This window comes from Blautia caccae (assembly GCF_040095955.1).
In the GTDB taxonomy this organism is placed as follows: domain Bacteria; phylum Bacillota; class Clostridia; order Lachnospirales; family Lachnospiraceae; genus Blautia; species Blautia celeris.
Genome location: NZ_JBBMFP010000002.1, coordinates 115,060 through 172,730 on the forward strand (window position 1 = coordinate 115,060; position 57,671 = coordinate 172,730).

Genomic DNA, 57,671 nt, shown 5'->3' on the forward strand with positions numbered 1-57,671 from the left:
TGGTATATGACGGGGCCTGTGTGGAAATCTCAGAGGAGGCTTTGAAACGGGCGGAAAAGGCAAAGCATGTCCTATACCGGATGGTGGACTCGGAAACGCCTGTTTACGGGACAAACAGAGGGGTAGGATGGAACAAGGACAGGAAAGTCTACAATGAGTATTTTGACCAGTATAATAAAAACCTTCTGCGTTCCCATTCTCTTTGCGTACCTCCGTATTGTACGGAGGAGGAAATACGGGCTGTCATGCTGATCCGCCTGAACACAGCTCTGTATGGCTGTGCAGGGCTTTCCACGGAGGTGCTGAAGCGCTACAGGGATTTCCTGAATAAGAGGATACATCCCCTGGTTCCCAGAAGGAGTTCTGTGGGGGAAGCTGACCTGGCGGTCAATGCCATGATCGGCATGTCCATGATCGGAGAAAATGATGTGCTCTATAAAGGCCGGCCCACAGACAGCCTGAAAGCCATGGAAACGGAGGGACTGAAGCCGCTGGTCCTCGGCCCGAAGGACGGTCTCGGAATCGTGTCCTCCAACTCTCAGGCGGCGGCCATGACAGCCCTTCTTCTGAAGGAGGTAAAAGAGCTGACAGCCAACTCCAATCTTATTTACTGTATTGGCCTGGAGGGATTGAACGGACAGATTCAGCAGCTTGACAAAAGTGTGACAGAGGCAAAGGGATTTCCGGAACAGACGGAATGCGCCCGGGAATGTCTGGCTATGCTGGAGGGCAGCTATCTCTTTGACGGCACAGAGGGCAAGGCTCTCCAGGACCCCTTAAGCTTCAGGGATTCGGCTTTTATAAACGGGTCCATACTGGAATGCATCAGACTGCTGGAGATGAGCCTTGAGCAGCATCTGAACCACTCGGATGACAATCCCTGTGTCCTTCCTGATGAGGGGCGGGTATCCGTGAGCTGTAATTTTGAGCCTCTGAATCTGGTGCTGAAGGCAGAGATGCTGAATATAGCCCTGAACCATATGTCAAAGGGTGCGTGCCACAGGATATTGAAGCTGGCTGACCCTGATTTTACAGGGCTTCCCCGGTTTTTATCTCCTGACGGGGGCAAGACGGTCATCGGATATTCCACGATCCAGAAGACGTTTACCTCTCTGGACACAGAGAACCGGTCTTTGGCAAATCCTTCTTCCATGGATTTCCTGGCATTGTCCGGGTATATTGAGGACCATGCTTCCAACGCGGTTCTGGCATTGGAAAAGTCCTTTCAGATCGTGGATAATCTGAGATATATTCTGGGAATGGAGCTGATGCACGCTGCCCAGGCTGTAGATCTCAGGAGAAATTATAAGCTGGGGAAATGTTCCGGAAAGGCATTCAGGGAGTACCGGAAGATCGTTCCGTTTCTGGATCGGGACAGGAAGCTGTCCGTGGATATTCAGAATTCTTACGAGGCGGTAAAAAATAATACACTGCTGAAGGCAGGAGGATGGCTATAGTCCTGTGAAGCGGCAGGGAAAACAGAAGGCAGGTGATGGATTCACCTGCCTTCTGCCTGTCTTAGATAACGTTGTATTCTTTCAGCAGATCTTCGATCACAGTGCCGGAGATCTTCCGCAGGGCTTTCTTTTCCACCAGCTTCATGATCCAGGGCACTTTCATCTCGATAGCTTTCTTACCGTCCAGCATTTTAGAAGTGGCATCCAGAAGCGCGCGTATATCATAGCAGGAGGCGTAGACTTCCGGAACACCCCGGTCCACATCCAGAAGAGTGTAGACCGCCTCCATGGCTGTCCGCACAGAGTATTCTGTGGTGAATACCGTATCTCTTACTGTATCCGCGAACTGGCCGATAAATGCGAAGTTCACACATCCTTCCGGTACTACCTTGGGTCTGTCACCTGCTGTTCTGGGCATGAAGAAGGCTGTGATATAGGGCATCATGCAGGGGATGCAGCGGGCGGAGTTAGCTGCCATATCCGGTATCTCCTCCACGGGAACGCCCAGATGGTACAGCCATTCCTCCGTGATCTCTCTTCCGGTACATTCCCGCATGGGCTTTTTCACATAATCCCCGGGAACATCCGTGAACAGGCCGTAGACCCAGACTACAAGCTGGTCTTTTGGCTGTTCTTTAAAATGGGGCTGGCGGTTCAGGGTATAGCTCATGAGCCAGGAGGAGTCCTTACAGGTCACAATGCCTCCGGTCACCACTTTGCCGCTGAAGGGGTCACGTTTGCAGACTTTTTGGATATAGGGCGGGATCCTGTCATCCAGTGTGGTGACTGTGGCGGATTCCCAGGTGGTTTTGTCTGTCTCGCTGCAGAACTTGTCGGGATTGCCGAAGGAGAGGTCCTGGGCCGCTATGTTCTTCCACAGTTCCCAGCATCCGCCGGGAGTGTCGTTTAACACAGGGGCATGGTCATCATCTCCCAGGCTGGAGTTCTCCGTGCAGCTTCCGTTGGTGACGAAGACCAGGTCGTCGTCCAGCAGGTCAATGCACTCCTCCTGCCCATTATGGATCATCAGAATTTTCCGGGCAGCCTTTTTCTCAGGAGTGATGTCAAAGATCACATTGGTCACTCTGGTGTCATACTGGAAGTGGACCCCGTGGGCTTCCAGATATTTTACCATGGGGAGGATCAGGGATTCATACTGGTTATACTTGGTAAACTTCAGGGCGGACAGGTCGGGAAGGCCGCCGATGTGATGGATGAAACGCTGGATATACAGCTTCATCTCCAGGGCGCTGTGCCAGTCCTCAAAGGCAAACATGGTTCTCCAGTAGAGCCAGAAGTTGGACTTGAAGAACTCCTCTGTAAAGACATCATTTATCTTTTTGTCGTACAGGTCTTCATCCTTTGTGAAGAAGAGCTGCATGATCTCCATGGCGGCTTTGTCACTGAGGGCGAATTTATTGTCTGTGTGGGCATCCTCACCTCTGTTCTCGGTGACACGCATGAGAGAGTAGTTTGGATCCTTTTTATTCAGCCAGTAGAATTCATCCAGCACAGACGCATCCTCTGTTTCCAGGGAAGGGATGGAGCGGAACAGGTCCCAGAGGCACTCAAAATGGTTTTCCATCTCACGGCCGCCCCGGATGATAAAACCTTTCTGGGCATCATGAATGCCGTCACAGGCGCCGCCGGGCAGGGACAACTCCTCCAGAATGTGGATGTGTTCCCCTTTCATCTGCCCGTCCCTCACCAGAAAGCAGGCGGCTGCCAGGGAAGCCAGTCCGGAACCGACCAGATATGCGGATTTACGGTCAACGCTCTCAGGCTTTACCGGGTGTGCGAATGCTTCATAATTTCCATTGCTGTAATACATATGAATACCTCCTTGTTTGATAGGAATCATTATTTGTTTTTTTATCTGTCTTTACTATAAACGGAGAGAGAAAAGAATGCTATAAACAGAAAATGCGCAGTGTCAAAAGTTTTGACACTGCGCATAAAGTGTATAAAAGATTAATGTTTTTTATCTGTCCGGAACCGTTCCAACGCCCCGGTGATGGTACCGTGGACTAAGAGGCTTAAGCGGTCGGTCATGGCCTCCGGCTTTTCCTTCATGCCGTTCTCGATCCATTCACAGACCAGACCCACAAAGGCGTATTTGTAAAAGTCCGCAATGAACTGTTTGTCCGCGTCCCGGACAGCCATATCCTCTGCTTTTTCCTCGATAACGCCCAGCAGGAGGCGGTACATCTGCTGAAAGAGAAAATGTTCCAGGTATTCCCGGCTGACAGAATGATATGTGTTCCTGACAAAATTCCGGTTGTTCAGTATATAGGAGAGGATTTGAAGAAAGCCTTCCTGCCAGGTGTCATATGTGGTCTTTTCCCCCAGCCGTTTTTCTGCCTCATTGATGTAGATCCATTCGATCAGGTCATAGATATCCTGAAAGTGGTAGTAAAAGGTCTGGCGGTTCACACCGCAGTCTTCCGAAATGTCCACCACGGTTATCTTTTCCAGGGGTTTTTGTTCCATCAGATGTTTCAGGGACTGGGCAAGGGCCCGCTTGGTAGTCTGCGACATATTCCGCTCCTTTCCTGCGTGTGTTTATCTTTCCAGAAGATATCTGTAAAATCCCGGGTAGGAGATATCCACACAGTCTGCCTGCAGGATCTCTGTCTCGCCCTTTGCCGCTATGCCGGCCACGGCAAAGGACATGGCGATCCGGTGGTCCAGATGGCTTTCAAGCACAGCTCCGTGAAGCGGCCGACCTCCCCGGATGATCATTCCGTCCTCTGTTCCTGTGACGTCAGCGCCCATTGCGCTTAGATGGTGTACCAGAATATCCAGACGGTTGGATTCCTTGACTTTCAGTTCCTGCGCGTCCCGGATGACGGTGCGGCCTTCCGCGAAGGCGGCCAGCACGGCAAGGACGGGAAGTTCATCGATAAGTGTGGGAATCTCAGCCCCCTCAATGACAGTACCTTTTAACGCGCTGTATCTGACCAGCAGATCTGCCACCGGCTCCCTGCCGTGTTCCCTCTTGTTCAGGATGGCAATGTCAGCGCCCATACGGCGGCATACGCCGAGGATGCCGTCTCTTGTGGGATTGATGCCCACATTTTTGATCAGCAGCTCGGAACCCGGCACCAAAAGGGCGGCAGCGATGAAATAAGCGGCGGAGGAGATGTCTCCCGGCACGGCAACGTCCTGTCCTGTAAGCTTCGGCTCCGGCTGTATGGTCACGGTGCAGTTCTCTGTTTTTATGTCCGCGCCGAAGCTTGCCAGCATACGCTCGGAATGGTCTCTGGAGACATAGGGTTCCGTGACGCTTGTCTCCTTATCCGCATACAGCCCTGCCAGAAGAACACAGGATTTTACCTGAGCCGAGGCCACAGGGGATTCGTAATGGATGCCCTGCAGCCGGCTGCCACGGATCGCAAGGGGAGCACAGCCGTTTTCCCGAAGACTTTTAACATCCGCGCCCATCATGGAGAGGGGAGTGATGATCCGTTTCATGGGGCGCCTGCAGATGGAGGCGTCTCCGGTCAGTGTGCTCTCAAAGGACTGTCCGGCCAGTATGCCGGAGATGAGTCTTGCCGTGGTTCCGCTGTTGCCCACGTCCAGAATATCTGTCGGCGCATGGAGGCCGTGGAGACCGTTTCCGTGCACCAGGATCTCTTCCGGGAATTCTTCAATGGAGATGCCCATTTTCCGGAAGCAGGCAATGGTGGAGAGGCAGTCCGCCCCTCTTAAAAAATTGGTGATCCTTGTGGTTCCCCGGGAGATGGCTCCCAGCATAACTGCGCGGTGGGAGATGGATTTATCTCCGGGTATGGTAACTTCGCCTTTTAAGGCTTCTGTCTTTCTGAATTTCATGGATGGCTCCTAACGTTCATATATGATGTAGTTCCGTTTTCCAAGCTGTTCTGCAGCTTCTTTCTGGGCGTCCTGATCATAGAAGTCGATCTTTAATACACCCTCGTCGAATTCACGGTTATGGATAATGCCGATATTTTTTATACTGATATTATTCATGGACAGGATGGTAGCGATGGTGGCAATGGCACCTGTCTCATCAATGATATCGCAGTAGAGGGCATACTCTTTCTTGATCGGGCCGCTGGAGGTGTCGCTTATGGAATCCCTGTACTCCCTGGAATCCTGAAACATCTGATACAGGCCTTCCCCGTCCCGCTGGTCCACCAGATATTTTGCCTGTACGATCAGGCGGATGAACTCATCCAGGACCTGGGAAATGTTATCCGGGTTTTCCATGCAGATCTGCTGCCACATATGGGGGGAGGAGGAAGCAATCCTGGTAATGTCCTTAAATCCCCCCGCGGCAATGGACTTCATATGTTCGGATGGGGAATCCAGTTTATTCACCAGATTCACAAGGGCAGCTGCCACCACATGAGGGAGATGGCTGACCGCGGCGGTAATGTAGTCATGCTCCTCCCAGGTCAGTATCATAGGCAGGGCGCCGATGGAAGTCACAAGCTCTGTGTAGACCCCTATCTTATCAAGCCCTACCTCCTCGGAAGGAGTAAGGATATAGTAAGCATTTTCAATCAGATGGTCTGTGGAGTGCTCATAGCCGGTCTTCTCGCTTCCCGCCATGGGGTGTCCGCCGATAAAATTGGGGGCCATGGAGAGCGCGGTGATCTCCTTATGTATCTCACCTTTCACACTTCCCACATCAGTCAGAATGCAGCCCGGCCTTATGATCTGCTTCAGCCAGGGGAGACATTCTATATTATAGTCCACGGTGGCGCATAGGAAAATGATATCACAGAGGGCGAATTTGGAATCATGCTCATCACAGGCAATATCCACAATACCGTCAAAGACGGCGTCCTCCAAAGTGTCCCTGGTCCGGTTGTAGGCCAGAATCTGGTATTCCGGATGAAATTTCCGGATGGCTTTGGCTATGGAACCGCCGATCAAACCGAGACCAATAAAGCCAATCGTAGTTGTTTCCATTGAAATATGCTCCTTCTTCTTATTGTGACAACAGAAAACCTGCAGCGAAGCTTCTGTCGTTAATAAACAGCGGGTTTTTGTGTCCGCCAAACAGTATTATTTTATGACAAGGAGCGCCAATTGTCAACGATTTTGCGCTTTAAAGCGTTGCACTGTAATTTTGACCAATAAAAGAGAAAAATTTCTTGTCTAATTTGAATAAAATACTTGAATTGTTGCTATCTTTTTAGTAAAATATATACATATCAAAAATTGGGAGGTATTACATATGGACGTTTTCAGAAGCGACAGAATAAGAAATGTGGTCCTGCTCGGTCATGGCGGTGCCGGAAAGACAAGTCTGGTGGAGGCAATGGCTTACTTGTCAGGTATTACGAACCGCTTGGGAAAGGTAACAGATGGTAACACGGTAAGTGATTATGATAAAGAGGAGATCAAAAGAAAATTCTCAATTTCGACATCTGTGGTTCCGATTCAATGGGGGAAAGTAAAGATCAATGTACTGGACACCCCGGGCTATTTCGACTTTGTAGGGGAAGTGGAGGAAGCAGTTGCAGCAGCCGATGCAGCGATCATTGTGGTTTCAGGTAAAGCAGGCGTACAGGTAGGGACACAGAAAGCCTGGGAGATGTGTGAAAAATACAATCTTCCCCGCATGTTCTTTGTAACAGAGATGGATGTGGACAATGTAAGCTACAGAAAAGTAGTGGAAAGCCTGACAGAACTGTACGGAAAGAAAATCGCGCCGATCCATATGCCGATCCGTGAGAATGAAGAATTCGTAGGCTATGTAAACATCGTGAAACAGGCCGGAAGAAGATACATCGACAGAGGCCAGAAAAAAGAATGTCCGGTTCCTGAGTATCTGCAGGATTATCTGGAGCAGTATCATGACACATTGATGGAATCCGTAGCGGAGATCAGTGAGGAATTCATGGACCGCTACTTTGCAGGGGAAGAATTCTCCGTGGCAGAGGTTTCCGCAGCCCTGAAGATGAATATTTCAGACGGCAGCATCATCCCGGTATGTATGGGCTCCACGGTGAACGTGCAGGGCGTTGCCAACCTGCTGGATGATATCTGCGGCTATTTCCCAAGTCCGGATCAGAAGACATGCGCAGGCATGAATGCCAAGACAAATGAGATTTACCAGGCGAACTATGACTTTGCAAAAGCAAAATCCGCATACGTGTTCAAGACCATTGTGGATCCGTTCCTGGGTAAATATTCCCTGGTCAAGGTCTGCTCCGGTGTTATCAAAGGCGATGACACCTTATACAATGCGACCAAGGATTCCGAAGAGAAATTAAATAAACTGTACGTGCTGGAAGGCTCCAAACCCATTGAGGTGCCGGAACTCCACGCAGGCGATATCGGTGCCATTGCCAAACTGAACACCGTAGCTACAGGAGATACCCTTTCCACAAAGAGCACACCCATCGTATTCGGCAAGACCGAGATTTCCGTTCCGTATACATACAAACGCTATAATACGGTGAACAAGGGCGATGATGACAAGGTTTCCCAGGCCCTCTCCAAGATGATGCAGGAAGATCTGACTCTGCGTGTGGAGAATGATTCCGCCAACCGCCAGACACTGATCTACGGGATCGGTGAGCAGCACCTTGACATTGTGGTGAGCAAACTGAAAGAGCGTTATAAAGTGGACATTGAACTTTCCAAACCGAGAGTTCCGTTCCGCGAGACAATCCGCAAAAAAGCCGATGTGGAAGCAAAATATAAGAAACAGTCCGGCGGACATGGTCAGTACGGTCACGTTAAGATGACATTCGAGCCTTCCGGTGATCTGGAGAAGCCTTATGTATTTGAGCAGATCGTAGTGGGCGGCGCAGTTCCCAAGAACTACTTCCCGGCAGTGGAGAAGGGTGTTCAGGACTCTGTGATAAAAGGACCTCTGGCTGCCTATCCGGTAGTGGGTGTGAAGGCTGTGCTCTATGATGGTTCCTATCATCCGGTAGACTCCTCTGAGATGGCGTTCAAGACAGCCGCTGTCCAGGCATTTAAGAAGGGCTTCATGGAAGCCTCACCGGTTCTGCTGGAGCCGATCGTATCCATGAAGGTAACCGTTCCGGATAAATACACCGGTGATGTTATGGGAGATCTGAACAAACGCCGCGGCCGTGTGCTGGGCATGAATCCTGATCCGGACCATAAGGGATGCACCGTGGTGGAGGCAGATGTGCCTATGCTTTCCATCTATGGATACTCCACAGACCTGCGCTCCATGACAGGCGGAAGCGGTAACTTCGCTTTTGAATTCTCACGCTATGAGCAGGCTCCTTCTGATATCCAGGAGAAAGAGATTGCAGCCCGCGCAAGTGCGGAAGAGAACGAATAATCTGATATTTTTGCCCCGGAAACTGAAAGATTCGGTTTTCCGGGGCTTTTTCATGAAAAAAACTTGTAACCCGCCTTTTCTCATGGTAAACTGTTCCCTAAGCTAAAGAAAGGATTTGATAAAAGTATGAAGAAAAAAATTGCGGCGGGTCTTGCTGTGGTAGTTCTGGCATTCCTCTATTACTATTTTACTCTGCCGGCCATCAACATTCACGAGAGTGGATTCTGGTTCTTCCTGGTCGCCATTGTAGTGGTGATACTGGCAGTATACGGAATCAGGAAACGCTTCCACAGTGTGGGGGACGTAAAAAAGAACAAGGTGATGAAGGGCGGACTGCTGGTGATCGGAGCGATCATTGTTGTGTACGCCATCGGAAGCCTGCTGTCATCCCCCATTATCAATGCCAACAAGTATCAGAAGATTGTTATCCCCGAAGAAAGAGATTTTACAGAAGATATTGAGGAAATCAGCTACAACCAGATTCCTCTTCTCGATAAAGATTCCGCAGGACTTCTGGGAAACAGAAAGATGGGAAGCATGGTGGATATGGTCTCCCAGTTTGAGGTCAGTGATATCTACTCACAGATCAATTACCAGGGACAGCCTTACCGGGTGACCCCTCTTGTCTACGCCAGCCCCATCAAATGGCTGACGAACCAGAAAGAGGGCATTCCGGCCTATATCCGAATCGATATGGCAACCCAGAATACAGAGCTTGTGAAACTGGATGAGGGTATCAAATATTCCGAGTCCGAATATTTCAACAGAAATATTTACAGGCATCTGCGGTTCAATTATCCCACATATATGTTTGACCAGCTCAGCTTTGAGATCAACGATGAGGGAGTTCCTTATTGGATCTGTCCGGTAAAGAAATTCAACATTGGCCTTTTCGGCGGACAGACCATCGGCAAGGTGGTCCTCTGTAATGCCATCACCGGAGAGACAACAGAATATAACATAAAAGACTGTCCCCAGTGGGTGGACCGTGCCTATCCGGCAGATCTTCTGATCCAGCTCTATAACTATCACGGAATGCTGAAAAACGGATTTTTCAACAGCGTTCTGGGACAGAAAGGCTGTCTCAAAACAACAGACGGCTATAATTATCTGGCGCTGGAGGACGACGTGTGGGTATACACAGGCATTACCTCTGTCAGCGGCGACCGCTCCAATGTGGGATTTGTGCTGATGAACCAGCGTACCATGGAGACCAGGTATTATTCCTGTGCCGGCGCGGAGGAGTATTCCGCTATGGAGTCCGCGGAAGGTCAGGTACAGAACTTAAAATATACGGCAGCCTTCCCGCTGCTTCTGAATATTTCCGGGGAGCCCACATATTTTATGGCTCTGAAAGACGGCGGAGGTCTGGTTAAGAAGTACGCAATGGTCAATATCCAGAAATACCAGAATGTAGCCATCGGAGATACCGTGGCAGAATGTGAGAAAGCCTATGTGAAGCTGCTGGCTGCCAACGGGATTTCCTCCGGCACCGAGACGCTCACTTCCCAGACCGTATCCGGTAAGATCAAGCGGGTGGCCCAGGCCGTCATGGATGGAAATTCCCACTTCTATGTGGTGCTGGAGAACAAGGATTTGGTGTTTGATTTTCCGGTTACAGAATATCCTGAAATCATAAAATATGACGTGGGAGATACCCTTACCATTGAATACACGGAAGGGGAGCCGGCCTGTACGGTGCTCTCACTGGAAGAATAGGATTTTTTTGGGAAGAAACAGCATAGAGTCTTGACAAAATCTGGCGATATCGGTAGAATAACAGATAGTCTATGACAAATAGCCAATATGAGAGAGACTTTGATGAGGAGTAGTAGAGAGTGTCCTTTATTCCAGAGAGCTGCCGGCTGGTGTGAGGCAGTATAGAGAAGCTTTTGAACTGGCCTCGGAGTTCCCGTGCTGAAAGTCGTCATGCAGGTAAGTGCGGGCGGGAGTTCCCGTTACAGAATCAAAATGAGTGCATCCGGTATTGCGGATGAATTAGAGTGGTACCACGGAAAAATAAGCCCTTTCGTCTCTAAAGTATAGTGACTAAAGGGCTTTTTCTATGCTTTGGCATAAAGCTTTAAGATGCCCGGGCGGGCATGAAAATGAAAACCAGGAGGAATGAAATTATGGCAGTACCTTATAATCATAAGGCGATTGAACAGAAATGGAGAAAAAACTGGGAAGAAAAACCAGTGAACGTAGATGACGGCCAGAAGCCAAAATACTACTGTCTGGACATGTTCCCGTATCCGTCTGGAAACGGTCTTCACGTAGGACATTGGAGAGGATATGTGATCTCTGATGTGTGGAGCCGCTATAAGATGATGCAGGGCTATTATCTGATTCATCCCATGGGATGGGACGCTTTCGGCCTTCCGGCTGAGAACTATGCCATCAAGATGGGAGTTCACCCGGCAAAATCTACAGCACAGAATGTGGCAAACATTAAAAAACAGATCAACGATATTGCAGCCATCTATGACTGGGACAGAGAAGTCAACACCACAGATCCGGGCTTCTACAAATGGACGCAGTGGATCTTTGTGAAAATGTTCAAAGAGGGTCTGGCATACGAGAAGGAGTTCCCCATCAACTGGTGTCCGTCCTGTAAGACAGGCCTTGCCAATGAGGAGGTTGTGAACGGCTGCTGCGAGCGCTGTGGTTCCACTGTGACCAAGAAGAACCTGCGCCAGTGGATGCTCCGCATCACAAAATATGCGGACCGTCTGTTAAGCGACCTGGATAAACTGGACTGGCCGGAAAAGGTGAAAAAGATGCAGTCTGACTGGATCGGAAAATCCTACGGAGCCGAGGTGGATTTCCCGGTGGACGGAAGAGACGAAAAGATCACTGTCTACACCACAAGACCGGATACCCTTCACGGCGCAACCTTCATGGTTCTGGCACCGGAGCACAAGCTGGCTGCTTCCCTGGCAACACCGGAGACAAAAGAGGCTGTGGAGAAATATATCTACGATGCTTCCATGAAATCCAATGTGGACCGTCTCCAGGACAAGGAGAAGACAGGTGTGTTCACAGGAACTTATGCAGTCAATCCGTTAAACGGCGCAAAGGTTCCCATCTGGCTGTCTGACTACGTACTGGCTGATTACGGAACAGGTGCCATCATGTGTGTACCCGCCCATGATGACCGTGACTTTGAGTTTGCCACAAAATTCAATATTCCGATCATCCAGGTTATCGCCAAGGACGGAAAAGAGATTGAAAATATGACAGAGGCCTACACAGAGGCCAGCGGCACCATGATCAATTCCGGCGAGTGGAACGGCATGGAGTCTTCTGTCCTTAAAAAAGAAGCGCCTGTCATGATAGAAAAAATGGGCATTGGCAAGAAAACCGTAAACTATAAGCTGCGTGACTGGGTATTCTCCCGCCAGCGCTATTGGGGTGAGCCGATTCCGATCATTCACTGCCCGCACTGCGGAAATGTTCCGGTACCGGAAGACCAGCTTCCGCTGACCCTGCCTGAGGTGGAATCCTATGAGCCTACAGGCACCGGCGAGTCACCGCTTGCAGCCATTGATGAGTGGGTGAACACCACCTGTCCTGTCTGCGGAGCTGCCGCAAAACGCGAGACCAACACCATGCCACAATGGGCAGGTTCCTCCTGGTATTTCCTGCGCTATGTGGACAACAAAAATGACGAGGCACTGGTTTCAAAAGAAAAAGCAGACAAATACCTGCCGGTAGATATGTATATCGGCGGAGTGGAGCATGCGGTTCTTCACCTTCTGTATTCCCGTTTCTATACCAAGTTCCTGTATGATATCGGAGCTATTGACTTTGACGAACCGTTCCAGAAACTGTTCAATCAGGGTATGATCACGGGTAAGAACGGCATTAAGATGAGTAAATCCAAAGGCAATGTGGTTTCCCCGGATGACCTGGTAAGAGACTACGGCTGTGATTCCCTGCGCCTCTACGAGCTGTTCGTAGGTCCGCCGGAACTGGATGCGGAGTGGGATGACAGAGGAATCGACGGCGTGTACCGTTTCCTGAACCGTTTCTGGAAGCTGGCTATGGACAGTCTGGAAGCAGGCGTATCCGAGACAAAAGATATGGTGAAGCTGCGCCACAAACTTGTCTTTGAGATCACACAGCGTCTGGAGAGCTTCAGCCTGAACACAGTAATCTCCGGTTTTATGGAATACAACAATAAACTCATTGAGCTTGCCAAGAAGACAGGCGGCATTGACAGGGAGACCATTGAGACCTTTGTAAAGCTTCTGGCTCCTTTCGCACCCCATCTGACAGAGGAAATCTGGGAGGCATACGGACATGAAGATTCTGTATTCCACGCAGAGTGGCCTAAGGCAGATGAGGAGGCTATGAAGGACGACGAGATCGAAGTGCCGGTACAGATCAACGGCAAGACAAGAGCTGTTATCAGCATCAGCGCGGAGGCATCTAAGGAGGAGGCCATCGCTGCCGGAAAAGAGGCTGTTGCCGATAAGCTGACGGGAACTATTGTAAAAGAGATCTATGTTCCGAAAAAAATAATCAACATTGTGCAGAAATAAGACGTTTTGTAATTTGGGACGGCCGGAAGTGATTTCGGTCCGTCCCCCTTTTATGTTTCAGTGTCCATGAAAAGGGGCTTACACCGAAACGTGACTGTGACAGATTTGACAGATAATAGCGCGGGCGGTAAGAAAAAAATCTGAGCCTGCGCTGTTTTTATATTTATATTGTGTTTTTTGCGACAATAAAGTATTATAGAAGTAGTAGAAATTCATTTGGAAAGGCGGAATCGTAATGGGAGACCAGCAGCTGGAATATCTGGAATTTCAGGCAGATGAAGTGCATTATCTCATACCCCTGTCCTGGGTGGACAGAATCAGTGAGAGAACGAAAAAAAAGGGAAGAACCGTCCTGATCGATTTTGGCGGGCTCACCAGTCCCGGCCGTAGGGGAACGCAGCAGGAATACCTGATCCTTGCAGATGAGGAGAAGGCAGGATTTCTGGCGGACAGAGTGCTGGGAATGCGGACCCTGGACAGAAGAGCATTCATCTCTCTGAGAGAACCTGCATTAAATGAGACCAACCGGTATCTGGAGGCAGCCGTTCTGCTTCCGGAAGAGCAGGAGGGTGAGGTGCTGGCCTATGTGCTGAAGCCGGAGATTCTGAAGGAGAGACAATGGAAATTATAGAGGTGAAAACCAGGGACAGGGTTCTGTATATAGAGAAAGAAAAGACAGAAACCCTGTTTATGAATCCGAAAATATGGAAGATCCCAGGCGCTGCCGAGGAAATACTGGGTGTTTCTGTCTATAAAGGCCGCCTTGCCGTATACTACCGTCTGGGAAGTGAAAGAGATGCAAAATGCGGAGTCCTTATGAAGACACAGAGTGATATGGCTGTGGGGATCGCCGCGGAGCAGGTGGCAGGAGAAGGGGAGATTGACCGGGAAGAATTGACAGAAGTGATACCCGGAATATGGGAGAGAAAAAGTGATTAGGCTGAAAGAAGAAGAATTTGCGGAAATAGTGGAATATATGCGTCAGAATTACGGTATTAATCTGGAAAAGAAAAAGACATTGATCGAATGCCGTATGTCAAAAGAACTGGAAAAGCAGGGTGTGGAAACCTTCGGCAGATATATGGAGCTTTTGAAAAAAGATACATCCGGGACGATTGCCTCCAATATGGTAAGCCGTCTGACTACCAACTATACATATTTTATGAGAGAGCAGGCCCATTTTAACATTCTGCGTGACCATATCCTGCCGGAGCTTTTCAAAAACCACAGCAGAGGGTTTTTAAACGTCTGGTGCGCAGGATGCTCCACAGGAGAAGAGTGCTATACCATTGCCATGATCCTGCAGGATTACAGGGAACGGACAGGGAACCTGATGAATTACAGAATCCTGGCAACGGATATTTCCAACCAGGTGCTGGATAAGGCACGGAAGGGAATTTATACGGCAAAGGAAGCAGAGGCACTGCCGGCTGAGTGGAAGAATAAATATTTCCGGGCAGAAGGCACAAAATCTTACTGTGTGGATGAACGGCTGAAACAGAACATCCGTTTTCAGAACCAGAATCTGCTCTCCCCCGGTATCGGGACAGAACAGTTTGATCTGATCTTCTGCAGGAATGTCATGATATATTTTGACAAGAAAGCCAAAGAGACACTGGTGAAAAAACTGGAGGCCGGTCTGAAACCGGAGGGATATCTGGTGATCGGGCACGCGGAACTTTTAAATCGCGGAGAAATCCAGCTGGAGCCGGTATTTCCTGCTGTATATAAAAAATATAAAGAGAAGCAAAGGTGAGTTTATGGAAAAGAAAATCTTGATCGTGGATGACGCAATGTTTATGAGGAAATCCATCCGGAAAATTTTGGCCGAAGGGGGATATACCAACGTGGAGGAAGCCAGGGACGGCGAGGAAGCACTTGCACTGTTCGGCGAATACAACCCGGACCTTGTACTTTTGGATATCACCATGCCCGGAAAATCCGGTCTGGAGGTTCTGGAAGAGATACTGACACAGGATGCCGATGCATCTGTTGTCATGTGTTCTGCCATGGGCCAGGAAGCTGTGATCCAGAAGGCTGTGGTGATGGGGGCAAGAGACTTTATTGTGAAGCCGTTCAGGAAGGATGAATTTTTAAGGATCGTGGACAGCTGTTTTCCAATAGAGAAATGAAAGGACAGGGCGCAATGAAAAAGTATTTCTCGAATCTGAAGATAGGAACAAAGCTGATCGCTGCCTTTGCCTCTATCCTTGTATTATATATCCTGACAGTTTTGGTGTCTGTGCACACCATACAGAGTATGTCAGAGAAGATGGATGATCTGTATAACCAGCCTTTTGCCAAAGTGGAGGCGTCCATGAATATGGCATCCAACCTTCATCTGGTAGGAAAGAATCTGACCATCATGGCAGCAACGGAAGATATTGTGGATGAAGATGCCCTTATGGCTGAGACGAAAGCGGCGATCCAGGAGGAAGCAAAGGACCTGGAGTTTCTCCAGACAGGATACGGCAGTGATACAGCCCAGGTCAGAACACTGGGCGAACAGTTCAGGGAGCTGGGCATTCCGAGAGACCAAATCATAACTCTACTGGAACAAGGAAAGTCTGAGCAGGCGCTTGCTCTGTATGTAAGTGAGTATATGCCGAAGATGGACAAGGTGAACGATACGCTCAACAAATTGACAGGTGAGTGTGTGAACGATGCGGAAGATACACTGAACACTTCCCTTACCTCCAACACCAATGTCAGGTTTATGATCCTGGGACTGGCACTTATCTGTATTCTGATCACCTGCGTTCTGTGGCTTACCATAACAAGAAGCATTTTAGGACCGGTCAATGAGATAAAAAAGGCAGCACAGGCTGTGGCAGACGGGAAGCTCAAGGCAGATTTGTCCTATACCTCCGATAACGAGCTGGGACAGCTGGCAGAAAATATCAGGGAGACCACGAAGGCCCTCAATATCTATGTATCGGAAATTAAGACAGGTATGACTGCCCTTGGCAACGGAAAACTGAACTACCGGACCAAGATAAAGTTCAAAGGTGACTTTGTAGCTCTGGGGGACGCTCTGGATGAGATCGGAGGTCTTCTGCGCAATGCCATACAGCAGATCAGCGGCAGTGCGGAACAGGTGGCCGGAGGCGCGGAGCAGGTATCCAATGCTGCCCAGGCCCTGGCGCAGGGAACATCCCAGCAGGCCAGCTCCATTGAAGAACTGGCTGTCAGCATCAATGAGATCACAGAGAGCATCAACGGCAACGCGGACAAGGCGGTCAAATCAAGCAGACTGGCAGATAATGTGGGATGCAGTCTGGAGAGCAATGACCAGCAGATGCGAAGTCTGCTGGATGCCATAAAAGAGATCAAGAACAATTCCCGGGAGATCACCGGAATTGTTAAGGAGATTGAGGATATTGCCTTCCAGACCAATATCCTGGCTCTGAATGCGTCTGTGGAGGCCGCAAGAGCAGGAGAGGCCGGAAGAGGATTTTCCGTGGTTGCCGGTGAGGTGCGCCGTCTGGCATCCAAGACAGCGGAGGCATCCAAGCTTACAGCCGGTCTGGTGGAGAAGAATACAGAGGCGGTCAATGTGGGAATGAATACGGTTCACTCAACAGCGGAGTCTTTGAAGACATCGGTTGAGAAGGCACAGGAAGTGAACCGGATGATGGATGAAATCTCTGAGCTATCCGTACAGCAGGCGGAGGCGATCATGCAGGTGCGCAGAAGTATGGATCTGATCTCTGATATTGTGCAGGGCAATTCCGCCTCCTCTGAGGAGAGTGCGGCTGCCAGTGAGGAACTGTCTGCCCAGGCTCAGATGCTGAAGGAACTGGTGGAACAATTTGAGATATGATGGATAAAGGGGAACAGAATGGATTGTGAAGTGGAATTGGAGGAACTGTCTGAGGATTTTATAAAGGAGCTGGGAAACATCGGAACCGGAAACGCGGTCAGTGCCCTTTCACAGCTTCTGAACTGTCCGTTGGAGATTGATACGCCCAATCTGCGTATACTGCCTTTCCAACAGATAACGGAAATTATTACGGAAGCGGAAGTACCGCTTGCCGGGATCATGGTGGAGGTCTTCGGGGAAGTGAACGGTATGTTTCTCTTCCTTCTGGATGAGACCTTTACCGGTCAGGTGATACGCCTTGTGCTGGGAGACACGGTATCTGACTTTATGAACCTGACGGAGATGGAGGAGTCCCTGCTCCTGGAACTGGGGAATATCATGTGCGGCTCTTATATCAGAGCCCTTTCACAGCTCATGAATGTAGAGATAGATGTATCGGTTCCCCAGATAAGCATAGATATGGGCGGCGCCATACTCACAGCCGCCACGTCACGTTTTTTAAGAACAAGCGATGAACTTTTAATGATAGACAATTTGTTCTGTATGGATACCGATACTTTTTCGGGGCGTATTCTGTTCCTTCCGGAAATGGAATCTCTGCATGTTCTGCTTCGGAAACTTGAGGAGTTATGAAATGGATAAAATTACAGTAGGTATTGCCGAGGGCAGAATCGCCTTCAGAGGGCAGACGCTGGTCACCTATGCACTGGGGTCCTGTGTGGGCATCTGCCTGTACGACAGCAGAATAAAAATAGCCGGAATGGCCCATATCGTGCTGCCGGACGAGAACAGCGCTACCGTAAAAAGTAATCCCTATAAGTTTGCCGGAAGCGGGATATCTGCACTGGTTATGGAAATGCAGAGACACGGTGCCGATAAGCGGAGGCTGACAGCGAAGATCGCCGGCGGGGCTAAAATGTTCAGTACCGGCCGCTCCGCCTGGGATATCGGGGAGAAGAACGCCGCCGCTGTCAGGCAGGCGCTGCACGCGGCAGGTATCCGTATCCTGGCGGAGGACACAGGTGCCAATTACGGAAGAACCTTGGAGTTTTGTGCGGATGACGGCATTGTCCAGGTGAAAACGGTTAGAAGAAAAACAGTAATATTATGATATGATAAAAGCTATGGGAGGCAGATATGGATTTTAATGGTAAGAATATCGTTCTGGCTGTGGATGACAGCCTGATGGTATGTAAACAAATTCAGACAGCACTGAAGGATGAGCCTGTTTTTCTCTGCGAGGCACACAATGGGCAGGAGGCTGTGGATATGGCGATGCAGTATCAGCCGGATCTGATCCTTTTAGATGTGGTGCTCCCTGATATTGAGGGATACGAACTGATTGGAAAATTAAAGGAAGTGGGGCAGGAGGAAGCAGCGGTTCTTTTTCTCACCTCAAAGGATAAAGACGAGGATGTGGTGAAGGGCTTTTCCATGGGCGCCTGCGACTATATCAAGAAGCCATTTGCCACTGCGGAGCTGCGGTCCAGGGTCCACGCTCATCTGGAAATGAAAAAGCAGAAAGATATGCTGAACAGACAGAATAAAGAGCTGCTCACCAATATGGAAAAACTGAACTTTATGGCCTTCCGGGACGGTCTTACCGGTCTGTATAACAGAAGGTATGTAGTCGGCAACCTCATGGAGGACATGAAGGACCACAATGCGGAGAAAGCCACAGAAGTTCTCATTATGGCGGACATTGATGACTTTAAGCGGATCAATGATACATATGGCCACGATGCCGGGGACGCGGCACTTGTGTGCATTGCCAACATTTTAGAGGAGCAGTGCAGGGAACACAGGGTCATCCGGTGGGGCGGGGAGGAGTTTCTCATTGTACTTTTCGCTGTCACGGAGGAGGAGGCTTTTGAGATCAGTGAGCGTATCCGAAAGGAAGTGGAGGCATTCCGGATCTACCATCCGGACGGGGAATTCTCCTGCACGCTGACTTTGGGACTTCACACCTACCAGGAACCTGACAGGATAGAGGACAGCGTCAACTGTGCGGATAAGGCACTTTATTACGGCAAACGAAACGGAAAGAACCGCAGTGTCTGGTACAAGGACATACGGTGAGCGGTGATCAGATATGGGATATTTCGATGCGGATGCGGAAGAAATGCTGGAAGTGTACCTTTTAGAGACACGCCAGCTTATGGAACAGTTAAATGGAGTTTTGCTGGAGGCGGACAAGAATAAGACGTTTTCAGAGAAGGATATCAATACGGTTTTCAGGATCATGCACACCATTAAAAGCTCCTCTGCCATGATGGGACTTCACGCCCTGTCAGGCATGGCGCATAAACTGGAAGACCTTTTTTCCTACTACAGGGAACAGAAGGGGGAGATCAGCCGTATAAAACCGGATTTGTTTGATCTTTTATTCAAGGTATCTGATTTTGTGGAGAGCGAGTTAAAGCAGATGCCGGAGGAGAGTTATGCCCCAAAGGATACTAATGAGGTAGAGAATAAGATAGCGGAGTACCTGAAGAGCCAGGAGGAAAAGCCTGAGGCTGAGCTGCCTGCCGTCCCGGAACAGACAAAGGGGGAGGCAGAGGCAAAAGCAGAGAAAAGAGCAGAGCCTGTGCAGGTGGGAATCCCTGAGATATTCTTAAAGAAAAGCGGTGTCGTCATACGGATCCGTTTTGAAGAGGGCTGCCGCATGGAGAATATCCGCGCGTTTATGATCGTGAGGCAGATCGGAAATCTCTGCAGCAGTGTGGAGAGTTATCCCCAGGACCTGGAAAAGTCCCAGCAGGGAGCGGAATATATCAATAAAAACGGAGTTTTCATCCGGTTTGAGAGCGACAAAAAAGAGGAAGTTCTGGAAGCGGTCAAACGCGGACTTTTTGTAAAGGATTATGAAGTCCTAAGGGATGAGGTAAAGAAGCCGGAGCCGAAGGTGATCAAAAAATCCCCGAAGGCAGACAGCCTTGCCGAGACAAAGGAAGTTGAGTTCCTCAATGTCCGTACAGACCGGCTGGACCGGCTTCAAAACCTGTCGGGAGAGCTTTTGATCCTGATGCTGACACTGGACGAAGAGTTAAAAAGCCACGGAATGGATGATGTCAGGGAGGGGACTGCCTATCAGGTCAACCGTCTGATCGAGGAGATGGAGCGCACGGTCATGGAGATGCGCATGGTTCCCGTGTCAAAGGTCATTCCCAAGCTGAAGAGGATATTAAGGGATATCTGCAGGGATCAGGGAAAAGAAGCGGAACTGATCGTGAACTGCGGAGACATTGAAGCAGATAAAAGTGTAGTGGACTATGTCTCGGAATCCCTGCTCCATATTATCAGAAACGCGGTGGATCACGGCCTGGAACATCCGAAAGAGCGGACAGCGGCAGGCAAGAACCCAAAAGGAAGCATTACCTTCAATGCGGAAAACACCATAGGCGAGCTGATGATCTCTGTCGCGGATGACGGCAGGGGCATAGACCTGGAAAAGATACTGGAGAAAGCCAGAGAAAAACATCTCATCACAAAACCGGAGGAGGAGTATGATCCCCAGGAGATCCTGGAGCTTATTTTGACGCCCGGTTTTACCACCAACGAGGAGGTTACGGAGTATTCCGGACGTGGTGTGGGCCTTGATGTGGTGAAGAATATACTGGAGGAGGCGGGAGGCCATCTGTATATCCAGAGTGAGGCGGGAAAAGGCAGTACCTTTACCATCACGCTTCCCCTGTCTCTTGCCACCATTGAGTGTACCAGGTTCCGGGTGGGAAAATGCCGTTTTTCCGTTCCCTCCAGATATGTGCAGCGCTTTTTGAGCTATGAGGAGAACAGAGATTATATACACCTGAGGAACGACAGGAAGTATATTCTGTATGATAACCGGATGCTCCCCCTGGTGGATTTAAGAGAGGCTTACCAGATAGAGGGAGAGTATCCCGACACAGCCCTCCTGGTATATGTCAAGAGCGCCAAGCGGGAGGGAGTCATCATCATTGACTCCATGTATGAACAAAAGCGGATCGTGGTAAAGCAGCTTCCCGCCCTGTTCGGCCCCGGTTTCCGAAGACATACGGGCATCAGCGGATGCAGTATCATGGGAAACGGCAAGATCTGTGCTGCTCTTGATATTGAAATCCTGATTGAAAAATTCACAAAGGAGGCAGTCCATGAGCGAGAATGAGATCAATGAAATTCTTTGTTTTCCCGGCAGCAGGAAGAATTATGCGGTGGACTTTTCCTGTGTGGTGGAGATCAGCTATGATTTTAAAATATCAAAGATTCCCTGCATGCCCCCGGATTTTGACGGGGTGTGCAGCTACAAAGGTGCCATGATACCTGTCATAAGGATAGAAGGGGAGGAGAGTCTTCCGGAGACAGACAGCGAAGAAGAGAGCCGGGTGATTGTTGTGATCGTAAAGCACCAGAAATATCTTCTGGGTATCCGTCTTTCCAAAGAGCCGTATATCATCTCCTATATCGCTGCGGACAAGATAACCAACCCCCTGGGTGTGGCAGCTTCTGACCGATGGAAAGAAAAAGGGCTTTACCGGTACGACCAAAAATTATTCTCCGTCATTGATGTGGAGAAGACGTTGGAGGGTATGGTCTTCTATCCATGACGGGAGGCTCCGTGTGAACCGTAACCTATGATGCACCAACAGAGAAAAAACAGGCTCTGTTGGTGTTTTTTTATGTTTTTTCTTATGATATAATGATAAAAAGCCTGGGCGGCATAAGAAAAGAAACTGCGCAAGCGGCAGTGGAGGGAGCAGCCTATGAGGAATCGGCAGAATACGGAAAGACCGGCAGAAGAACGGAAGGAAAAAAGTAAAGAAAGACTTCGGGTATTTGCTCTTTATCTGATACTGGCAATGGTCATTGTGCTTCTTATCTGGATGAATAAAGAGACTGCGTCCAATACCATTGGCTTTGACAATGAAAATGTATACGCCCTGGCGGAGGGCTGGACCATGCAGTACGGCGGAAAGACCTTGCAGGTAGCCCTTCCCCTGGACAGCAGCGCAGAAGCAGAGGAGCTCGTCACCTATACAAGGATTCTGGAAGCACAGGACTCCTACTGCAATATGATCATGTTCCACTCCTCTCATCAGCGGATCAAAATATATTTGGACGGGGAACTGCTCTATACCTTCGGATATGGACAGAGTACCCCGGTACACTCCTCTGTGGGCAGTGCCTGGCAGTATACCCGCCTTCCGGAGGACTGGGAAGGAAAGGAACTGCGGATTGAGACCAGGGGTGTGTATGACTCCTATTCCGGCAACCAGGAGATTGTATATCTGGGGACAAAAACGTCCCTTGTCTTCATGGTGGCAAAGCAGAAGGTTGTCTCTCTTCTGGTGGATCTGTTTTTGTTCATTATGGGCGTGCTTTTGATCATGAGCAGCTTCTTCTTCAGGGAGTCCCATACTGTGGGCAGAATCCGGTATCTGGGAATCTTCGCCATTGTGACCAGTACATGGATTCTGCTGAAGTCAGGCGTGGGGCAGCTTTTCACCGGGAACATATTGATGAGTATGAACATTCTTTATCTGCTGTTCGGACTGATGCCCATTCTCACCATCAGTTTTCTTCTGACCTTTGACAGCTTTTTAAAGAGCCTGTTTATGAGGGGTCTCTACTGGTTTTGTGTTGTCTGTTATTTTGTCATGCAGTTTCTGCAGTTTGCGGACGTGACAGATTACACCAGGATGGTGTCTGTGAATCACATAAATTTCCTGCTGATCGTACTGGGAATGGCAGGTATTTGTATCCGAAAAAAGGCAAGGGGGGAGAAGATCGAAGACCTGTCGGTCTTTGTAGCCTGCTTTGCGTTTGCAGGATTCGGAGCTGTGGATATTTACCGGTTTTATTTTGAGAAGACCATGCAGAGCAATGTGGGATTTACACAGGCGGGACTGATCTGCTTTGTCTGTTCCCTGGGATACTCTGTAGTCAAACAGTCCTCAGAGGAACAGACGCAGATCATTGAGAACAAGACGCTGAAAAAGATCGCTTACCTGGATATCCTTACGAATCTGCCAAACAGAACCGCTTTTGAGAATCAGATGGAAAAATACAGGACAGGGGATGCAGACAAGAGACCGATCGTGATGATTGTGGATCTGAACGGCCTGAAGGAGATCAATGATACATATGGACACAAGGCAGGTGATGTGGCTATTATCCGCATTGCGCAGCTTTTGGACCGGCATTTCGGACAGCCGCTCCACACATATCGGATCGGCGGGGATGAGTTCTGTGTTCTGGCGGAAGGGGAGAAGGATGAGATATTCAGGCAGCGCATCCGGCATTTTTTAAGTGATGTAAAGGAAGCTGACAAAGAGTACGCATTTACCTTTTCTGCTGCTTACGGATATGTAAAAAGCGGAGAGGAAGGGATTGACAAGGCGTTCATCTGCGCGGATAAAAAAATGTACATCTGCAAGATGCAGATGAAGCAGGAACGGACAGAAGAGGAAGCGTGAGGGGCGGCAGGAGGAGCATATGGATTATAAAGAAGCATTTCACATATTGGGAACAGAGCCATCAAAGGACGAAGCGTGTATCAGGCAGGCTTACCGGAGACTTCTGGCGGACAACAACCCGGAAGACAATCCTGAGGGCTTTAAGAGGCTGCGCCGGGCATATGAGACGGCAGCGCAGTATTCCCGCACTGAGAAAGAGGATACGCAGAAGCAGGAGGCACGGACAGAGACAGATCTCTGGATGGAGCAGGTGGAGGCAGTCTATCACTCCTTTTCCCGGAGGATGGACCCGGAATGCTGGAAAGAACTGCTTCGGGCAGATGTGTGCCAGAGCCTGGCAGACGCGGAGGAGGTCAGGGAAAAACTCTTCGGGTTTTTGGCTGTACATTTCAGGCTTCTGCCGGATATCTGGAGGATACTGGACCGGCATTTTCTTATCGAGGAGGAACAGGCAGAGTTTGAGGAGCATCTGCCCGCGGAATTTGTCCGGTATATGTTAAGCCAGATACACGGGGAGATACATTTTCCCTATGAATATTTTGAGGGCAGGGATGACGGGGATTATGATACCTGGACAGCCACTTATTTTCAGCTCTATGAGGCTGTGGAGGAAGGAAATACAGAGCGCGCCGAAGAGCTGTTAAAGAGCATGGAGGCACTGGAGATCTGTCATCCCCTGGCTGAGATGGAGAAGGCCAGGATCATGATGCTGAAAGGGGAAAAGGAAAAGGCTTATGAGACGGCGTCCCATCTTCTGGAAAAGTACCCGGATGAGATTAGGATCCTGATTCTCGGAGGGGGAATTCAGTGGGAATACGGAGATTTGGACCGGGCGGCTGCGGCCTATGAAAAGATACGCAGCCGTTTCCCGGAGCACTTTGTGACCAATCTTCGTCTGGGGAAATATTATGCGGGAAAAGGCCGGTACAAAAAGGCAAAGGAATGCATCAGCAGTGCCAGCCGCGTCAACTCCCGGGACCCGGAGATGCTGGAGTGTTTAAAAGAGATAAACACCCGTCTGATCGCAGAGTACAAAGAAATGATCAGCCGGCAGGCAGCAGGAACAGAGGATTACATTGAGCTGGCCTGGTGTTATCTCCAAAATGAGGAGAATGAGGCGGGAATCGCCTGCCTTACCGGTGTGACGCCGGATATGAAGAATGAAACCGGCTACCACAGTGTGCTGGAACGGCTTTATTTTGCGGCAGGCATGCCGGAAAAGTCTGAGGAGGAGGGAAATGCCTGGATACAGAGCATCCGCAGGGAGGAGCCATCCCTTTCCGAGGAGGAGAAGCTGCGGGTACCGGAGCGGATCGCAGCGGCTTACTACATTATGGGCCGGGCCTGGATGCAGACCGGGCAGCAGGATGAACATGCGCTGAAGCTTTTGGAGACCTCCATTGCCTTTTATGATCAGAACGCGGATACCTACCTGCAGAAAGCACTTCTTCTGAACCGGATGAAGTTAAGCCGTGAGGCCCGGGAGGCCTGCGACAGGCTTCTGGAGCTGGAACCGGAAAATTTCTGGGGGTATGTGAACCGGATGGAAGCGCTGCTGGCCTTAAAAGACGGGCAGGGAGTCATTAATGATTTTTATGAAGCCAGGAAAATATTTGCAGCTTATCCGCCCCTATACGAGATGACCGCAGAGGTCTTTGACAGTACAGGGCAGTATGAGGATGTGCTGGATATCATGAAACAAGCAGAAAGTGCAGAGATTTCCACACCAAAGCTCTCCCTTTTCCGCCTGCGCGCATGCAGCCGGCTGGCAGAGACAAGAGCCGACGCGGAACAGGTTTTGGATGACGCAGCTTCTCTTCTTGCCCAATTGGAAGGCAATCCGGAAAATAGTAAAATCCGGGCGGAGATTTACGCGGAATCTGCCCGTCTGCAGAATAATATGGGCGACGGAAAAGCAGCGCTTGCGTATATCAACAGAGCTTTGGCAGAGGATAACCGGCCTTTTTTTAAATGGATGAAAGGGAATTTTTTATATGAACTGGAAAAATATCAGGAGGCACTGGAGGTACTTATGTCCTGCGAGACGGCGTTTCCCGAGGGGGATATGGTCATGTTCCGTATCGGGGAGTGTTTCCATCGTCTTGGACAAATGGAGCAGGCGGCTGCCTATCTGAAAAAGGCCCTGGAGATTGACCCGGAAAACGGGCGGGCGAACTGCAAGCTGGCGGAAATCTACAGGGATCTTCTGGAGGAGAAGGAAGACCCGGCCTTTTACGGGAAAGCGCTTATCTATGCGGACAGGCAGATCCAGCTGCAGCCTGAGGCATATTACTATGTGGAGCGGGGACTGCTTCACATGGCCTGCGCCTATTACTGCAGGGCAGTGCATGATTTTGAGGAGGCACTGCGCCTGGAGCCTGAGAATGTGTATGCATACAACAATATCTGTGTCTGCCTCAGAATGATGGGGGAATATGACAGGGCGGTTGAGGCCGGGAAAAAGGCGGAAGCGCTGCTGAAAGAGGAGGACATGGTCCGTGTGTACGGCAATCTGGGGGACTGCTGTATGGAAACCGGATGTCTTGCTGAGGCGGAGGCATATTATCTGAAACACCAGAAACAGTTTCCCAATGGACGCTCTCCGAAAGAATCCCTCATCGAGGTATATATAAGGCTCGGGAACTTAAACGCAGCCTTTTACTGGATCGGGCAGGCCTATGACAGGGAACAGGAGGTGCTGTACCGAAAGGCCCAGGTTTATTACAGACTGAGGGAGGGCGGCAAGGTGCGTATCTGTCTTCGGGATATCCAGAAGGAGAAAGCGTATTCGTGCAGGGCAAAGCTTTTGGCTGCATACAACGCCTGCTATCTTCTGGAAAAGAACCGGGAGGCGCTGAAGCTGGCAAAAAGTGTTCTGAAGGAGGCAAAAGCCGGCTCTTCGGAATATTTCCAAGCAGGTTTTCTGGCGGCTGAGATTTATATGAGAACCAAGAAGCCGGCAAAGGCGGGTAAGACAGCAGAGGCGCTTTTGGCTGTCTGGCAGTCAACGTTTGGGGAGGCGTCCCTGATCAAATGGAAATACCGGAGAAAGCGTCTGTACGAGCTGGGGCTTCTCTGCCTCTTTACCGGCAGGACGGAAGAGGCTTTCAAACAGGCAGAGCTTATGGCGGATGCCCCAAAATGTGAAGATGTCTGCTGCGGGCAGCAGGGAGGAATGTGTGCGGAAGCCCTTCATCTCATGGCCCTGATCTGTGAATTTACGGGGGAGAGGCAGCAGGCCTTTGACTACTACGCAAGACTCAAAGAAAGCGGTTTTCTCAACATACAGGCAGATTACGGGTGCAGAAGGATGTAGTGACAGAAAGGAACAGAAGAATTGATAATTGGAATAGATTTGGGTACAACAAACAGTCTGGCAGCATATTTTACGGAAGACGGGCCGAGAATTATCCCCAACCGTCTGGGCAGGCATTTAACGCCTTCCGTGGTGAGTGTGGATGAAAATGACCAGGTATTTGTGGGAGAGACAGCAAAGGAACGTGGTTTTTTATATCCGCAGATGACTGCCTCTGTCTTTAAGCGCGATATGGGAAGTGACAGGAAGTACCGGCTGGGAGCAAGAGACTTTACGGCCCAGGATCTGTCTTCCTTTGTTCTGCGTTCCCTGAAGGAGGACGCGGAGGCGTTCCTTCAGGAAACCGTGGAGGAGGCGGTCATCAGTGTACCCGCGTATTTTGATGACAAACGCCGGAAGGCCACGAAGAGAGCCGGGGAGCTGGCAGGTCTGAAAGTAGAACGGATCATCAGCGAGCCAACAGCCGCAGCCATTGCCTACGGACTGTACGAGAAACAGAAAAACACAAAATTTCTGGTATTCGATCTTGGCGGCGGAACCTTTGACGTATCCATCCTGGAGCTGTTCGAGAATATTTTGGAGGTCCGGGCAGTGGCAGGAGACAACTATCTGGGCGGTGAGGATTTCACAGAGCTGCTGGTGCAGCATTATATGGATAAGATGGGGCTGAAGCTTACAGCGCTGACACAGAAGACCCTGGGACAGATCCGCAAGCAGGCAGAGGCCTGTAAGCTGTCCTACAGCCGGGCAGCGTCAGGAACCATGAACTGCAGAATAGACGGGGAGGAAAGGCCTCTTGCGATTACCCTGAAGGAATACGAAAAGATGTGCGAACCGCTTCTTGCAAAGATCAGGAAGCCGGTACAGAGAAGCCTGTCAGATGCCCATGTAAAGCTGTCGGATATTGATGAGATCGTGCTGGTAGGCGGGGCCACCAGACTTCCTGTTGTGAGGGATTTTATTATCCGCATGTTCAAAAAATTCCCTGATACAGCCATGAATCCTGACGAGGCGGTGGCTCTGGGAGCTGCCATCCAGGGAGCCATGAAGGAACGGCAGGAGGCAGTCCGGGAAGTGATTTTAACCGATGTGTGTGCCTTTACGCTTGGAACAGAGGTGTCTGTGCGGCTGGAGGACGGCAGGATAGATGAGGGGCATTTCTGTCCGATCATAGAGCGGAATACAGTGATCCCGGCCAGCCGTACGGAGCGTTTTTATACCATGCACGATGATCAGGAACGTGTCCGTATCTGTGTTCTGCAGGGAGAGAGCCGATATGCGGAAAACAATCTCCTTTTAGGAGAACTGGATATTGAGGTGCCGAAGAACAAGGCCGGGGAGGAGAGTGTGGATGTGACCTACACCTATGACATCAACTCGATTTTGGAGGTGGAGGTATGCGTCACATCCAGCGGACAGAAGCAGCGCCGGATCATTAAGGGCCGTGAAAATGAAATGACGGACAACGAGATCGAAGCCCGTATGAAGGAACTCTCCTACCTGAAGATCCATCCGAGAGAGCAGGAGGAGAACCGTCTGCTGCTTCTGAAAGGGGAGCGCCTTTATGAGGAAACTGTGGGTGAGAACCGGCGGCGGATGGAATATGAGCTGCAGAAATTTGAAATGGTGTTAAATACCAGAGACCGGGGTAAAATAGAAGAAGCGGCGAAACATTTTTCGCAGATAATGGAAGAAGTAGAAGAAGATAATCTATAAACCCGGAGGTATGAAAATGGGACAGAAACTATATGCGAACGGAATCATCCTGACAATGGAAAAACAGATGTACGCGGAGGCGGTACTTGTAAAGGACGGCAGGATAGCGGCAGTGGGAAGAAAGGCGGCTGTGGAGGCGTGTGCCGGTGCGGACACAGAACGGGTGGATCTGGAGGGGCGGACCATGATGCCCGCCTTTCTGGATGCTCACAGCCATTTTATGGCCTGCGCCAACGGGGAACTGCAGATTTCCCTGGATGGTACCAAAAGTTTCTGGGAAATTGCGGAACGGGTGCGGGAATATATCGCTGTCAGGCATGTGGAGAAGGGGAAATGGCTGACAGGAAAGGGATATGACCACAATTTTCTGGAGGAGAGATCCCATCCTGACAGACACCTTCTGGATGAGGCAGCCCCGGACAATCCCCTGGTGATCACCCACCAGTCCGGCCATATGGGTGTCTTTAACACAGAAGCACTTCTGCGTCTCGGCATTTCCATGGATGGAAATGGGGCGGTACAGGAAATACCAGGAGGAAAGATTGCTGTGCAGGACCATATCCCCACAGGATATATGGAGGAGAACGCCTTTGTGGAGTTTCAGAAAAAGATTCCGCTTCCCTCACCGGAAGAATTTATGGATGCTGTGGAAAAGGCACAAAAGAGATACGCCTCCCATGGGATCACCCTGATCCAGGAGGGACTGGTGGTGGATGAGATGCTTCCTCTCTATCAGAAAATCGTGGAGTCAGGAATCCTGAAGCTGGACGTGGTGGGGTATCTGGACATGAAAGGTGCCGGAAAATTTCTGGAAGCTATGGGGAAACACAGAGAGGGATTCCTCCGGCATTTTAAAATAGGGGGATATAAAATCTTTTTGGACGGCTCGCCTCAGGGCAGAACAGCCTGGCTTAGAATGCCCTATACGTCAGGGCCGGAAAAAGAGGGATACCGGGGATATCCGGTACACACAGATGAGGAGGTCTGCGCCTTTGTGCACCGTGCTCTGGAGGAACACATGCAGATCCTGGCCCATTGCAATGGGGACGCTGCCTGCGGACAGTATATCCGTGTTTTCGAGAAAGCTGCCGCCGCGGAAGGAAAGACGCTTCCCGCGGATATTCGTCCGGTTATGATACACGCGCAGCTTCTCGGACTTGACCAGATACCAAATGTGAAGGCCATGGGAATGATACCCTCCTTCTTTGCCGGACATGTGTACCACTGGGGAGATATCCACGCAGATAATTTGGGCATGGAGCGGGCTTCCCATATAAGTCCGGCAGCTTCCGCCGAAAAAGAGGGCATTGCCTATACTTTCCACCAGGACGCCCCTGTCATTGAACCGGATATGCTGGAGACCGTATGGTGCGCTGTAAACCGATGCACAAAGAACGGAAAAGTACTGGGCAGCAAAGAGCGCATCTCTGTGACAGATGCGCTGAAAGCAGTCACCGTGAACACGGCATACCAGTATTTTGAAGAGCGGGAGAGAGGCAGCATCGCCCCGGGCAAGAGAGCGGATTTTGTGATCCTGTCTGAAAATCCGCTGGAAAAGGACAAAATGCAGATCCGGGATATCCGGGTGCTGGCAACGATAAAGGACGGGGATGTCATTTACCGAAGGGACACCCTCTGACCCGGAATCTCTTGTTTCTGTCTGTGATTACCCGTCAGACCCTTCCTTCAGCCCTTTTTAGTCTTCCACCAGCCGGATGCCTGTAATATCCGGTTCTATGATCAGGGAGTAGTTGGTATAATACACCACAAAGCCGGGCTTGGAGCCGTTTGGCTTTTTCACGTGTTTTTTCTGGATATAGTCAATCTCCACTTTGGGGGCAGTGCGTCCGCTGGAATAATACCCGGCCAGACGGCCTGCCTCCTCAAAGGTACGGTCAGGCAGCTCTTCATTGTTGGACTTTACCACCACATGGGAGCCTGCCATTTTCTTGGCATGGAACCACCAGTCACCTCCTGTGGCGAATTTAAAGGTGAGTTCTTCGTTCTGGTAATTATTTTTTCCCACATAAATGTGATAGCCGTCGCTGGATATATAATGCAGGGGTTTTGATTTGGCCTGCATTTTCTTTTTGCCGCCGGTATAGTGCTTCTTGATATACCCGTATTCCGTCAGTTCCTCCTTGATCTGGGACAGGTCGCTTTCCTGCTGGGCAATGTCCAGGGCAGCCTGAATGGATTCCAGGTGGCGGATCTCACTTTCTGTGTCCGCTAACTGTTCCTCCAGAGCCTGTGCGGTACGTTTCAGCTTATTGTACCTGTCAAAGTATTTCTTGGAGTTTTCCTGAGGGGTCATGGTGGGGTCAAGGGGAATGGTAATCTCCTCATTGGTATAATAATTCAGTGCCCGGAAGGATTTACAGCCCTCCTCCAGGTTATAGCCGTATGTGTTGATCAGCTCCCCATAGACTTTGTATTTGTCCATTTTTTTCGTGTCCTGCATCTGCTTTGTCTGCAGGTCGAATTTTTTCCAGTTGCGGTCCAGGGCGGTCTGGACTATTTTCCGCAGGTCCGCGGATTTCTGACGCATACGGGTAATGATATTTTTCTGGGCATAATACTGCTCCAGGACCTGGGAGATGGAATCGTATTCCCTGACTGTATAATCCGTATACTGGGTGAGGGGAACAGCTCCGAATTCCACCGGTTCCCCGGAGGGGCTGTACACAATATTGGGAGTAAAGCGCCCCTCTTTTACATCCTCCATAAAGCGTGAAAACGCCTGGAAGACCCGTTCCTTCTCCTGCCCGGAAAGCCCGTCTGCAGGGGCACTTCCGTGTACGCCTGCTCTGGCGCAGATCTCCTCCGCGGCTGCGGGGCTTAACCCTGTAAGAGAGGTATAGATGGCCTTGGCTATATTGGTAGGCTTTCCGTACACCGCCGCATAAAATTCTTCCTCTGTGACAGCAAGGGGATTCTTCTTGTCCTGAGTCTGCGGAATAAAATAATCTCTTCCCGGAAGAACCTCCCTGACAGAGCTCATATTCAGGGATACATGCTTGATGCTGTCCAGGATCATGCGCTCCTCATTGAGGAAAATAATATTGCTGTGCTTGCCCATGATCTCCACCACCAGGGTTTTAAAGCACAGATCTCCAAGTTCATTTAAATGTTCTATTCGGATCTCAATGACACGCTCCAGCCCCGGCTGGGTCACTGCCGTGATCTTGCCGCTTCCCACATGCTTGCGCAGCAGCATACAGAAATTCGGCGCTGTGAGAGGGCTTACTTTGTTCTTGTCCGTAAAATAGATCAGAGGCAGGGAGGCGCTGGCTGATATGAGCAGCCGGTACTGTGTCCTGTTATTTTTTATGGTGAGAATAAGCTCATCCGCCTCGGGCTGGGCAATCTTGTTTATTTTGCCGCCCACAATCGTTTCATTTAATTCTTTTACTATATTTGCAATGGTAATTCCGTCAAAAGCCATATAAATTCTCCTTCCGATTCCGCTATCACGATTATATACGAAATGGAAACACAAAGCAAATGAAAAAAAGATTTGACTGGAAATTGTGATTGCTTTATAATAACCATGTATGTTTATGTCACTATCCAAAAAGCAGCCATATACAGCTTTGCGGACAGTAACAGATTTATGCTATGTGCAAATAAGAACAGCAGAAAAGAGAATGACATGATCAAGAGCATGACAGGCTTTGGAAGAGCCGAGGTGATTGACGAAGAAAGAAAAGTTACGGTTGAAATGAAATCCGTAAATCACCGCTATCTGGATATCAATATACGCATGCCCAAGAAGCTGAGCAGTTTCGAGGCTTCCATACGTGCCGTATTGAAAGAATATCTCCAGCGCGGCAAGGTGGACCTCTTCATCGCCTATGAGGACTACACCCAGTCCCGTGTTTCCGTAAAATACAACAGGGAAATTGCAGGACAATATTTAGAATACTTACAGCAGATGAGTGAAGAATTTCATCTGGAAAATGACATAAGAACGTCCAGGCTTCTAAGCTGCCCGGAGGTGTTCACCATGGAAGAACAGACGGTGGATGAAAAAGAACTGTGGAGTTCCCTGGAGGAAGTTCTGCGGGAGGCTGCCCGCCGGTTTGTGGATACCAGGATCAAAGAGGGCGGACATCTGAAGAATGACATTCTGGAAAAGCTGGACGGCATGTACAGCAAGGTAGAGCAGGTGGAGGCGCGTTCTCCTGAGATTCTCCGTGAATACAGAGAAAAGCTGGAGAATAAGGTGGCAGAACTTCTGCAGGATACCCAGATAGAGGAGAGCCGCATTGCGGCGGAAGTGATCCTCTTTGCGGATAAGATCTGCACGGACGAGGAAACCGTTCGCTTAAAGAGCCATATCTCCCATATGAAGGATGTACTGGAGCAGGAGGATGGCATCGGCAGGAAGCTTGACTTTATTGCCCAGGAGATGAACCGTGAGGCAAATACCATTTTATCCAAGGCCAATGACCTGGAGACTTCCAATCTTGCCATTGACTTAAAAACAGAGATAGAGAAGATCCGGGAACAGATTCAGAATATTGAATAAAGGCAGGAGGAATATGTCTAAATTAATCAATATCGGTTTCGGCAATGTAGTGAACACAGACAAAGTGGTGGCAGTTGTAAGCCCGGACGCGGCGCCCATCAAGCGCATGGTGCAGTCAGCAAAAGAGTCCGGCAAATCCATTGACGCCACGCAGGGCCGCAAGACAAAGGCAGTGATTATCACCAACAGTGAGATGCTGATCCTCTCAGCCCTGCAGCCGGAAACCATTGCAAAACGTTTCGGCACGTTTTACGAAAATGATCTAAAAGGGGAACAGGATGGATAACAGAGGAATTTTAACCGTGGTCTCCGGATTTTCCGGCGCGGGTAAAGGGACGCTTATGAAACGGCTTCTGGAGAAGTATGATACGTACTCCCTTTCTATTTCCGCGACCACCAGGGCACCGCGGGAGGGCGAGGAGCATGGAAGAGAATATTTCTTCCATTCAAAAGAAGAGTTTGAGGAGCTGATTTCCCAGGATGCATTGATTGAATATGCCCAGTATGTGGAAAACTATTACGGTACACCAAAGGCATACGTGGAAAAGCAGCTTGCCGCAGGCAGGGATGTGATCCTGGAAATTGAGATACAGGGAGCACTCAAGGTGAAAGAAAAGATGCCGGATACCCTGCTGATGTTTGTCACACCGCCTTCTGCGATGGAGCTGAAGCGGCGGCTGACAGACAGGGGGACCGAAACACCTGAGGTCATAGAATCCAGGCTTCGCAGGGCATCCGAGGAAGCCAAGGGAATGCCGCTCTATGATTATGTGCTCATCAATGACGATCTGGAAGAATGCGTTGACAGGATGCACAGCATTATTCAAAGCCAGCACAACACTGTGAAAAACAGTGCGCCTTTTATAGAAAAAATAACCAGTGAAGTAGCAGTATTTGCGAAAGGAGAATGAGATATGATACATCCGTCTTACACAGAATTAATGGACGCAATCAACGAGGAGGGCAATATCGAGGACGAACCGTTAGTCACCAGCCGTTACTCTGTTGTACTGGCTACCAGCAAGAGAGCCAGACAGCTTATTGCAGGCCGTGAGGCCATGGTTCACTCATCAGGCAAAAAACCTCTGTCCACAGCAGTGGAAGAGATTTATCAGGGCAAGGTAAAAATCCTGCCGGATGATTTCCAGGAGGAAGAGGAGACAACAGAGAACTAAATTTACAGGGACTGCCGCCAGATGCGGGCAGTCCTTTCTACCATTACTGACAAGGAGTATGCATGAGGAAAGTTTTATTTATATCTCTTGGATGTGACAAGAACCTGGCGGATTCTGAGGAGATGCTGGGCATGCTTGTGGAGCATGGGTATACCATCGTAAACGATGAGACAGAGGCTGATGTGGCTGTTGTCAACACCTGTGCCTTCATCCATGATGCCAAGGAGGAGAGCATTTCCAATATTCTGGAAATGGCAAAGTATAAGGAGACAGGTTCCCTCAGGGTCCTGCTGGTGACCGGTTGTCTGGCGCAGCGGTACAAGGAGGAAATTATAGAAGAGATCCCGGAAGTAGATGCTGTCCTGGGGACAACCAGCTTTGATGATATCATAGAGGCCCTTGACAAGGCATTTGAAGGGGAGCGGTATCTGGAGTTCAAGGATACCTCCTATCTGCCGGATGTGGAGACAAAGAGGATGATCACCACCGGCGGCTATTATGAATACCTGAAGATCGCAGAGGGATGTGACAAGCACTGCACCTACTGTATTATCCCGAAGCTCAGAGGCAGATACCGCAGTGTTCCCATGGAAAAGCTCATAAAGCAGGCAGAATACATGGCAGAGCAGGGCGTGAAGGAACTGATCATAGTAGCGCAGGAGACCACTATATACGGCTGTGACCTGTACGGGGAGAAAACCCTGCATAAGCTTTTAAAGAAGCTGTGCCGCATCCCCGGCATTGCATGGATCCGCGTGCTCTACTGTTATCCCGAGGAGATCTATCCGGAGCTGATCCGGGTGATGAAGGAGGAGCCGAAGATCTGTCATTATCTGGACCTGCCCATACAGCACTGCAATGACAGAATCCTGAAGCGCATGGGCAGACGTACCACCAGGCAGGAACTTGTGGACATCATCACAGCTCTCAGAAGAGAGATTCCCGATATTGTGCTTCGGACAACTCTGATCACCGGATTTCCGGGGGAGACACAAGAGGAGCATGAGGAGCTGATGGACTTTATTGATGAGATGGAGTTTGACAGGCTTGGCGTCTTTACCTATTCGCCTGAGGAGGATACCCCTGCGGCCATTATGCCGGACCAGATCGATGAGGAAGTCAAGAAGGACCGTCAGGCAGAGCTTATGGAGCTTCAGCAGGAGATCTCCCTGGACAAGGGACAGGAGAAGATCCACTCTGAAGTTGAGGTTATGATCGAAGGGAAAGTGGCAGATGAAAATGCCTATGTGGGCCGCACATACGGAGATGCACCGGGTGTGGACGGATATATTTTCGTCAATACGGATACGGAGCTTATCTCAGGAGATTTGTGCAAGGTGCATGTGACCGGCGCTCTGGAATATGATTTGATAGGAGAGTTAAAAGATGAATACACCGAATAAACTGACGATCGCAAGAGTCGTTATGATTCCGTTCTTTGTGGCTTTTTTAATGTATGATATTGCGGGAAGTGCCGGAAAGTGGATCGCGCTGGCCATCTTTATCGCTGCCAGCCTGACAGATACCCTGGACGGCTATCTGGCCAGGAGAGATAATCTGGTGACCAACTTCGGCAAATTCATGGACCCGCTGGCGGACAAGCTTCTGGTCTGCTCCGCGCTGATCTGCTTTACCGGTATGGGTGAGCTGCCGGCCTGGATCACCATTGTGATCATAGCCCGTGAATTTATCATCAGCGGTTTCCGTCTGGTAGCTGCGGACAACGGCATCGTGATCGCTGCCAGCTACTGGGGCAAATTCAAGACCGTATCACAGATGATCATGATCATTCTTATGATCATGGATATTCAGAATCAGGCATTCCAGATCCTGATCCAGATTTTCGTGGTGATTGCCGTTGCACTTACCCTGATCTCTCTTGTGGATTACATCTTGAAGAATAAAAGTGTTTTAAGCATGCAGGATTAAAGGAAGAAAATATGGCTATGCTGCCTGGGAAGGAGAGAAACTTATGACAGCGGAATTGATATGTGTGGGAACAGAGTTGCTTCTGGGCAATATTGTGAATACGAATGGGGCCTACCTGGCGAGAAAATGCGCCGCTCTTGGGCTTTCCATGTATCATCAGAGTATTGTGGGGGACAATGACAAACGTCTGGAGGAGACTATCCGGACAGCGACGGACCGGTCTGACGTGGTGATCCTCTGCGGAGGCCTTGGCCCCACGAAGGATGACCTGACAAAAGAAGTGGCTGCTAAGGTTATGGGAAAAAAGCTGAAAGAGGATAAGCATTCCAGAGAGCGTATCCAGGCTTATATGGATAACTATGTAAAGAGCCATCCGGGTACCAGGATCACAGAGAATAACTGGAAACAGGCGCTTCTGCCGGAAGGTGCCGCTGCTGTGGACAATGAAAACGGAACTGCCCCGGGAATCATAATGGAGGAAAAGGGAACAGTGCTGATTCTGCTGCCCGGCCCGCCAAACGAGCTGATTCCCATGTTTGAAGAAAAAATATACCCCTATCTCAGGAAAAAACAGCCGGAGGTCATTGCCTCTGAGATGGTAAAGGTGTGCGGCTTAGGTGAGAGCCAGGTGGAGACAGATATTGAAGATCTCATCGAAAAACAATCTAATCCCACCATTGCCACATATGCCAAGACAGGGGAAGTGCACCTGCGTGTGACGGCAAAGGCTGAAAATGAAAAGGCTGCCAGGAAGCTGATCAAGCCTGTCGTCCGTGAGCTGAAGGTGCGTTTCGGTGCCAATATCTATACCACGGATGAGGATAAATCCCTGGAAAGCGCAGTTGTGGATCTGCTCAGAAACCAGGATATCTCCCTGACCACGGTGGAGTCCTGTACAGGCGGTGCGCTGTCTGCCAGGATCGTAGATGTTCCGGGTGCTTCCGATGTGTTAAAACAGGGATTCGTCACATATACCAACCGTGCCAAGAGAAAATACGTTATGGTTAAGAAAAGCACCTTAAAAGAATACGGTGCCGTCAGCGAGAAGTGTGCAAAGGAAATGGCAAAAGGCGGATGCTTTGTGACCGGTTCCGATGCAGCAGTCTCCATCACCGGATTCGCAGGACCGGACGGCGGTACCGAGCAGGCGCCGGTGGGAACCGTGTTTATCGGGTGCTGCTTAAAAGGAAAGACAGTGGTGCAGGAATTCCACTTCGGGGGAGACCGCAGCAAAATCAGGGAACAGGCAGCAACTTATGCCCTGATCCTTCTAAGAGAATGTATTCTGGAAAATTTTGAGCGCCGTAATGATGAAAGCAGTAAATGATCTCCATACAGACAGCCGCCCGGTACCTGATACCGGGCGGCTGTTATAGTCTAATGCATCTAATGCATCATTTTGATGATCTGCATCATACGGTTGATGCGGGCTACCTCTTCCGGCGGTTTTCCCATTTTCAATACCTCGATTATGGTGTCCATCTCCTGACGCGAAAAATCAAGTCCCCCGGATTGACTTTTGTTCTGAGAGACTGCTGACATGAGAAAGGGCAGCAGTTCGTTCATTCCCTTCTGGCTTCCCTGATTTGCTATGTTATTGAGCATTTTCAGCTTCTCAGGGTCCATGCCTTTCAGATTGGGGTTGTTCATCCAGTTGTCCTGAAAATTCCCCTGCTGCTGCGTATTCTGCTGGTACTGTCCGTAAGTCTGCTGCGGCCCGGACTGGTACTGCTGGGTATTACCGCGGGGGTCAGACTGATATGCCTGGGAATTAACCCCTGGCCCGCCCCCCTGCGCTCCGCCCTGTGCATTTCCCTGGAAGGGCTGAGAGCCGTTCTGGAAAGCAGGATTGTTCTGCTGAGGAGCGTTCTGGAAAGCGGGATTGCCCTGCTGGGAACCGTTCTGGAAGTCTGGATTACCCTGCTGAGATGCATTCTGGAAAGCGGGATTGCCCTGCTGGGAACCGTTCTGGAAAGCGGGATTGCCCTGCTGAGAATCATTCTGGAAAGGTCGGGAACCTTGCTGGGAACCGTTCCGGAAGGGCGGGGTGTTCTGGCGGGAGCCGTTCTGGAACGACTGGCTGTTCTGCCGGGAATCATTTTGGAAGGTCTGGTTACCCTGCTGAAATGCATTTTGTGGGGTCTGGCCGGCCTGCTGAGGGCCATTTTGCGAGGCCTGCCCACTCTGCTGAGGACCATTTTGTGAGGTCTGCCCACCCTGCTGGGAGCCTGGCTGTGGTCCTGCGTGATAGGGCTGCTGATTTCCGATGGGGAATCTGAGGCCGCCCGGACGGTATCCTCCCTGGCCCGGGCCGTTCTGACGGGAGTTTGATGGCTGTTCTTGTTTCCGGCTTTCCGCCTGTGTCTGCGGCGGCTCGTCTGCCGACGGCTTTCCGGCAGGATTTCTGAGATTCTGCCTGTAATTCTGATTATTCATATTTACCTCCGTTTTTACTGTTTCGGCACATCCTGGGACAGCTCAAAAAGCTGCACCATGGCCATGGTATTGATGAGCGAGTCAATTCTTTCCTTCGCAGGTCCGCGGCATACCTTGCTGCAGGCTGTGAGCATTTCAAGAGGGTCTGCCGTAAACTGCTCCTGGGCATGCATCTGCATATCCGCCTGCGGCTGTGAGAAGAGACGTATGGTATTGGATAACTCCAGAAATTTGGCATATACTGATATGAGCCTTTGGCCCTGGGCCGGAAGATAAGGCATGGCCGCTTTCAGAATTTCCACCTGATCCTCCGCTATCATTTCGTCCAGAATATTATGTTCTTCCATTCTAGCTCCTTCCAAAACTTCCGCTTTCTAAACCTTATGTTTCCTCTATACAGGATATGACGAAAAAACAGTTCTGCCATAGTATAATAGGGAAAGGGGTGTATACACATGGAACAGCATGAAATCAGACTGGTGGAGGAAGACAACACCATTTATGAAATAGATATGGACTGCATCAGGAAAAAACAACTGGCGGCAAAGAGAGCCATGGAAGCAGATGAAAAGAGAAGACTTGATTTTGAAAAGAACAGGGCAAAAGAAACATGACAAAGTAAAAAGCCGGGGCTCATCACCCCGGCTCTTTTTGATGAGACTGCTGTTCCGGGACTGCCCTGCAGTCACAGGACAATATCCGCGGAACAGAGAAAAGTCAAACTTTTACCAAAGCCTCTCATCTGTTTTTGTTTTGTTATTGATTAGCAGAAACCGTGTCCGCCGCATCCGCACAGGAGCAGCAGGATAATGATAATACAGCTGCAGTCGCCGCCGAAGCCGCCGCATCCGCAATCATTTCCACATCCGCCGCCGCTGTTTCCGTTTCCACAGCAGCAAAGCAGAAGAAGAATCCAGATGATACAGCTGCAGTCGCCGCCGAATCCACGGGAAACTCCACATCCTCCTCCACAGTTATCATCGCATCCGCAACCACAGTTTGTAGCAGCTAAATCACTCATTTTGTATCCTCCAAAGAATTTTGATTACACTTACATGATATGTGCCGGGGAGGAATTGGTGCAGGTTTGCGGAAAAGATTTTTAAATATTCGTGAAAACAGAGAAGATCCGGTACACATCCAACGCCCCATATCCCCATTCACGGTTGGGGTAAAGCTGTACCTGGGTTCTTCTGGCGCCGCGGATAAACAGGGCTTTCAGCTCTGCATTGTTAAATATCTTGGGCGGATTTCTTTTTGCCCCCCACTCGATCACAAGAGCACAGGCTCCGGCAGTGATGGCCGCCGCCACAGAGGAGCCGGTCATGGTTGTGAAACGTCCTCCGGGCGCCGGGCCGAACACATTGACTCCCGGTGCTGCGATATCCGGCTTTATGAGACCTGTACGTGTAAATCCCCTGCTGGAGTTGACGAACAGGCTGTTATTGTATGCGTTGAAAGTAGAAGTGGTCAGGGACACCTCCGCCGCCGAGGGCGCAGTGATGGTGGTGTTGGGGTCCGGTCTCAGAAAAGTTACATCAGGCGCCATAAACCCGTCGACCGGAAGCCAGATATGGAAATTCCCCGCATTGTTGCTGCTGGAATACACATTGATCTTCCATGCGCCCGGTGTGGGATTGGAAAAGCGGAAGAAAATGAGCTGGTCACCGGATATGGTCTGAATCAGTTCCGAGGCAATAAAAATCTCCGTATCTTCCAATACAAACTGTATGGTATCCGAATAATTGATCCGGGTGGGCAGCCGCTGTATGACCTCGCCCAAAGGGGATTCAAAACCAACCGAATAGATTTCAGGGGGTGCGCCCCATAATTCCGCGGTAAAGCCCCTTGTATTTTCCGGCACCAGGATCTCTACTGCTGTGCTGGTGTTTGGCGCAGGTGCTTCTGCAAAGAAATGATGGGCCTTGCCCGCTTCATTTCCGGCTGCGGCTACGGAATAGACTCCCCAGTAATTGGCAGATACAGTCAGGGACGATGCAAGGGCAGATTGTCCTGAATGCGCCCCCTGGTTGGAGCCAAGGCCAATACAGATGACCAGGGGAGCCTGCAGCTCATTGGAGAGGAGCAGAAGATAGCGGATTCCCATCATGATATCGGATTCCTGATAAACAGGATTGCTGCTTGTGTGGTAGAAAAGCTCTTTTAAGTAATTTTTCGCTTCTTTCAGTTTTACGACTGCCAGCATACTGGAAGGGGCAGCTCCTATGAAGTCATTGTCCGGCAGGCTGCTTCCCGCGGCGGCGCCTGCCAGAAAAGTCCCGTGACCGATGGTATCCTGTGAGGGGATAAGCTCCAGGGGATTTTCTGACGCCAGTGCATTCTCCAGATCCTCATGGGTGTATCCTGTCCCGTACTGCATGTCAAAGGGCGGCGTGCCGCTCTGAATCGTCTGGTCCCACAGTCCGTAGATGCGGCTGCCCCCGTCTGACCGTCTGAATGCGGGATGTGTGTAATCAATCCCCGTATCAATGAAGCCGATCAGGATACCGCGCCCCTTCAGATTCAGCGCCGGCTGGTTCTGGACTGCAGTGATTCCCGAAACCTCCAGACTGACCGTGTCCAGAAGGGAGTAGAGATTGGGAATGGTATTATAGAAGAGACCATTGGCAAAATAATCCCTGATATCAGAGGAAGGGAGGCGCCCGTGTATCATTCCATAATAGTTGTTGAAAAGCTGGGCCCCAAATTCCCGGTAGTCTTCCAGAAACTGCGGATATATGGGGAGGATATAGTCGGCATAATCCTCAGACAAGATCATTTCTTTGATTGTAGGCATATAAAATTTCCATACTGTCTGTTTTTAATAAGTCTATGAGGAAGCCCTCTGAAATATTGGCAGTAAAGCTGTTTTCTGAATACCATAAAGAAGAACTCATATACGGAGCTTTGGGAAATGATGCAGAAATGGCTTACCGGAAAAAATATAGGTGTCGCCATCCTGGACACCGGAATTTATCCTCATATAGATTTTGACTGCCGAATCCGTGCTTTTCTTGATATGGTACACGGAAGAACCCTTCCTTATGATGACAATGGACACGGCACGCATGTGGCCGGAATCCTGGCTGGCAGCGGAGCTGCCCTGAACGGAAAATACAAAGGCGTAGCGCCGGGCTGCGATATCATTGCAGTGAAGGTGCTGGATGAAAGCGGCAATGGCAACAAGGAGCAGGTAATCGAAGCACTGGACTGGATCAAGGCCAACCGGATCAAATACAACATCAGGATCATCAATATCTCCGTGGGCACTACCCAGAAGGAATCGCACCGGGATCTGATCTATGCGGTGGAATCCGCCTGGGATGACGGGTTTATTGTTGTAGCCGCTGCCGGCAACATGGGACCGGGGCAGGGCAGTATCACAGCTCCCGGCAGCAGCCGGAAAGTCATCACCGTGGGTTCTGCCGATATGCTGGTACGCCATCAGGGTATTTCAGGGAGAGGCCCCACCTGCGACTGCATTATCAAGCCGGATATCGTGGCACCCGGCAACGCCATTGTCTCCTGCGCCAACCGAAGCGGCAGCATGCCTTATGCAGTGAAAAGCGGCACATCCATGTCAACCCCTATGGTCTCAGGCGGCATTGCGCTGCTTCTTGAAAAAAATCCCGCACTGTCCAATCTGGAAGTCAAGAAAAGACTGATGGAGACAGCTAAAGATCTGGGCTATCCCCACAACCTGCAGGGTTGGGGGCTTTTTCAGTTAGAGCATTTTTTATATGATGAAAAGATTTGAAAATTATAGTTGACAAACAATGTATCATTGTATACAATAATACAAGAAATTCATTAAGATAAAGTGATAGCATATTGAAAATGTGATGCCGGGTCATACCGGAAGTTAAGATGAGGAGTGACGAATATGATAAACAGAGCTGTCAGAATGAATTACCATACAAACTTACTGGAACTGGAAGAGCATATGTATCCCCTGGTGGATGTGCAGACACCGAATGTATTTCACAATCTTTTCCCCTACACAGAGGTACCCAAGATTGCGTTTAACGACAGGATCGTGCCCCATCATATGCCGGATGACATCTGGATCACTGACACCACGTTCCGCGACGGGCAGCAGTCAAGAGCTCCTTACAGCACAGAGCAGATTGTAACTATCTTTGATTATTTACACAAACTGGGCGGACCAAACGGCAGGATACGCCAGAGCGAATTTTTCCTTTACAGTAAAAAGGACAGAGACGCCGTATATAAATGTCTGGAGCGGGGATATAAATTCCCGGAAGTTACGAGCTGGATCCGTGCCAGCAAGAAGGATTTTGAACTGGTAAAGGACATTGGTCTGAAGGAGACCGGTATCCTGGTGAGCTGTTCCGACTACCATATTTTCTATAAAATGAAAATGACCAGAAAGCAGGCCATGGAGCATTACCTGAGTGTGATCCGTGAATGCCTGGAGACGGGAATCAGCCCCAGATGCCATCTGGAGGATATAACAAGAGCGGATATCTACGGCTATGTGATCCCCTTCTGTCTGGAACTGAATAAACTGATGGAGGAGTACTCCATTCCCATTAAGGTGCGCTGCTGTGACACCATGGGATATGGCGTGAACTATCCGGGTGCTGTGATCCCACGCTCCATTCCGGGCATTATTTACGGTATTCTGACACATGCCGGAATCCCTTCCGAGCTGATTGAATTCCATGGCCACAACGATTTCTACAAGGCTGTGAGCAATTCCACGACGGCGTGGCTTTACGGCGCAAGCGGTGTAAACTGCTCCCTGTTCGGCATTGGTGAGAGAACCGGCAATACACCCCTTGAAGCTATGGTATTCGAGTACGCGCAGATCAAAGGCTCCCTGGACGGCATGGATACAAGGGTCATCACAGAGCTTGCGAAGTACTACGAAAAAGAGATCGGATACAAGGTGCCCTCCACAACACCGTTTGTGGGAAGTGCGTTCAATGTGACGAGAGCCGGTATCCATGCGGACGGTCTTCTGAAGAATGAAGAGATCTACAATATCTTTGATACGGATAAATTCCTGGGCCGTCCGCCGCAGGTGGCTGTTTCCAACACCTCGGGCCTTGCCGGCATTGCTCACTGGATCAACAATCATTACCGCCTGTCCGGTGAGAAACAGGTGCAGAAGAACAGCGAACTGGTGCAGATGGTAAAGGCATGGGTGGATGCCCAGTACGAGGAGGGACGCGTGACTGTCCTGACGGATGAGGAGCTGATATCCGTGATCGAGGAGAGCTGCGCAAGATTAAATATAACCTTATAAGGCAATGACATGTGAGGAAGGAAGCAAAATGGCAGGTAGAGAAAAGTCCCTGAGGGGCCAGGTGTTTGACAAGATCCGTTCAGATATTCTGAAAGGCCGTTACCAGCAGGGAGACGAATTGGTGGAATGTACCATAGGGAAAGAGCTGGGAGTCAGCAGAACTCCGGTCCGGGAAGCCATCCGGCAGCTGGAACTGGAGGGCCTGGTACGCCTGGTGCCAAACAAAGGAGCCTTTGTCAACGGGATATCCGCAAGGGATGTGACTGATATTTATTTGATCCGCTCCCGGCTGGAAGGGCTCTGTGCCCGGATGGCCGTGGAGAATATAACACCGGAACAGCTGGAAGCCATGGAGGAGGCCATTGTCCTGTCAGACTATCATGCAAAGAAAGAACACTATGAGCAGGTCTGCGAAATGGACGGCAAGTTCCATAAGCTGCTCTATGAGGCGTCCGGCAGCCGGATGCTTTCCCACACACTGTCTGATTTTCATCAATATGTACAGCGTGTGCGGCAGGTATCCATTATGAACCGCATGCGTCTGAATAAATCAGGCAGTGAGCACACAGAGATTCTGGAAGCCATAAAGAGCAAAAACGCGGATCTGGCGGAACAGGTAGCCGCAAGACACATATTTAATACGGTTGAGAATCTGAAACATTTTAATCTGGAAGAAATTCTGCGGGAAGAATACGGAAAGGAGAACGACAACAATGGAAAAAATTAAAATGACAACACCTCTGGTGGAAATGGATGGGGATGAGATGACAAGGATCCTCTGGAAAATGATCAAAGAGGATCTGCTTGCGCCATATGTGGAACTGAACACAGAGTATTATGATCTGGGACTGGAGTACAGAAATGAGACCGGCGACCAGGTGACAGTGGATGCGGCCAATGCCACAAAGAAATACAAAGTAGCGGTAAAATGTGCCACCATCACCCCGAACGCGGCCAGAATGGACGAGTATCACTTAAAGGAAATGTATAAAAGTCCCAACGGCACCATTCGTTCCATGCTGGACGGTACGGTTTTCAGGGCGCCTATTGTGGTAAAAGGAATCGAGCCCTGTGTAAAGAACTGGAAGAAACCCATCACTCTGGCAAGACATGCCTACGGGGATGTCTATAAAAACACAGAGATGGTCATTCCCGGACCGGGCAGGGTGGAGCTTGTATATACCGCGGCTGACGGAACAGAGACAAGAGAACTGGTGCATAACTTCACAGGTGCCGGGGTGGCACAGGGAATGCACAACTTAAATGATTCCATTGAGAGCTTTGCCAGAAGCTGCTTTGAATACGCGCTCTCCACAAAACAGGATCTGTGGTTCTCCACCAAGGACACCATTTCCAAAAAGTATGACCATACCTTCAAGGATATTTTCCAGGACATCTATGAGAAAGAATATAAGGATGCCTTTGAAAAGGCCGGTATTACATATTTCTATACACTGATCGACGACGCGGTGGCACGTGTGATGAAAGCCGAAGGCGGCTTTATCTGGGCCTGCAAGAACTATGACGGGGATGTTATGAGTGATATGGTATCCTCCGCTTTCGGCTCTCTGGCTATGATGACATCCGTGCTGGTATCCCCTCACGGATATTTTGAGTATGAAGCTGCACACGGAACCGTACAGCGCCACTATTACAAACATTTAAAAGGGGAAGAGACTTCCACCAACTCCGTGGCTACCATCTTTGCCTGGTCCGGATCTTTGAGAAAACGCGGGGAGCTGGATGGAAATACAGACCTCTGCCTGTTTGCCGACCGGCTGGAACAGGCCACTCTCACTACTATCGAAAAGGGAGAGATGACAAAAGACCTTGCACTCATCACGTCAATTAAGAATCCTTCTGTATTGAACAGCCGTGAGTTTATCCTGGCTGTAAGGAAGAATCTGGATGTTTTATACGCGTAAAAAATAAGCGTCTGCTGATTTAAAAGTCCATGTAAGAGAGAGAAACAAGTCCCTGCTTACATGGACTTATTATTTGTGAAAAAAAGTCTCGGGCAGGGGTTGAAAAATTTAGTCAATTTCTTATAATGGGTATTAACCGAATCGGTAAAGCATTAAAGGAGGCACAGGATGGAGGACAGACTTAGCAGTCTCTCAGAAGAGAAGAAGAACGCGGTTGTCAATGCAGCACTGGAAGTGTTTGGCACCAATGAATACAAACGGGCATCCACAGACCTGATCGCTGCAAAGGCAGGCATCTCAAAAGGGCTGCTGTTTTACTATTTTAAAAATAAGAAAGAGCTGTATATGTACATATTTGAGTATGTCATGGAGAAGGTAGGACCGCGCCTTTTAGACCGGCACTTTTTTGAAATAACGGATTATTTTGAACTGCTGGCCTATGCAGCAGACAAAAAAGCCCGTATCCTCTCCAGTTTTCCCTTTCTTATGGAGTTCAGTGTCCGGGCATTTTTTACATCCAGGGAGGACGTATCGGAAGATATGAACTCTTTTATGAAAAACCAGATGGATACCATGTTCGTGGATTATTTCAAGAATGTGGATATGACTAAATTCAGGGAGGACATAGATCCCAAAGAAATACTGAACATGCTTCTCTGGCTCACTGACGGATATCTGCACCAGAGAATGTTTTATACCGATACGGTGGATGCGGATGAATTGATGCGTCAATTCAGAAAATGGTCAGAAATGCTGAAGCGGATCGCATACAAAGAAGAGTATCTAACCGAAATGGTTGGAAGGAGGCAAAAAAATGAACGTGATTGAAATCAGTCATATTACGAAAGACTATGGGCAGAACCGCGGCGTTTTTGATGTTAGTTTTTCTGTAAAACAGGGAGAGGTACTGGGGTTTTTAGGACCAAACGGTGCCGGTAAGACAACCACGATTCGGCAGTTGATGGGATTCATCAAACCGGATAAGGGCAGACTGTCCATTCTGGATATGGACTGCTTCAAAGAGTCGGATAAGATCCAGACATCTCTTGGGTATCTGCCGGGAGAGATCGCTTTTATTGATTCCATGACAGGGATGGAGTTTATCCGCTTTGTGGCTAAAATGAAAAATATGAGAGATATGGGCCGGGCACAGGAACTGATGAAGATGTTTGACTTGAACGCGTCCGGCAAACTGAAGAAAATGTCAAAGGGCATGAAGCAGAAGATAGGAATCGTCTGTGCCTTTATGAACCCGCTGGCCAGCATCCTGATCCTGGATGAACCCACCAGCGGACTGGACCCTCTGATGCAGAACCGGTTTGTGGAGCTGATCCTTTCCGAGAAGAAAAAGGGAAAGACCATTTTGATGTCTTCCCATATGTTTGAGGAAATTGAGCGAACCTGTGACCGCGCTGCCATTATCCGAGACGGACGGCTGGTTGCAGTGGAGGAGATGGAGAAACTGAAAGAGGGGCGGCAGAAGGTGATCGATATCACCTTCCGGGAGGCGGATATGGCAGAGGCATTCGCTGCCGCATTCCCGGAGGCAGTCTATCAGCCCGGCAGTAAAACGGTAACGGCCAAGGTTGGAAAAAACCTGGATGCCTTTATCAAAAAAGCAAGCGCCTATACGGTCACGGATTTCGACGTGCGCACACAGAGCCTGGAAGAGTTCTTCATGCATTTCTACGGAGAGGGGGCAGCAAAATCATGAATGCTACACTGTTTAAAAAAGAGATCAAATCCAACTGGCTGCTGCTCGTCATTTTTCTTGCAGTGCTCAGTGTATACGGAAGTATGATCACCATGATGTTTAGCCCCGAGATGGGAGACAGCCTGAAAATGATGGCTGACAGTATGCCGGATCTGTTTGCGGCATTCGGCATGGCTGACGTGGGCCAGACGCTGCTGGAATTTGTATCCGGATATTTATACGGAATGCTGTATGTGGCCTTCCCCGGGGTATTTATCATTATCCTATCCAACAGACTGGTATCCAGATATGTAGATAACGGTTCCATGGCCTACCTGCTGGCGGTACCACAGAAACGCTGGAAGATCATGCTGACTCAGTGTGTCTTCATGCTGACCTGCCTGGTTGTCATGGTGGTATATGTGACCTGCCTGATTCTTGCTTTCAGTGAGGCGCTTTTTCCGGGAGAGATGGAGACAGGTGCCTTCCTTCGGATCAATGTGGGATTATTGGGTATCCTTGTATTTTTCGGCGGGACATGTTTCTGTGCATCCTGCTGCAGCAATGAGACAAAGACTTCCTCCGCGGTCAGCACAACCGTGGTGGTATATTCCATTCTCCTGCAGATGATATCACAGGTGGGGGATAAATTCGAGAAAGTAAAATACGCCACCCCCATAACCCTCTTTGATATTGACGGGCTGGCTGCAGGTGACGGGAAGGCGTGGATCATGTGCGGCATTTTATATCTGGCAGGAATCCTGCTTATGGGAATCGGGATCATACGGTTCAGCAAACGGGATCTGCCTTTGTAAGAGATGGAATCGCAGACGGCCGAAGGATAGCAGCCGGATATAAAAAACGGGAGGAGCAGGCATTATGCCAGCTCTTCCCATTTTTCATACAGTTCTTCCAGCTTTTCTGCGATCTCAGCTTTTTCATTGGCAAGCCGGACGCATTCAGCCACATTGACGGCAACCTCAGGCTTTTCCATCTCACTGTCGATCTCTTTGTCCCTGGTTTCCAGGCGTTCAATCTCTGCCTCTGTCTTCTTCAGATCATTTTCACGCTTTCTCTGGCGTGCCTGTTCTTCTTTGCGCTGTTTCCAGTCCAGTTTCGTGGCGGATACGGATTCCGCAGCCTGTTCCTCCTCAAGGCCCGGCGCATAGATGCGGGTGAGCTCCTCCCTCTTCTCCATGTAATAATCATAGTTGCCGATATAGTTTACCATACTCTGGTTGGTCAGCTCCAGGATCCTGGTGGCGGTACGGTTGATAAAGTAACGGTCATGGGATACATACAGCACCGTACCCGTATAATTGCGCAGGGCCTCCTCCAGGATCTCCTTTGACATAATGTCAAGATGGTTGGTAGGCTCATCCAGGATCAGGAAATTGGCTTCTGAGAGCATGAGCTTTGCCAGGGATACGCGACCCCGTTCCCCGCCGCTTAAGGATGCGATCTTTTTAAAGACATCATCCCCGGTAAAGAGAAAGGCAGCCAGCAGATTGCGGATCTCCGTGTTGGTGAGCTTGGGAAAATCATCCGAAATCTCCTCGAAGATGGTTTTTTCCATATGCAGTACGTGGTGCTCCTGGTCATAGTAGCCGATGTGTACTTTACTTCCCAGATGGAAGACGCCGGCGTCGGCCGGGACCAGCTCGTTCAGTATTTTGAGTATCGTCGTTTTTCCGGTTCCGTTATTCCCGATGATGGCCACACGCTCCCCGCGTTTGATGGAAAAGTTCAGATCAGAAAACAGCGGGAGGGAGGGAAAGGATTTAGAGAGATGTTCCACGGTCAGCACATCCATGCCGCTCTCTATGCGGGGCTTCAGGTAAATACGCATGGACGCGTTTACCTCAGTCGGTTTTTCTATGACTTCAATCTTATCCAGCATCTTTTCCCGGCTCTCAGCCCGCTTAATGGACTTTTCCCGGTTGAACTGCTTTAATTTGGCAATGACTTCCTCCTGGTGTTTGATCTCCTGCTGCTGATTGAGGTAGGCCTGGTAGGCATCTCTGCGAAGCTGGGCCTTTTTCTCACTGTAGGCGGAATAGTTTCCGCTGAAGGAGCTTACCTTTCCGTTGTCAATATCAATCACCTTGGTCACGATCCTGTCCAAAAAATACCGGTCGTGGGATACGATAAGGACAGCTCCCGGATAATTCAAAAGGTACGTCTCCAGCCAGGAGATAGAGTCCATATCCAGATGGTTGGTAGGCTCATCCAGAAGGATGATATCCGGTTTTGACAGCAGCAGGCGGCCAAGGGCCACACGGGTCTTCTGGCCTCCTGACAGGGTGGAGATTTCTTTTTCAAAGTCACTCTCCGGAAAGCCGAGTCCCTTCAGTACGCCCACAAGCTCACTTTTATACGCATAGCCGTTCTCCATCTCAAACTCATGGGTCAGCCGGGAATACGTCTCCATCAGGCGGTCCAGCTCCTCCCCTTGGGCGTGCTTCATCTGTTTTTCGGTTCTGCGCATATGGAGCTCCATATCCAGAATATGCTGTTTGACCTGGAGCAGAGAGTCATAGATGGTAAGCGCGCTGTCCAACTCCTGATGCTGGGCCAGATAGCCGATGGTCCTGCCCCTTGATAAGATTACCTCTCCGCTGTCCGCGGGAATCTCCTGCATGATGATGCGCAGCAGTGTGGATTTTCCTGCTCCGTTGATGCCCACCAGGGCGGCTTTTTCGCGTTCTTCTATATGGAAGGAGGCATCATGGATCAGATTCATGCCTCCGAACGATTTTTCAATGTTTTGACATGCCAGTATCATTTTATACGAATCTCCTTTATCTTTTGGTTCACCCTTCCTATTATATCGGAAATTCAGAATTTGACAACAGATAAAAACAACAATAACTGGAATTGTATTTGACTTTATTTTAACAATTATATATAATATTCCTATATGAAACAGAAAACTTAGACATAAGGAGGGTAAAGTCGTGGACGAAAAATGCATATCGAAAGCAGTCATCAGAAGACTTCCCCGATATTACAGATATTTAGGAGAACTTTTGGAAGATGGTGTGGAACGTATTTCCTCAAACGAGCTGAGCAGCAAGATGCGCGTGACCGCATCCCAGATCCGCCAGGACCTGAACAATTTCGGAGGATTCGGGCAGCAGGGATACGGCTATAATGTGCAGTACCTGTACACAGAGATCGCCAAGATCCTGGGGCTCGACAGGACCCACAACATGATCATCATCGGAGCCGGCAATCTGGGACAGGCACTGGCCAATTATGTACAGTTTGAAAAGCGCGGATTTAAAGTGGTGGGTATATTTGATGTGAATCCGGTTCTGAAAGGTATCTCTATCCGTGGGAACGAAATTCTTATGATGGATGAACTTCCCCAGTATCTGAAGGATAATGATGTTCAGATAGCAGCGCTGACTCTGCCTAAGAATAACGCGGAGGAGACAGCCAACCTGCTGGTGGAAAACGGAATCAAAGCCATCTGGAATTTCGCACATCTGGATCTGGAGGTCCCGGAGGATGTCATCGTGGAAAATGTACACCTTTCTGAGAGCCTCATGCGATTGTCTTATAACCTGAATTGTTATGTGACCGAACATAAAAAGTAAGAAAAGGCTGCTGCGGAATTTTTGCGGCGGCCTTTTGCTCTGCAGGAAGGTTTGACAGACGTCCCTGATTCATACCGGAATAAGAGAGGAGTGTATGATATGAAACAAATCGTAACCGGCGGACAGATGAAGCTATTGGATGAATACACGATCCACGAGATCGGGGTTCCCTCCCTGGTACTTATGGAGCGGGCAGCTCTGAGTGTCTGTCAGGCACTTCGGGAGGAAAATTTTCCTCTGAAAAGAGTTCTGGTGCTCTGCGGTACCGGAAATAACGGTGCGGACGGCGTAGCGGTGGCCCGTATACTCCATATGACAGGTGTCTCGGCAGATATCTGTATACTTGGAAAAAAGGACCATTATACAGAAGAAATGAGAAAGCAAGTGAAAATTGCAGAAAATTATCATATATCCTTTGTCAAGAATGCAGTACCTGCTGAATATACTACTATAGTAGATGCTGTCTTTGGTGTAGGCCTGTCCAGGGAAGTGGGCGGAAAATACAGGGACACCATCGAAGCTCTGAACCGGTCAGGGGCAAAGGTCATGGCAGTGGACATTCCCTCAGGTATCAGTGCTGATACGGGGAAAGTGCTGGGCTGCGCAGTGAAGGCTGATGTGACAGTCACCTTTGCTTATGAGAAGGCAGGTCTTTTATTCTACCCGGGCGCATCCTGCGCGGGCAAGGTAAGGACGGCTGATATCGGAATCTACAGGCTGCCTCAGAATGATTTTGAACTGTCCATACAGAGCTGTGAGGAGAAGGATCTGTGCCGGATTCCGGCGAGAAAACCGGACGGGAACAAAGGGACTTTCGGGAAAATATTCCTGGCAGCCGGCAGCCGGGATATAAGCGGCGCGGCATATCTCTCCGCCTGTGCGGCTCTTAGGGCCGGCGCAGGCATGATAAAGGTACATACCAGGGAAGAGAACCGTCAGGCACTGACCACAATGCTGCCGGAGGCCATGTACAGCTTTTATGACGATGAAGAGATCCGAAAAGAACAGATTCGGGAAGGGCTTGCATGGGCTGATGTGATCGGGGTAGGACCGGGACTCGGCACAGGACAGCAGGCGGAAGATATTTTGTATACCATACTGGCGGAGGGCAGAAAACCTCTGCTGATCGACGCGGACGGCCTGAATCTGCTGGCCGGCAGAATGGAAGTGCTGTCCCAATATCCGGCACCGGTCCTTGTGACACCGCATCTGGGTGAGTTTTCCAGAATCTCCGGGGTATCTGTGGAGGAGTGGAAGGAAGCGCCTCTTTACCTGACAAAACGTTTTGCCGGGAAATATCACCTGACAGTCGTGTGTAAAGATTCACGTACCGTCATTTCCGACGGCGGCGAGGAGATATTTATCAACACCTCCGGCAACAGCGGTATGGCAACAGCGGGAAGCGGGGACGTGCTCTTTGGCATCCTCATGGGATTTTTGTCCCAGGGACTTTCAGCCAGGGAGGCGGCAGCTCTCGGCGTTTATTTCCACGGTATGGCAGGGGATATGGCCGCCGCCCAAAAAGGTGAGTACAGCATGATTGCCGGGGATATCATTACACAGGCAGCGGAGATCTTGAAGAAAAGAGGAGCAGTTTTATGAAGACACCAAACAGGATTTACGTTTCCATAGATTTGGATGCGGTTTCCTATAATCTGGAAAATATGAAGAAGAATATCCATGAGGACACGAAGATCATAGCCGTACTCAAAGCGGACGGCTATGGACACGGAGCGCTTCCCATTGCCGAACACATAGAATCACTGCCCTATATCTGGGGATTTGCAGTGGCCTGTGTGGAAGAGGGACTTGCTCTTCGGGAGGGCGGCATCAAAAAGCCTGTTCTAATCCTTGGATATACCTTCCTGGAAGATTACGAGACGATCATCAAAAACGATTTCCGTCCAACCGTTTTTACCGGTAAGATGGCTGAGGATTTATCGGACACGGCAAAGCGGCTGAACAAAACAGTAAAGATACATATTAAGCTGGATACAGGCATGACCCGTATCGGCTATCGCGACTTACAGCATGATGTACCGGAGATTCTGAAGATTGCAGAGATGCCCGGCCTTGAAGTAGAAGGTCTGTTCACACATTTTGCCAGAGCCGATGAGACGGACAGGGAACCGGCGTATGTGCAGCTTGAGAGATACCTGAAATTTGTCCATGCACTGGAGGAGAAGGGGCTACATGTGCCTCTGAAGCACTGTTCCAACAGCGCAGGTATCATCCGTATTCCCGAGGCGAACATGGATGCAGTGAGGGCAGGCATTATTCTGTACGGCCTGTATCCATCCGACCAGGTGGAAAAGGAGCCGGTGCCTTTAAAACCGGTTATGGCTCTCAAAAGCAGAGTTGTATACATAAAGACAGTGGAACCCGGTGTGGAGATCAGTTACGGCGGTACCTTTGTCACAACACGTCCGACCAGGGTGGCCACGATTCCCGTGGGGTATGCGGACGGGTACTGCAGAGGGCTGTCGGGCAGGGGCAGCGTGCTGATACGAGGCAGGCGCGCGCCTATTATCGGACGCGTCTGTATGGATCAGTTCATGGCAGATGTGACAGATATTCCGGAAGCGGAAGAGTTAGATGAAGTGACCTTGATCGGAAGAGACGGGCAGGAGTGCATCACAATGGAGGAGCTGGGGGAGATATCCGGCCGTTTCAATTATGAGTTTGCCTGCTGCATCAACAAACGTGTGCCGCGTCTGTACGTTTCCGGGCAGTAGCCGGCCGTGTGGACGTGCCTGCGCACCGTTTTTTCAGCTGTTTGGAGGACTTTCGGCTTCAGAAAAGTAAAAAACAAGAAAAACCATGGAATACACACGAGAGAATTGGGAAGAATTATATCTGAACAGAAAAAAATCGGAGTGTGAAATGTGTGGTTATCAAACGAGGTGATATTTTTTACGCGGATTTAAGGCCGGTGGTCGGAAGTGAGCAGGGCGGAATCCGTCCGGTGCTGATCATTCAGAATGACATCGGAAATAAACACAGCCCCACAGTGATCTGTGCGGCCATAACATCGAAGATGAACAAGGCGAAGCTGCCCACCCATATAGAGATTGACGCATCCTCCTACGCGATCGTGAAGGATTCCGTTATCCTGTTAGAGCAGCTTCGCACAATTGATAAACGAAGATTAAAAGACAAGGTATGCCATCTGGATGCGGAAATACTGAAGAAAGTCAATCATGCCCTGTGCGTGAGCCTGGAACTTCCCACTACATAGTGAAAATTTCCTTTTCGCAGGCTTTCGCCTCCTGCATGGCGATGGGGAACCACCAGGTCTTTACCGGGACGAAGGCAGTTGTATAGATTCCGTTCTTTGCACAGGATAAAACTTCTTCCCGGATATGGCTTCTGACTTCCTCCTCTGTCAGGTTTCCTGCTGCCGCCTGGGCTTCCAGGTCCTGATACTTTGGTGTGATGTTATAGGACAGGCTTCTGCCTGTCTTTTTCATTGCCCCCACAATGTCGTTGATGCCCTGTCCCTGGAAGGAATCTATGCCGATCTCCGGGAACTCCGCTATGATCTGATCCATTTTGCCGCAGGAATGCATATCGAAGAACATGCCGAGAGAGTGACAGTGGGCTGCGATTTTTTTAATCTGCGGTTTGATCAGGCTGCGCCAGATGTCCGGGGAGAAGAACATGTTTTTCTGCGTGCCCCAGTCATCATGGAAGCATACGGCTTCTGTGAGGTAGTACTTTTTCAGAATGTCCAGTTCTCTGCATTTCATCTCTGTAAGCCGGTCGAAAAAGGCGCTTACCTCCTCCGGGTCTGTCAGCATGGCGCAGAGGGCGTTTTCAAAGCCCATGAGTGTGTGCAGACGTTCAAAGGGGCCTTCCAGAAGCATGGAATAATTGAATTTGTCCGGGTCATACTGGTCCACCTTGTCTGCCTTTGCGCTTGCCTCCCAGTCTACGGCGTCCAAATCAGGGAAGACTACTTTTTCCCTCCAGTCACAGATATCATCCAGAACCGGCAAAACACTGGTGTCAGGCACGGCTGCATTTCCCACAGGATCATACACCCAGGTACATCCGAAGAAATCTTTTCCGGACTGGTTATGGGGCGCACGCTCATCCATTCCCGTTATAAAGACAGACAGGTTAGCGTCTGTAAAAAAACTGGGAAACCATTCACCGCGTTCGTGCTGAAAAAATTTTCTGAAATTTTCTTTTGGTGTCATATAAAAACCTCCCATCCAATATTGGTTACTTACATTATACACCAGAATTTTATAAAAACAATGATTTATTCAAAATTTGATTTTGGAACTTTTTCTGCTGCATTCCATGGTATAATAGATATAGAATAAAGTGACTGTAAGAGCGGGAAGGAGGGAGTGAAATGAAAACGATCCATAAAGATACGGGAGCCAAAGGTGCAGAGTATGGTTTTGAACTGGACCGGGAGGTGAACCTGCTGGTTCATGAACCCAAAACAGGTCCTTTTATCAGACAGAAGTATCCTTTATATTCCCAACTGACTTCCGGCGGCAAAGACCTGGCATTTTATCTTGCGGTTCTCGACATCTGTGTCATTGTGTGCGGCAGCAAGAGCTGGTGGGAAGAGGAAAGGAGACTGAGAGACTACACAAGGGAACTTGTCACCAGGATGCCGGCGCAGTGTGGGATACTTTCTGCCAACAGCCTGACTTGTTCCAGCCAGATTTACGCGGTGTTTTATGAGAGAGGAGACAAGAGAAGTCTGCGCAGGGAGACTGAACAGATTTTTCTCCGGCTGAAGACCGTTCTCGGAGAACAAAAAGGTGTATACCTGACTGTAGGTGTCAGCAGTCTGACCGACAGGGTCTGCCTGCAGAATCTGGAGGAGGCCAGAATTGCTTTGGAGCGCAGAATCGCATATGGGTGCTCCAACTTATATTTTTACGAGGATGAGTATATTTTCCGGACAAAGAAGCTGCCTGCTGTCAGGTTTCACATGCTGGAGAAATATCTGGAGCAGGGGCAGTCAGAGAAAAGCAGGAAAATGCTGCACACCCTTTTTTCCGAGGATATGGTCAAGAAGTACGGCATGTCCTATATCAGGATTCTATGGGTAAGGACCCTGAGCATTCTCATGCAGTATTATGAACCGGAGATCCGGGGCGCCATTGATGCGGATATGCTTCTGAAGAGCTATTATGTGCTGGATAAAATGTACACCATGGATGAGATATTTGACTATATCTGGAACATAGCCGCAGAATTCCAGAACGGCCGCAGGCGTTCGGATTCCAGGGCCAGAGACAAGGTCCTTTTGGCAGAGGAGTACATAAAAAAGCATTACTGTGAAGAGATATCCATCAATCTGCTGTCAGAGCGCTACGGTATGAATCCCAATTATTTCTCCGCGATCTTTAAAAAGGAAATGCACCATTCCCCGGTGGATTACATTACCAGGCTGCGTGTGGAGAAGGCAAAGGAGTATTTAAAGGAAACGCATCTGCATATCAGGGAAATATCAGAGAGAGTGGGGTATGAAGACTGTCATTACTTTTTCCGTGTGTTTAAAAAAATCACAGGAATGACACCCATGCAGTACCGGCAGTCCCATACTGTGTAAATAATCCACCGGATATGTGGGATTTGTCCATTGCCTGCAAAGCGTTTAGAAAATATAATGAGTTATATTTGGTTATGGATGAGTCACGGGGAGATAAGAAATGGAAATCACGTATATGGAGCGATCTGAAAGTGCGGTCTGGGAAGATTTTGTCATTCCCAGATATGCCAGCATTCCGGCGCTGTGCAGGCAGTTTAAACAGCTCGGAAGAAAGCGCAGGGGCTGCCACTGCATATTTATGGATACCGGCGGTCTGAGCTTTCAGAGAAAGCGGGAGCTGGTGAAGATGATCATACGATGTCTGTATCAGGGCGCCTACCATTTTTGCGGAAATGCGCTGGAAGAATTGGAAACGGCTACGGTATATCAGTGCAGGGACAGGCTGTGTGACTATGGTGATGGTATCTTTTATATTATTTCATCAGAAAATTTATTGTCCGCCGTCACAGAGGGAAAGAGGGAGGCTGTCTGTATCGGTCATGCCAGAACCCTGGGCAACCTTCCTTTCCGGCATATCAATGTTGAGAAGATGGCCCAATATGCAGAGGAGCTGGCCGAATCCCTTGGCGTGCCCTGCGATTCGGTCAAAGAGGCAGGGGTGCGTACCGTTACCCTGCATTATAACTGCGGCTCATGTATGGGGGCTGTGGCTTTGATCGGAAGAAGCATTTTTTACGGAATAGAAGAGGAGCTGTACCATGCCTATCACGACGCCCAGGAGGATATCTGTTTTGACCTGTGCGGAGCTGCGGACATGCTGTCTGTATTTGAAATCCTGGCCGGAAGCAAGACAGGAAAAAACATCATCGCGGTTTTGAGTTTTACGGAAACTGCCTCCGATGAGGGGGTATGGGACAGACGTCAAAATAAACTCTGCGCCGCGCGGAGAAAAAGCCGGATCATGCTGGCTGACGCC

Annotated in this window: 50 protein-coding genes and 1 other annotated feature (2 of these 51 only partly in view); of the genes, 39 read left to right on the forward strand and 11 right to left on the reverse strand. The window is 49.7% G+C overall.

Annotation, left to right across the window (positions count from 1 at the left end):
• A protein-coding gene (locus WMO65_RS02390) for an HAL/PAL/TAL family ammonia-lyase (RefSeq protein WP_103732037.1) crosses the window boundary here: on the forward strand, positions 1-1,457 show its 3' portion. It extends 55 nt beyond the left edge of the window; 1,457 of the gene's 1,512 nt are visible here — the last part of the coding sequence; the start codon falls outside the window, past its left edge; it ends in the stop codon at positions 1,455-1,457.
• Positions 1,458-1,518: 61 nt separating this feature from the next.
• Here WMO65_RS02390 and WMO65_RS02395 read toward each other — a convergent pair whose 3' ends face one another.
• The 4 genes from WMO65_RS02395 to WMO65_RS02410 all read right to left on the reverse strand — a co-directional run bounded on the left by WMO65_RS02395 (position 1,519) and on the right by WMO65_RS02410 (position 6,398).
• A complete protein-coding gene (locus WMO65_RS02395; RefSeq protein WP_148391478.1) occupies positions 1,519-3,288 on the reverse strand; it encodes an oleate hydratase in 1,770 nt (589 codons plus the stop codon).
• Between the two features lie 140 nt (positions 3,289-3,428).
• Positions 3,429-3,995, reverse strand: coding sequence for a TetR/AcrR family transcriptional regulator (locus WMO65_RS02400; protein ID WP_033140346.1), 567 nt, complete (start codon positions 3,993-3,995; stop codon positions 3,429-3,431).
• Positions 3,996-4,019: 24 nt separating this feature from the next.
• The gene (aroA, locus tag WMO65_RS02405; protein ID WP_148391477.1) at positions 4,020-5,291 is read right to left on the reverse strand and encodes a 3-phosphoshikimate 1-carboxyvinyltransferase; all 1,272 of its coding nucleotides are present in this window, start codon (positions 5,289-5,291) and stop codon (positions 4,020-4,022) included.
• Positions 5,292-5,300: 9 nt separating this feature from the next.
• On the reverse strand, positions 5,301-6,398 hold the full coding sequence (locus tag WMO65_RS02410) for a prephenate dehydrogenase (protein ID WP_033140344.1): 1,098 nt from the start codon (positions 6,396-6,398) through the stop codon (positions 5,301-5,303).
• Between the two features lie 268 nt (positions 6,399-6,666).
• Between WMO65_RS02410 and WMO65_RS02415 the strand changes: the two genes are divergently transcribed.
• From WMO65_RS02415 to WMO65_RS02495, 17 genes are all read left to right on the forward strand, one after another.
• Positions 6,667-8,757, forward strand: a complete 2,091-nt coding sequence (locus WMO65_RS02415) for an elongation factor G (RefSeq protein WP_033140343.1) — start codon at positions 6,667-6,669, stop codon at positions 8,755-8,757.
• A gap of 126 nt (positions 8,758-8,883) precedes the next feature.
• On the forward strand, positions 8,884-10,476 hold the full coding sequence (locus tag WMO65_RS02420) for a hypothetical protein (protein ID WP_033140342.1): 1,593 nt from the start codon (positions 8,884-8,886) through the stop codon (positions 10,474-10,476).
• Between the two features lie 90 nt (positions 10,477-10,566).
• Positions 10,567-10,797 (forward strand) — a binding site (T-box leader).
• A 92-nt stretch (positions 10,798-10,889) separates the two neighbouring features.
• The gene (gene leuS / locus WMO65_RS02425) at positions 10,890-13,304 is read left to right on the forward strand and encodes a leucine--tRNA ligase (protein ID WP_148391476.1); all 2,415 of its coding nucleotides are present in this window, start codon (positions 10,890-10,892) and stop codon (positions 13,302-13,304) included.
• Positions 13,305-13,539: 235 nt separating this feature from the next.
• Positions 13,540-13,935 (forward strand): CheW domain-containing protein, encoded by a 396-nt coding sequence (locus tag WMO65_RS02430; protein ID WP_033140340.1) that lies wholly within the window; start codon positions 13,540-13,542, stop codon positions 13,933-13,935.
• Positions 13,923-14,243 (forward strand): hypothetical protein, encoded by a 321-nt coding sequence (locus WMO65_RS02435; protein ID WP_148391475.1) that lies wholly within the window; start codon positions 13,923-13,925, stop codon positions 14,241-14,243. Before WMO65_RS02430 ends, WMO65_RS02435 begins: the two co-directional genes overlap by 13 nt.
• A complete protein-coding gene (locus WMO65_RS02440) occupies positions 14,236-15,060 on the forward strand; it encodes a CheR family methyltransferase (protein ID WP_054351217.1) in 825 nt (274 codons plus the stop codon). Before WMO65_RS02435 ends, WMO65_RS02440 begins: the two co-directional genes overlap by 8 nt.
• 4 nt (positions 15,061-15,064) lie before the next feature.
• A complete protein-coding gene (locus tag WMO65_RS02445) occupies positions 15,065-15,436 on the forward strand; it encodes a response regulator (RefSeq protein ID WP_033140337.1) in 372 nt (123 codons plus the stop codon).
• Between the two features lie 14 nt (positions 15,437-15,450).
• Positions 15,451-17,127 (forward strand): methyl-accepting chemotaxis protein, encoded by a 1,677-nt coding sequence (locus WMO65_RS02450; protein WP_054351240.1) that lies wholly within the window; start codon positions 15,451-15,453, stop codon positions 17,125-17,127.
• Between the two features lie 18 nt (positions 17,128-17,145).
• Positions 17,146-17,760: a chemotaxis protein CheC gene (locus WMO65_RS02455; RefSeq protein ID WP_033140336.1), complete on the forward strand. Its 615-nt coding sequence runs from the start codon at positions 17,146-17,148 to the stop codon at positions 17,758-17,760.
• A 1-nt stretch (position 17,761) separates the two neighbouring features.
• Positions 17,762-18,238: a chemotaxis protein CheD gene (locus WMO65_RS02460; RefSeq protein WP_054351218.1), complete on the forward strand. Its 477-nt coding sequence runs from the start codon at positions 17,762-17,764 to the stop codon at positions 18,236-18,238.
• 26 nt (positions 18,239-18,264) lie between these two features.
• Entirely contained in the window at positions 18,265-19,206 is a 942-nt protein-coding gene (locus WMO65_RS02465) for a GGDEF domain-containing response regulator (protein ID WP_103730953.1), read from the forward strand.
• Positions 19,207-19,219: 13 nt separating this feature from the next.
• Entirely contained in the window at positions 19,220-21,271 is a 2,052-nt protein-coding gene (locus WMO65_RS02470) for a chemotaxis protein CheA (protein WP_033140333.1), read from the forward strand.
• Positions 21,258-21,710: a chemotaxis protein CheW gene (locus tag WMO65_RS02475; protein WP_148391474.1), complete on the forward strand. Its 453-nt coding sequence runs from the start codon at positions 21,258-21,260 to the stop codon at positions 21,708-21,710. The genes WMO65_RS02470 and WMO65_RS02475 overlap by 14 nt, the downstream gene beginning before the upstream one ends.
• A 156-nt stretch (positions 21,711-21,866) precedes the next feature.
• Entirely contained in the window at positions 21,867-23,579 is a 1,713-nt protein-coding gene (locus tag WMO65_RS02480) for a GGDEF domain-containing protein (RefSeq protein WP_148391473.1), read from the forward strand.
• Positions 23,580-23,598: 19 nt separating this feature from the next.
• On the forward strand, positions 23,599-26,895 hold the full coding sequence (locus WMO65_RS02485) for a J domain-containing protein (protein WP_148391472.1): 3,297 nt from the start codon (positions 23,599-23,601) through the stop codon (positions 26,893-26,895).
• 21 nt (positions 26,896-26,916) lie between these two features.
• Positions 26,917-28,611, forward strand: coding sequence for a molecular chaperone HscC (locus WMO65_RS02490; RefSeq protein ID WP_033140329.1), 1,695 nt, complete (start codon positions 26,917-26,919; stop codon positions 28,609-28,611).
• A 16-nt stretch (positions 28,612-28,627) separates the two neighbouring features.
• Positions 28,628-30,250, forward strand: coding sequence for an amidohydrolase (locus tag WMO65_RS02495; protein WP_148391471.1), 1,623 nt, complete (start codon positions 28,628-28,630; stop codon positions 30,248-30,250).
• Between the two features lie 57 nt (positions 30,251-30,307).
• Here WMO65_RS02495 and WMO65_RS02500 read toward each other — a convergent pair whose 3' ends face one another.
• Positions 30,308-32,056 (reverse strand): Rqc2 family fibronectin-binding protein, encoded by a 1,749-nt coding sequence (locus WMO65_RS02500; RefSeq protein ID WP_148391470.1) that lies wholly within the window; start codon positions 32,054-32,056, stop codon positions 30,308-30,310.
• A gap of 207 nt (positions 32,057-32,263) precedes the next feature.
• Here WMO65_RS02500 and WMO65_RS02505 point away from each other — a divergent pair, with 207 nt between their 5' ends.
• The 7 genes from WMO65_RS02505 to WMO65_RS02535 all read left to right on the forward strand — a co-directional run bounded on the left by WMO65_RS02505 (position 32,264) and on the right by WMO65_RS02535 (position 37,573).
• Entirely contained in the window at positions 32,264-33,142 is an 879-nt protein-coding gene (locus WMO65_RS02505; protein ID WP_033140578.1) for a YicC/YloC family endoribonuclease, read from the forward strand.
• A gap of 13 nt (positions 33,143-33,155) precedes the next feature.
• Positions 33,156-33,428: a DUF370 domain-containing protein gene (locus tag WMO65_RS02510; RefSeq protein WP_033140326.1), complete on the forward strand. Its 273-nt coding sequence runs from the start codon at positions 33,156-33,158 to the stop codon at positions 33,426-33,428.
• Positions 33,421-34,053, forward strand: a complete 633-nt coding sequence (gene gmk, locus WMO65_RS02515) for a guanylate kinase (protein ID WP_033140325.1) — start codon at positions 33,421-33,423, stop codon at positions 34,051-34,053. The genes WMO65_RS02510 and gmk overlap by 8 nt, the downstream gene beginning before the upstream one ends.
• Before the next feature lie 3 nt (positions 34,054-34,056).
• Entirely contained in the window at positions 34,057-34,317 is a 261-nt protein-coding gene (gene rpoZ / locus WMO65_RS02520; RefSeq protein ID WP_033140324.1) for a DNA-directed RNA polymerase subunit omega, read from the forward strand.
• 62 nt (positions 34,318-34,379) lie between these two features.
• Complete coding sequence (gene rimO, locus WMO65_RS02525) at positions 34,380-35,720, forward strand: 30S ribosomal protein S12 methylthiotransferase RimO (protein WP_148391469.1); 1,341 nt, start codon at positions 34,380-34,382, stop codon at positions 35,718-35,720.
• Positions 35,704-36,246 carry a CDP-diacylglycerol--glycerol-3-phosphate 3-phosphatidyltransferase gene (pgsA, locus tag WMO65_RS02530; RefSeq protein ID WP_148391468.1) on the forward strand — a complete coding sequence of 181 codons (543 nt, stop codon included), beginning with the start codon at positions 35,704-35,706 and terminating at the stop codon, positions 36,244-36,246. Before rimO ends, pgsA begins: the two co-directional genes overlap by 17 nt.
• Positions 36,247-36,289: 43 nt before the next feature.
• On the forward strand, positions 36,290-37,573 hold the full coding sequence (locus WMO65_RS02535; RefSeq protein WP_033140321.1) for a competence/damage-inducible protein A: 1,284 nt from the start codon (positions 36,290-36,292) through the stop codon (positions 37,571-37,573).
• Between the two features lie 59 nt (positions 37,574-37,632).
• On the opposite strand, the gene WMO65_RS02540 is transcribed toward WMO65_RS02535, so the two are convergent.
• Both WMO65_RS02540 and WMO65_RS02545 read right to left on the reverse strand, forming a co-directional pair.
• Positions 37,633-38,682 (reverse strand): hypothetical protein, encoded by a 1,050-nt coding sequence (locus tag WMO65_RS02540; RefSeq protein ID WP_243128769.1) that lies wholly within the window; start codon positions 38,680-38,682, stop codon positions 37,633-37,635.
• A 14-nt stretch (positions 38,683-38,696) separates the two neighbouring features.
• Complete coding sequence (locus WMO65_RS02545) at positions 38,697-39,029, reverse strand: hypothetical protein (protein WP_033140320.1); 333 nt, start codon at positions 39,027-39,029, stop codon at positions 38,697-38,699.
• Between the two features lie 108 nt (positions 39,030-39,137).
• Here WMO65_RS02545 and WMO65_RS02550 point away from each other — a divergent pair, with 108 nt between their 5' ends.
• On the forward strand, positions 39,138-39,296 hold the full coding sequence (locus tag WMO65_RS02550; RefSeq protein WP_156120822.1) for a hypothetical protein: 159 nt from the start codon (positions 39,138-39,140) through the stop codon (positions 39,294-39,296).
• Positions 39,297-39,445: 149 nt separating this feature from the next.
• On the opposite strand, the gene WMO65_RS02555 is transcribed toward WMO65_RS02550, so the two are convergent.
• Together WMO65_RS02555 and WMO65_RS02560 are read right to left on the reverse strand one after the other, a co-directional pair.
• Entirely contained in the window at positions 39,446-39,703 is a 258-nt protein-coding gene (locus WMO65_RS02555) for a hypothetical protein (RefSeq protein WP_033140319.1), read from the reverse strand.
• An 81-nt stretch (positions 39,704-39,784) separates the two neighbouring features.
• Complete coding sequence (locus WMO65_RS02560; protein WP_033140318.1) at positions 39,785-41,479, reverse strand: S8 family peptidase; 1,695 nt, start codon at positions 41,477-41,479, stop codon at positions 39,785-39,787.
• A gap of 117 nt (positions 41,480-41,596) precedes the next feature.
• On the opposite strand from WMO65_RS02560, the gene WMO65_RS02565 reads away from it, so the two are divergent.
• The 7 genes from WMO65_RS02565 (at position 41,597) to WMO65_RS02595 (ending at position 48,387) form a co-directional block, all read left to right on the forward strand.
• Positions 41,597-42,439 (forward strand): S8 family peptidase, encoded by an 843-nt coding sequence (locus WMO65_RS02565; RefSeq protein ID WP_033140317.1) that lies wholly within the window; start codon positions 41,597-41,599, stop codon positions 42,437-42,439.
• Positions 42,440-42,565: 126 nt separating this feature from the next.
• Positions 42,566-43,954: a hydroxymethylglutaryl-CoA lyase-like TIM-barrel protein gene (locus tag WMO65_RS02570; protein WP_148391467.1), complete on the forward strand. Its 1,389-nt coding sequence runs from the start codon at positions 42,566-42,568 to the stop codon at positions 43,952-43,954.
• Between the two features lie 28 nt (positions 43,955-43,982).
• Entirely contained in the window at positions 43,983-44,681 is a 699-nt protein-coding gene (locus tag WMO65_RS02575) for a GntR family transcriptional regulator (RefSeq protein WP_033140576.1), read from the forward strand.
• Positions 44,668-45,879: an NADP-dependent isocitrate dehydrogenase gene (locus WMO65_RS02580; protein WP_148391466.1), complete on the forward strand. Its 1,212-nt coding sequence runs from the start codon at positions 44,668-44,670 to the stop codon at positions 45,877-45,879. The genes WMO65_RS02575 and WMO65_RS02580 overlap by 14 nt, the downstream gene beginning before the upstream one ends.
• A gap of 168 nt (positions 45,880-46,047) precedes the next feature.
• On the forward strand, positions 46,048-46,707 hold the full coding sequence (locus WMO65_RS02585; RefSeq protein WP_052099203.1) for a TetR/AcrR family transcriptional regulator: 660 nt from the start codon (positions 46,048-46,050) through the stop codon (positions 46,705-46,707).
• On the forward strand, positions 46,694-47,593 hold the full coding sequence (locus tag WMO65_RS02590; RefSeq protein ID WP_148391465.1) for an ABC transporter ATP-binding protein: 900 nt from the start codon (positions 46,694-46,696) through the stop codon (positions 47,591-47,593). The genes WMO65_RS02585 and WMO65_RS02590 overlap by 14 nt, the downstream gene beginning before the upstream one ends.
• Positions 47,590-48,387 carry an ABC transporter permease subunit gene (locus WMO65_RS02595; protein ID WP_349063612.1) on the forward strand — a complete coding sequence of 266 codons (798 nt, stop codon included), beginning with the start codon at positions 47,590-47,592 and terminating at the stop codon, positions 48,385-48,387. Before WMO65_RS02590 ends, WMO65_RS02595 begins: the two co-directional genes overlap by 4 nt.
• A gap of 62 nt (positions 48,388-48,449) precedes the next feature.
• On the opposite strand, the gene WMO65_RS02600 is transcribed toward WMO65_RS02595, so the two are convergent.
• The gene (locus tag WMO65_RS02600) at positions 48,450-50,357 is read right to left on the reverse strand and encodes an ABC-F family ATP-binding cassette domain-containing protein (protein ID WP_118594089.1); all 1,908 of its coding nucleotides are present in this window, start codon (positions 50,355-50,357) and stop codon (positions 48,450-48,452) included.
• Between the two features lie 172 nt (positions 50,358-50,529).
• Between WMO65_RS02600 and WMO65_RS02605 the strand changes: the two genes are divergently transcribed.
• From WMO65_RS02605 to WMO65_RS02620, 4 genes are all read left to right on the forward strand, one after another.
• Complete coding sequence (locus WMO65_RS02605) at positions 50,530-51,174, forward strand: redox-sensing transcriptional repressor Rex (RefSeq protein WP_033140311.1); 645 nt, start codon at positions 50,530-50,532, stop codon at positions 51,172-51,174.
• Positions 51,175-51,273: 99 nt separating this feature from the next.
• Entirely contained in the window at positions 51,274-52,776 is a 1,503-nt protein-coding gene (locus tag WMO65_RS02610) for an NAD(P)H-hydrate dehydratase (protein WP_148391464.1), read from the forward strand.
• A complete protein-coding gene (alr, locus tag WMO65_RS02615; protein ID WP_033140309.1) occupies positions 52,773-53,909 on the forward strand; it encodes an alanine racemase in 1,137 nt (378 codons plus the stop codon). Before WMO65_RS02610 ends, alr begins: the two co-directional genes overlap by 4 nt.
• A gap of 152 nt (positions 53,910-54,061) precedes the next feature.
• Positions 54,062-54,412, forward strand: a complete 351-nt coding sequence (locus WMO65_RS02620; protein WP_018594007.1) for a type II toxin-antitoxin system PemK/MazF family toxin — start codon at positions 54,062-54,064, stop codon at positions 54,410-54,412.
• Here the strand turns inward: WMO65_RS02620 and WMO65_RS02625 are convergent.
• Positions 54,405-55,376, reverse strand: coding sequence for a uroporphyrinogen decarboxylase family protein (locus WMO65_RS02625; RefSeq protein ID WP_158587324.1), 972 nt, complete (start codon positions 55,374-55,376; stop codon positions 54,405-54,407). The genes WMO65_RS02620 and WMO65_RS02625 overlap by 8 nt on opposite strands.
• A 161-nt stretch (positions 55,377-55,537) precedes the next feature.
• Between WMO65_RS02625 and WMO65_RS02630 the strand changes: the two genes are divergently transcribed.
• On the forward strand, positions 55,538-56,755 hold the full coding sequence (locus tag WMO65_RS02630; RefSeq protein WP_033140307.1) for a helix-turn-helix transcriptional regulator: 1,218 nt from the start codon (positions 55,538-55,540) through the stop codon (positions 56,753-56,755).
• 100 nt (positions 56,756-56,855) lie between these two features.
• Positions 56,856-57,671: the 5' portion of a M17 family metallopeptidase gene (locus WMO65_RS02635; RefSeq protein WP_148391463.1), read on the forward strand. 417 nt of this gene lie beyond the right edge of the window; only the first 816 of its 1,233 coding nucleotides appear in the window; the start codon lies at positions 56,856-56,858; its stop codon lies off the right edge, out of view.

Excerpts from the sequence above, each read along its gene's own strand:
- WMO65_RS02395 (WP_148391478.1), bottom strand. The coding sequence starts at position 3,288 with ATGTATTACAGCAATGGAAATTATGAAGCATTCGCACACCCGGTAAAG.
- WMO65_RS02400 (WP_033140346.1), bottom strand. The coding sequence starts at position 3,995 with ATGTCGCAGACTACCAAGCGGGCCCTTGCCCAGTCCCTGAAACATCTG.
- aroA (WP_148391477.1), bottom strand. The coding sequence starts at position 5,291 with ATGAAATTCAGAAAGACAGAAGCCTTAAAAGGCGAAGTTACCATACCC.
- WMO65_RS02410 (WP_033140344.1), bottom strand. The coding sequence starts at position 6,398 with ATGGAAACAACTACGATTGGCTTTATTGGTCTCGGTTTGATCGGCGGT.
- WMO65_RS02415 (WP_033140343.1), top strand. The coding sequence starts at position 6,667 with ATGGACGTTTTCAGAAGCGACAGAATAAGAAATGTGGTCCTGCTCGGT.
- WMO65_RS02420 (WP_033140342.1), top strand. The coding sequence starts at position 8,884 with ATGAAGAAAAAAATTGCGGCGGGTCTTGCTGTGGTAGTTCTGGCATTC.
- leuS (WP_148391476.1), top strand. The coding sequence starts at position 10,890 with ATGGCAGTACCTTATAATCATAAGGCGATTGAACAGAAATGGAGAAAA.
- WMO65_RS02430 (WP_033140340.1), top strand. The coding sequence starts at position 13,540 with ATGGGAGACCAGCAGCTGGAATATCTGGAATTTCAGGCAGATGAAGTG.
- WMO65_RS02435 (WP_148391475.1), top strand. The coding sequence starts at position 13,923 with ATGGAAATTATAGAGGTGAAAACCAGGGACAGGGTTCTGTATATAGAG.
- WMO65_RS02445 (WP_033140337.1), top strand. The coding sequence starts at position 15,065 with ATGGAAAAGAAAATCTTGATCGTGGATGACGCAATGTTTATGAGGAAA.
- WMO65_RS02450 (WP_054351240.1), top strand. The coding sequence starts at position 15,451 with ATGAAAAAGTATTTCTCGAATCTGAAGATAGGAACAAAGCTGATCGCT.
- WMO65_RS02455 (WP_033140336.1), top strand. The coding sequence starts at position 17,146 with ATGGATTGTGAAGTGGAATTGGAGGAACTGTCTGAGGATTTTATAAAG.
- WMO65_RS02460 (WP_054351218.1), top strand. The coding sequence starts at position 17,762 with ATGGATAAAATTACAGTAGGTATTGCCGAGGGCAGAATCGCCTTCAGA.
- WMO65_RS02465 (WP_103730953.1), top strand. The coding sequence starts at position 18,265 with ATGGATTTTAATGGTAAGAATATCGTTCTGGCTGTGGATGACAGCCTG.
- WMO65_RS02470 (WP_033140333.1), top strand. The coding sequence starts at position 19,220 with ATGGGATATTTCGATGCGGATGCGGAAGAAATGCTGGAAGTGTACCTT.
- WMO65_RS02475 (WP_148391474.1), top strand. The coding sequence starts at position 21,258 with ATGAGCGAGAATGAGATCAATGAAATTCTTTGTTTTCCCGGCAGCAGG.
- WMO65_RS02480 (WP_148391473.1), top strand. The coding sequence starts at position 21,867 with ATGAGGAATCGGCAGAATACGGAAAGACCGGCAGAAGAACGGAAGGAA.
- WMO65_RS02485 (WP_148391472.1), top strand. The coding sequence starts at position 23,599 with ATGGATTATAAAGAAGCATTTCACATATTGGGAACAGAGCCATCAAAG.
- WMO65_RS02495 (WP_148391471.1), top strand. The coding sequence starts at position 28,628 with ATGGGACAGAAACTATATGCGAACGGAATCATCCTGACAATGGAAAAA.
- WMO65_RS02500 (WP_148391470.1), bottom strand. The coding sequence starts at position 32,056 with ATGGCTTTTGACGGAATTACCATTGCAAATATAGTAAAAGAATTAAAT.
- WMO65_RS02505 (WP_033140578.1), top strand. The coding sequence starts at position 32,264 with ATGATCAAGAGCATGACAGGCTTTGGAAGAGCCGAGGTGATTGACGAA.
- WMO65_RS02510 (WP_033140326.1), top strand. The coding sequence starts at position 33,156 with ATGTCTAAATTAATCAATATCGGTTTCGGCAATGTAGTGAACACAGAC.
- gmk (WP_033140325.1), top strand. The coding sequence starts at position 33,421 with ATGGATAACAGAGGAATTTTAACCGTGGTCTCCGGATTTTCCGGCGCG.
- rpoZ (WP_033140324.1), top strand. The coding sequence starts at position 34,057 with ATGATACATCCGTCTTACACAGAATTAATGGACGCAATCAACGAGGAG.
- rimO (WP_148391469.1), top strand. The coding sequence starts at position 34,380 with ATGAGGAAAGTTTTATTTATATCTCTTGGATGTGACAAGAACCTGGCG.
- pgsA (WP_148391468.1), top strand. The coding sequence starts at position 35,704 with ATGAATACACCGAATAAACTGACGATCGCAAGAGTCGTTATGATTCCG.
- WMO65_RS02535 (WP_033140321.1), top strand. The coding sequence starts at position 36,290 with ATGACAGCGGAATTGATATGTGTGGGAACAGAGTTGCTTCTGGGCAAT.
- WMO65_RS02540 (WP_243128769.1), bottom strand. The coding sequence starts at position 38,682 with ATGAATAATCAGAATTACAGGCAGAATCTCAGAAATCCTGCCGGAAAG.
- WMO65_RS02545 (WP_033140320.1), bottom strand. The coding sequence starts at position 39,029 with ATGGAAGAACATAATATTCTGGACGAAATGATAGCGGAGGATCAGGTG.
- WMO65_RS02550 (WP_156120822.1), top strand. The coding sequence starts at position 39,138 with ATGGAACAGCATGAAATCAGACTGGTGGAGGAAGACAACACCATTTAT.
- WMO65_RS02555 (WP_033140319.1), bottom strand. The coding sequence starts at position 39,703 with ATGAGTGATTTAGCTGCTACAAACTGTGGTTGCGGATGCGATGATAAC.
- WMO65_RS02560 (WP_033140318.1), bottom strand. The coding sequence starts at position 41,479 with ATGCCTACAATCAAAGAAATGATCTTGTCTGAGGATTATGCCGACTAT.
- WMO65_RS02565 (WP_033140317.1), top strand. The coding sequence starts at position 41,597 with ATGATGCAGAAATGGCTTACCGGAAAAAATATAGGTGTCGCCATCCTG.
- WMO65_RS02570 (WP_148391467.1), top strand. The coding sequence starts at position 42,566 with ATGATAAACAGAGCTGTCAGAATGAATTACCATACAAACTTACTGGAA.
- WMO65_RS02575 (WP_033140576.1), top strand. The coding sequence starts at position 43,983 with ATGGCAGGTAGAGAAAAGTCCCTGAGGGGCCAGGTGTTTGACAAGATC.
- WMO65_RS02580 (WP_148391466.1), top strand. The coding sequence starts at position 44,668 with ATGGAAAAAATTAAAATGACAACACCTCTGGTGGAAATGGATGGGGAT.
- WMO65_RS02585 (WP_052099203.1), top strand. The coding sequence starts at position 46,048 with ATGGAGGACAGACTTAGCAGTCTCTCAGAAGAGAAGAAGAACGCGGTT.
- WMO65_RS02590 (WP_148391465.1), top strand. The coding sequence starts at position 46,694 with ATGAACGTGATTGAAATCAGTCATATTACGAAAGACTATGGGCAGAAC.
- WMO65_RS02595 (WP_349063612.1), top strand. The coding sequence starts at position 47,590 with ATGAATGCTACACTGTTTAAAAAAGAGATCAAATCCAACTGGCTGCTG.
- WMO65_RS02600 (WP_118594089.1), bottom strand. The coding sequence starts at position 50,357 with ATGATACTGGCATGTCAAAACATTGAAAAATCGTTCGGAGGCATGAAT.
- WMO65_RS02610 (WP_148391464.1), top strand. The coding sequence starts at position 51,274 with ATGAAACAAATCGTAACCGGCGGACAGATGAAGCTATTGGATGAATAC.
- alr (WP_033140309.1), top strand. The coding sequence starts at position 52,773 with ATGAAGACACCAAACAGGATTTACGTTTCCATAGATTTGGATGCGGTT.
- WMO65_RS02625 (WP_158587324.1), bottom strand. The coding sequence starts at position 55,376 with ATGACACCAAAAGAAAATTTCAGAAAATTTTTTCAGCACGAACGCGGT.
- WMO65_RS02630 (WP_033140307.1), top strand. The coding sequence starts at position 55,538 with ATGAAAACGATCCATAAAGATACGGGAGCCAAAGGTGCAGAGTATGGT.